This window comes from Enterococcus sp. C63, from assembly GCF_040887215.1.
Classification (GTDB): Bacteria; Bacillota; Bacilli; order Lactobacillales; family Enterococcaceae; genus Enterococcus_B; species Enterococcus_B hirae.
The window spans coordinates 173014-230684 of record NZ_JBFOFI010000004.1 but is presented as its reverse complement, the minus strand read 5'-3'; the positions used below and the strand labels follow the sequence as shown (position 1 = coordinate 230684).

General features: G+C 35.7%; 41 protein-coding genes, 2 pseudogenes and 1 other annotated feature (1 of these 44 running past the window's edge). Of the genes and pseudogenes, 18 read left to right on the top strand and 25 right to left on the bottom strand.

The genetic code is table 11. The annotated features are described in order from the left end of the window. From AB3H90_RS08265 to AB3H90_RS08255, 3 genes are all read left to right on the top strand, one after another. Positions 1-1373 carry the 3' portion of an ATP-binding cassette domain-containing protein gene (locus AB3H90_RS08265; protein WP_010736932.1) on the top strand. 964 nt of this gene lie to the left of the window's left edge, so only the last 1373 of its 2337 coding nucleotides appear in the window; its start codon lies off the left edge, out of view; the stop codon is at positions 1371-1373. Positions 1374-1925: 552 nt separating this feature from the next. Continuing rightward, positions 1926-2420, top strand: coding sequence for an RNA polymerase sigma factor (locus tag AB3H90_RS08260; protein WP_010720246.1), 495 nt, complete (start codon positions 1926-1928; stop codon positions 2418-2420). An 11-nt stretch (positions 2421-2431) separates the two neighbouring features. After that, positions 2432-3493: a DUF4179 domain-containing protein gene (locus AB3H90_RS08255; RefSeq protein WP_207431855.1), complete on the top strand. Its 1062-nt coding sequence runs from the start codon at positions 2432-2434 to the stop codon at positions 3491-3493. A 66-nt stretch (positions 3494-3559) separates the two neighbouring features. On the opposite strand, the gene AB3H90_RS08250 is transcribed toward AB3H90_RS08255, so the two are convergent. The 3 genes from AB3H90_RS08250 to AB3H90_RS08240 form a co-directional block, all read right to left on the bottom strand. After that, positions 3560-3847 carry a DUF1905 domain-containing protein gene (locus AB3H90_RS08250; RefSeq protein ID WP_034699260.1) on the bottom strand — a complete coding sequence of 96 codons (288 nt, stop codon included), beginning with the start codon at positions 3845-3847 and terminating at the stop codon, positions 3560-3562. A 120-nt stretch (positions 3848-3967) separates the two neighbouring features. Beyond that, the gene (locus AB3H90_RS08245; RefSeq protein ID WP_368016534.1) at positions 3968-4681 is read right to left on the bottom strand and encodes a DUF4811 domain-containing protein; all 714 of its coding nucleotides are present in this window, start codon (positions 4679-4681) and stop codon (positions 3968-3970) included. Next, complete coding sequence (locus AB3H90_RS08240) at positions 4678-6150, bottom strand: MDR family MFS transporter (protein ID WP_034699264.1); 1473 nt, start codon at positions 6148-6150, stop codon at positions 4678-4680. Before AB3H90_RS08240 ends, AB3H90_RS08245 begins: the two co-directional genes overlap by 4 nt. A gap of 137 nt (positions 6151-6287) precedes the next feature. On the opposite strand from AB3H90_RS08240, the gene AB3H90_RS08235 reads away from it, so the two are divergent. Then, positions 6288-6767, top strand: coding sequence for a MerR family transcriptional regulator (locus AB3H90_RS08235; RefSeq protein ID WP_010720251.1), 480 nt, complete (start codon positions 6288-6290; stop codon positions 6765-6767). A gap of 178 nt (positions 6768-6945) precedes the next feature. Here AB3H90_RS08235 and AB3H90_RS08230 read toward each other — a convergent pair whose 3' ends face one another. Further along, on the bottom strand, positions 6946-7497 hold the full coding sequence (locus tag AB3H90_RS08230) for a PadR family transcriptional regulator (RefSeq protein WP_010720252.1): 552 nt from the start codon (positions 7495-7497) through the stop codon (positions 6946-6948). Between the two features lie 103 nt (positions 7498-7600). Here AB3H90_RS08230 and AB3H90_RS08225 point away from each other — a divergent pair, with 103 nt between their 5' ends. The 3 genes from AB3H90_RS08225 to AB3H90_RS08215 all read left to right on the top strand — a co-directional run bounded on the left by AB3H90_RS08225 (position 7601) and on the right by AB3H90_RS08215 (position 11014). After that, positions 7601-8131 (top strand): phenolic acid decarboxylase, encoded by a 531-nt coding sequence (locus tag AB3H90_RS08225; protein WP_034699269.1) that lies wholly within the window; start codon positions 7601-7603, stop codon positions 8129-8131. Positions 8132-8372: 241 nt separating this feature from the next. Continuing rightward, on the top strand, positions 8373-10043 hold the full coding sequence (locus AB3H90_RS08220) for a hypothetical protein (RefSeq protein ID WP_368016533.1): 1671 nt from the start codon (positions 8373-8375) through the stop codon (positions 10041-10043). Positions 10044-10261: 218 nt separating this feature from the next. Then, the gene (locus tag AB3H90_RS08215; RefSeq protein WP_225792553.1) at positions 10262-11014 is read left to right on the top strand and encodes a hypothetical protein; all 753 of its coding nucleotides are present in this window, start codon (positions 10262-10264) and stop codon (positions 11012-11014) included. Positions 11015-11126: 112 nt separating this feature from the next. Here AB3H90_RS08215 and AB3H90_RS08210 read toward each other — a convergent pair whose 3' ends face one another. Continuing rightward, a complete protein-coding gene (locus AB3H90_RS08210; protein WP_368016532.1) occupies positions 11127-11960 on the bottom strand; it encodes an endonuclease/exonuclease/phosphatase family protein in 834 nt (277 codons plus the stop codon). A 254-nt stretch (positions 11961-12214) separates the two neighbouring features. Then, a complete protein-coding gene (locus AB3H90_RS08205) occupies positions 12215-14392 on the bottom strand; it encodes a PTS transporter subunit IIBC (protein WP_368016531.1) in 2178 nt (725 codons plus the stop codon). A gap of 306 nt (positions 14393-14698) precedes the next feature. Between AB3H90_RS08205 and AB3H90_RS08200 the strand changes: the two genes are divergently transcribed. Genes AB3H90_RS08200 through AB3H90_RS08185 form a run of 4 tightly spaced genes read left to right on the top strand, consistent with a single transcriptional unit; the run spans position 14699 to position 19695 of the window. Beyond that, complete coding sequence (locus AB3H90_RS08200; RefSeq protein WP_368016530.1) at positions 14699-16993, top strand: glycoside hydrolase family 65 protein; 2295 nt, start codon at positions 14699-14701, stop codon at positions 16991-16993. Continuing rightward, positions 16986-17651 (top strand): beta-phosphoglucomutase, encoded by a 666-nt coding sequence (pgmB, locus tag AB3H90_RS08195; RefSeq protein ID WP_094940856.1) that lies wholly within the window; start codon positions 16986-16988, stop codon positions 17649-17651. The genes AB3H90_RS08200 and pgmB overlap by 8 nt, the downstream gene beginning before the upstream one ends. After that, positions 17644-18666: an aldose epimerase family protein gene (locus tag AB3H90_RS08190; RefSeq protein WP_094940857.1), complete on the top strand. Its 1023-nt coding sequence runs from the start codon at positions 17644-17646 to the stop codon at positions 18664-18666. Before pgmB ends, AB3H90_RS08190 begins: the two co-directional genes overlap by 8 nt. Before the next feature lie 18 nt (positions 18667-18684). Next, positions 18685-19695, top strand: a complete 1011-nt coding sequence (locus tag AB3H90_RS08185) for a LacI family DNA-binding transcriptional regulator (RefSeq protein ID WP_178286905.1) — start codon at positions 18685-18687, stop codon at positions 19693-19695. A 182-nt stretch (positions 19696-19877) separates the two neighbouring features. Here AB3H90_RS08185 and nhaC read toward each other — a convergent pair whose 3' ends face one another. The 10 genes from nhaC to dhaM form a co-directional block, all read right to left on the bottom strand. Further along, positions 19878-21254 carry a Na+/H+ antiporter NhaC gene (nhaC, locus tag AB3H90_RS08180; RefSeq protein ID WP_010720262.1) on the bottom strand — a complete coding sequence of 459 codons (1377 nt, stop codon included), beginning with the start codon at positions 21252-21254 and terminating at the stop codon, positions 19878-19880. Positions 21255-21576: 322 nt separating this feature from the next. Continuing rightward, positions 21577-22995, bottom strand: coding sequence for a tyrosine-tyramine antiporter (tyrP, locus tag AB3H90_RS08175; RefSeq protein WP_010720263.1), 1419 nt, complete (start codon positions 22993-22995; stop codon positions 21577-21579). A 512-nt stretch (positions 22996-23507) separates the two neighbouring features. After that, positions 23508-25382 carry a tyrosine decarboxylase gene (gene tdc / locus AB3H90_RS08170; RefSeq protein WP_081128229.1) on the bottom strand — a complete coding sequence of 625 codons (1875 nt, stop codon included), beginning with the start codon at positions 25380-25382 and terminating at the stop codon, positions 23508-23510. A 289-nt stretch (positions 25383-25671) separates the two neighbouring features. Continuing rightward, on the bottom strand, positions 25672-26928 hold the full coding sequence (gene tyrS, locus AB3H90_RS08165) for a tyrosine--tRNA ligase (protein WP_010736915.1): 1257 nt from the start codon (positions 26926-26928) through the stop codon (positions 25672-25674). 94 nt (positions 26929-27022) lie between these two features. Further along, positions 27023-27228: a binding site (T-box leader), on the bottom strand. A 375-nt stretch (positions 27229-27603) separates the two neighbouring features. Further along, positions 27604-28260, bottom strand: a complete 657-nt coding sequence (locus AB3H90_RS08160; protein ID WP_010720266.1) for an HI_0552 family protein — start codon at positions 28258-28260, stop codon at positions 27604-27606. A 121-nt stretch (positions 28261-28381) separates the two neighbouring features. Further along, a complete protein-coding gene (locus tag AB3H90_RS08155) occupies positions 28382-29215 on the bottom strand; it encodes a hypothetical protein (protein ID WP_368016529.1) in 834 nt (277 codons plus the stop codon). 107 nt (positions 29216-29322) lie between these two features. Continuing rightward, positions 29323-30570, bottom strand: a complete 1248-nt coding sequence (locus AB3H90_RS08150) for a hypothetical protein (RefSeq protein ID WP_368016528.1) — start codon at positions 30568-30570, stop codon at positions 29323-29325. Between the two features lie 224 nt (positions 30571-30794). Further along, complete coding sequence (gene dhaL, locus AB3H90_RS08145; RefSeq protein WP_207426865.1) at positions 30795-31397, bottom strand: dihydroxyacetone kinase subunit DhaL; 603 nt, start codon at positions 31395-31397, stop codon at positions 30795-30797. A 14-nt stretch (positions 31398-31411) separates the two neighbouring features. Then, positions 31412-32395, bottom strand: a complete 984-nt coding sequence (gene dhaK, locus AB3H90_RS08140; RefSeq protein ID WP_368016527.1) for a dihydroxyacetone kinase subunit DhaK — start codon at positions 32393-32395, stop codon at positions 31412-31414. 1 nt (position 32396) lies between these two features. Beyond that, the gene (gene dhaM / locus AB3H90_RS08135; RefSeq protein ID WP_010736909.1) at positions 32397-32792 is read right to left on the bottom strand and encodes a dihydroxyacetone kinase phosphoryl donor subunit DhaM; all 396 of its coding nucleotides are present in this window, start codon (positions 32790-32792) and stop codon (positions 32397-32399) included. A 203-nt stretch (positions 32793-32995) separates the two neighbouring features. On the opposite strand from dhaM, the gene AB3H90_RS08130 reads away from it, so the two are divergent. After that, entirely contained in the window at positions 32996-33316 is a 321-nt protein-coding gene (locus AB3H90_RS08130; RefSeq protein ID WP_010720273.1) for a putative heavy metal-binding protein, read from the top strand. 1002 nt (positions 33317-34318) lie between these two features. Here AB3H90_RS08130 and AB3H90_RS08125 read toward each other — a convergent pair. The 4 genes from AB3H90_RS08125 to pepV all read right to left on the bottom strand — a co-directional run bounded on the left by AB3H90_RS08125 (position 34319) and on the right by pepV (position 40634). Then, a complete protein-coding gene (locus AB3H90_RS08125; RefSeq protein ID WP_034699314.1) occupies positions 34319-34513 on the bottom strand; it encodes a hypothetical protein in 195 nt (64 codons plus the stop codon). Between the two features lie 389 nt (positions 34514-34902). Continuing rightward, on the bottom strand, positions 34903-36171 hold the full coding sequence (locus tag AB3H90_RS08120) for a hypothetical protein (RefSeq protein WP_368016526.1): 1269 nt from the start codon (positions 36169-36171) through the stop codon (positions 34903-34905). Positions 36172-36643: 472 nt separating this feature from the next. After that, the gene (locus AB3H90_RS08115; RefSeq protein ID WP_368016525.1) at positions 36644-38782 is read right to left on the bottom strand and encodes a hypothetical protein; all 2139 of its coding nucleotides are present in this window, start codon (positions 38780-38782) and stop codon (positions 36644-36646) included. Between the two features lie 433 nt (positions 38783-39215). Beyond that, on the bottom strand, positions 39216-40634 hold the full coding sequence (gene pepV / locus AB3H90_RS08110) for a dipeptidase PepV (protein WP_368016524.1): 1419 nt from the start codon (positions 40632-40634) through the stop codon (positions 39216-39218). A gap of 147 nt (positions 40635-40781) precedes the next feature. Here pepV and AB3H90_RS08105 point away from each other — a divergent pair, with 147 nt between their 5' ends. Together AB3H90_RS08105 and AB3H90_RS08100 are read left to right on the top strand one after the other, a co-directional pair. Continuing rightward, the gene (locus tag AB3H90_RS08105) at positions 40782-41630 is read left to right on the top strand and encodes an NAD(P)H-hydrate dehydratase (RefSeq protein ID WP_284613281.1); all 849 of its coding nucleotides are present in this window, start codon (positions 40782-40784) and stop codon (positions 41628-41630) included. A gap of 2 nt (positions 41631-41632) precedes the next feature. Continuing rightward, positions 41633-42064, top strand: a complete 432-nt coding sequence (locus AB3H90_RS08100) for a thioesterase family protein (RefSeq protein WP_284613282.1) — start codon at positions 41633-41635, stop codon at positions 42062-42064. Positions 42065-42497: 433 nt separating this feature from the next. Here the strand turns inward: AB3H90_RS08100 and AB3H90_RS08095 are convergent, their stop codons facing one another. Next, positions 42498-44318: a DUF6056 family protein gene (locus tag AB3H90_RS08095; RefSeq protein WP_368016523.1), complete on the bottom strand. Its 1821-nt coding sequence runs from the start codon at positions 44316-44318 to the stop codon at positions 42498-42500. 470 nt (positions 44319-44788) lie between these two features. Here AB3H90_RS08095 and AB3H90_RS08090 point away from each other — a divergent pair. After that, positions 44789-45454, top strand: a pseudogene (locus AB3H90_RS08090) (transposase). Positions 45455-45637: 183 nt separating this feature from the next. Beyond that, positions 45638-46116: pseudogene (tnpA, locus tag AB3H90_RS08085) on the top strand (IS200/IS605 family transposase). Positions 46117-46591: 475 nt separating this feature from the next. On the opposite strand, the gene AB3H90_RS08080 reads toward tnpA, so the two are convergent. Genes AB3H90_RS08080 through AB3H90_RS08065 form a run of 4 tightly spaced genes read right to left on the bottom strand, consistent with a single transcriptional unit; the run spans position 46592 to position 55402 of the window. After that, the gene (locus tag AB3H90_RS08080) at positions 46592-47596 is read right to left on the bottom strand and encodes a DUF3883 domain-containing protein (protein WP_094940864.1); all 1005 of its coding nucleotides are present in this window, start codon (positions 47594-47596) and stop codon (positions 46592-46594) included. Further along, positions 47571-49481 (bottom strand): DrmB family protein, encoded by a 1911-nt coding sequence (gene drmB / locus AB3H90_RS08075; protein ID WP_368016522.1) that lies wholly within the window; start codon positions 49479-49481, stop codon positions 47571-47573. Before drmB ends, AB3H90_RS08080 begins: the two co-directional genes overlap by 26 nt. A gap of 12 nt (positions 49482-49493) precedes the next feature. Continuing rightward, positions 49494-52973 (bottom strand): helicase-related protein, encoded by a 3480-nt coding sequence (locus AB3H90_RS08070; RefSeq protein WP_094940866.1) that lies wholly within the window; start codon positions 52971-52973, stop codon positions 49494-49496. Beyond that, positions 52973-55402: a hypothetical protein gene (locus AB3H90_RS08065; protein ID WP_094940867.1), complete on the bottom strand. Its 2430-nt coding sequence runs from the start codon at positions 55400-55402 to the stop codon at positions 52973-52975. Before AB3H90_RS08065 ends, AB3H90_RS08070 begins: the two co-directional genes overlap by 1 nt. A gap of 138 nt (positions 55403-55540) precedes the next feature. Here AB3H90_RS08065 and AB3H90_RS08060 point away from each other — a divergent pair, with 138 nt between their 5' ends. Continuing rightward, a complete protein-coding gene (locus tag AB3H90_RS08060) occupies positions 55541-56797 on the top strand; it encodes a DNA cytosine methyltransferase (protein WP_094940868.1) in 1257 nt (418 codons plus the stop codon). A gap of 325 nt (positions 56798-57122) precedes the next feature. Then, complete coding sequence (locus AB3H90_RS08055; protein WP_094940869.1) at positions 57123-57497, top strand: hypothetical protein; 375 nt, start codon at positions 57123-57125, stop codon at positions 57495-57497. Positions 57498-57671: the final 174 nt, after the last annotated feature.

The following is a 57671-nucleotide window of genomic DNA, read 5'->3' as shown; positions in this document are numbered from 1 at the left end:
AAGCGGATTATCCAAATACAAAACAGGTAACTGCTAAAATCAGTGATGAAGATAAAGCACAGCACACCAATAAAATCGACCAATCTTATGTAGATTATGTCAAAGATATCGATCCTAATTTAAGTAATAATATTGGCTTTACTCGTGCTACTGGTATCAATATGCTTCGCCAAGTTGATGGTAAAGTGCAACCAGTAAGTTTCTCTAACCAAAACCCTGAAAACGAATCATTATCATTATCAAGCACGATGTCTGCTATGACGGGTGTCGGTGTTTCCAGTTTTCCAACACAGTTAGACAATCAAAAAGAAAACTTTTTAAAAGCGAACTATTCACTGCTTTCAGGCAGTTATCCTGCTTCTGCGAATGACGTGGTCTTGATCGTAGATGGTAACAACAATACAAATATCAATGCCTTGAAAAACCTGGGCTTTGATGTAAAAGACGGTCAAAAATTAGACTTTGATCGCATTGTTGGGACAACTTTCAAAGTGATCAACAACAATGATTACTACACGAAATTACCTACTGGCAACTTTATTCCAAATACTGATTACGATACGATGTATGCTAATTCAACGAGTGAAGTAAAGATTGCAGGGATTTTACGAGTAAAATCTTCTTCAACAATGAATCTTCTTTCACCTGGAATCGCATATAGTGATCAATTAACGACACAAATCGTTAACGAAAATAAAGATTCTGAGATTGTAAAAGCGCAAAAAGATAGTGATACGAACGTGATGTCCAACGAAAAAGTGGATGAAACAGCTAAACAATCACTGATCAGCTATTTAGGTGGTGACAGCATTCCAACTAGCATCATGATCTATCCAAATAACTTTGGTGACAAAGAAAAAATCCTTGATTACTTAGATGCTTACAACAAAGGAAAAGCAGAAGAAGATAAAATCATTTACTCTGACTTAGCAGGAACAATGACTGAATTGACTGGTGGTTTGATGGATGCCATCACTTATGTATTGGTTGCTTTTGCTGGTATCTCACTAGTGACAAGTATGATCATGATCAGTATTATCACGTATACTTCAGTCATCGAACGTACCAAAGAAATCGGGGTGTTAAAAGCATTAGGGGCTCGTAAAAAAGATATCACTCGTGTTTTTGACGCAGAAACTTGTATCTTAGGAATCTCTTCGGGCTTATTAGGTGTTTTGATTGCTTGGTTAGCAACGTTCCCAATCAATCATTTACTCTATCAAATGACTGATCTAAAAAATGTGGCTCAACTGAACCCACTCCATGCACTGATCCTCGTGATCGTCTCTACGATCTTAACGATGTTAGGTGGGCACATCCCAGCAAGAATGGCTGCTAAAAAAGATGCAGCGATTGCTCTGCGTGCAGAATAAACGATTGATATTGATTGAAAGAGATTGAGAAGTCTTTAGCAGCAAGAAATAAGAAGGAATTTCCGACAATTGACAAGAAACACAAATACTTGTTTTCCCTGTTGATTGTCGTCTACTTGGTTCTTCTCAAATTTTTGGACAATTTCGGCTTATTGCCGAAGGTCAGACTTTGAACACTATTTATTCTTTTTTAGAGATACTAGAAGAAACTGAGACAAGTTTTAGCTCAGTTTCTTCTTTATTTTTTAGTCAGTAATATTATGTGTTAGAAACAACATAGCATGCACTGTTGACTGGATTGTAAGAATAGTAGATGTACCACTCTTGCGTGTAGACCCCCCAGCACATATTGCTTCTCCAATTGCAACTTTAGAGCTGTAGTTATTCCCTATTTCTGTACCTATGTTTTTTACAGTTAAATGATAGAATATGCATCTTTTAGAAAACGCTTAAATAGCCAAAATTATTTTTATGTATTTGAAACTTTTTCCTATTTATTTGACTCTAATAGATGTAAGAGAAAAAATCTTTATGAAGTGGGAGGAAAATCGTGTGCCCAGTGATTTATTTTTAGTAAAAAAAGCAAAGGAGGGAGATAAAGAGGCATTTGTCCAATTGTTTAAAAGTTATGAAGCTGTTCTCTATAATACAGCGCGTAAGTTTTTGAACAATTCAGAAGATATTGCAGATTGTTTACAAGAAACAGCATTGACGGCCTACAAAAATATCCAAAGCGTGCAAAAACCAGAATATTTTAACACCTGGTTATGCAAAATTCTCATTAATAATTGCAAAAAAATTCTCAAAAAATCAAAGAAAGAAACTTTTTATGTAGAATACGAGGAAGAAAAAAATACAACGATACGTTCAATGGAATTAAAACACATGCTACAAAAATTAGATTTGAAATATCGAATTCCGTTGGTGCTCTATTACTATAATGGGTTTTCCATCAAAGAAATCAGCACGATATTATCTGAACCAGTCAATACAGTGAAGACACACCTTGCTCGAGGGAAAAAACTACTAAAAATAGAGGAGAGCTAGGAGGAGAAAAAATGACTATTTCTGAAAAGAAATTTATGGAAGAACTCAAAAAAGAGGAACGCTTACCCTCAGAAGTACGAACCAAATTAGAAGCCACCTATGACTCTATACGAAAGGAGAAACAGGTTCCACTTAAAAACTACATAAAAAAAAGGGTTTATTTGATAGCTGTTGCCGTATTTCTCATAAGTATCTGTTTGTATGCTTACTCACCCTTAGGCACTGCAACTGCTAATTTTTTACGGTTTGGGAAATTTACTTCTGAAACATTGAATCAAGAAGGGTTTATTTCCAACCAACAACTTACAGCCTATGATAAAAAAGCAGATATACAGTTAACAGAACTCTATGTAGATAAAAATGAACTAGGGTTACATTTTACTGTTCATCTTCCAAAAAACTCGGAGCTTTTAAACAAAAAATGGGAGAAATATGGATTAAATTTTGGGATCAAAAATGGGCAAGATCAGTATTTGATTGATTTTCGTTCAGGTCTAGCAGAAGAAAAAGAAGACTTGTCGCTATTCCGTTCGATCAATGAGGAACAGACCATTGATCGAGAAACAAACACATTGGAATTTATTTACAATCTACATCCTACAAAAACGGGCTCGGTTCCCTCTCTTGAAGAGACAACCATACAAATCAATGGCATCACAGCCTACAGAACAAGTGACCCAAAAACATATTCTATTTTTAAAGGCGAATGGGAACTACCTATTGATACAAGTAAGATCAACTATTTTGACGAAATAAATTTTACTCCAAAAAACAATCACCTTTTACCGATTGAGCGAGCAATGGCATATCCTACTAATTTTGTCATTCGTTTTAAAGATGAACAAGACTTTTTGAAAAAGTTGCCAAAACCAAAAAGTAATGCCGACAACAATATTCAATTAAAAATAGTAACTGAAAAGACGACAACCTATTACCCATATTCTAAATTTACTTCTGTTACTGAAGGGTCAAATAACTATTGGGATATGACTTTTGACTATTCTGGATATGATCAACAAGCCTCGATTTATCTCGAATTGAAAGGAATCGGAGAAATTGAGTTAGAAAAATAGATCGGATTGTGGCAAATCCATCATGGTAGTTAATAAAAAATGAGCAGAAGACAACTATCTTCTGCTTTAATTTTTTGGAATCACTTCTACAGAAACGATATCACCGATGTCTTTCTCAATTTTTTTACGAATATCTTTACGTATCCCTAAGATGTAGCAAATTGTTCCATCTTCGTTTTTCACCCCCATATTCACAATACTTCCCTCATATGCTACTCCATCAAATGTCGCTTGAACTTTGACTCGGCCTACACCAAACTCTTCTCTGAGATCATAAGGAAAAATGATATATGCGCCACCCTTACCTATTTCAGAAGCATAAATTTTTGACTGGAAAGAATATTTTTTTTGCATTTCCCCACCCCTTTTTTGTTCAGTATAACAAAAAAAAGGACCCTCCACAGCTGATCGTTCAACTGTATGGAGGAGCCCTTTTTGAAATTAACTGATTCTTGCACTTACTTGATTAGCTGACTATTTATTTGCTTTGACTTCTTCAACTAATTTCGTTAATGCTTGTTGTTGGAATTGCGTTGCTAATTCTTTTGACAATGTTGCTTGTTCTTCTGGCGTCATGGCTGGATTTTCAGTCATAGCTTTCATCAGATCTTCTTGTACAAAATCCTTTGCGTCGCTTTCCATCGTACTTTGTTGTTCTTTTACTCGTTGCGCTAATGTTTTTGCTTGATCCGTACTTAATTCGATCCAATCAGCTGGAATTTTAAAGGTATTCACACGACTGGCATATTCGTGGTTATTGTCCGCTAGATTGAACCAGAATTTATACATATCATTTTTATAGACCCAATAAGTTGTTTTTGCTACTTTTTGCGCTTGACCAGTCGTACGTTCTACTTTATTGGTTTCATTATCAGTACCGGTAGCTTTTGGTTTCTTTTGGTCTTCACTCGTACGGTAAAGGTAGACTTTTTCAGTTCCGTCACCTAACGCTTGATATAAAAGCATATTTGCACTATCTGAATCAGCACTTGATACGATGTTAGTGGTTTTCGTTTCAGTTACTTTTTCCATACCAAAATGGTTGGATAAATTAGCCACGATCAACCCTAAGGATGCCACAAAGACTAACCCAAAAAGTAATGATACAATTGTTTGCCAAGCTTTTTTTGCAAAGATATTCATTAGGGCAAAAGCCACTAAACTAATGATCAATACGAAAATAATCATGCTTTATCCCCCGCTTTCGCTAGAACAGGTTCTTTTCTCTTCAATAAGAAGGCAATCACAAAACCAATCACACCAAAGACGATCGCCACAAAGAATGCTGCGTGGTAACCAGATAATGTCGCATTGATCGCTTGGTCTTTATAAGTTAAAGGCGTGCTTTCTAAGACTGATTTTGCAGGTAGATTATCTTTTGTCACATTGGTCAATACACTGATCAAAATAGCTGTCCCAATCGAACTAGCAATTTGTCGGAAGGTATTGTTTACTGCAGTCCCATGACTGATCAGTTTGTTTGGTAAAGCATTCATACCAGATGTTGTTACTGGCATCATAACCATAGAGATCCCAAACATCCGAATCGCATAGAGAACAACAATATATAAAATAGGCGTTGTTTTTGTTAAGAAAGCAAATGGTGCTGTTGCAGCGGTTAGCACGAACATCCCGACAATCGCTAAACGTTTTGCACCGTGTTTATCAAAGATCGCACCTGTGATCGGCATCATCGCCCCCATAATCAAGGCACCGGGTAGTAACATCAAGCCAGAATGAAAAGCTGATTCGCCACGGATATTTTGGATATATAGAGGAACAACCATTTCAGCACCGACCATCGCCATATTCGTTACACCAGCTAAAACTGCTGCAATCGTAAAGGTTGATGATTTAAATACACGCAGTTCCAAGAATGGATTTTCCAAACGAAGTTGGCGCCATGCAAATAAGGCAATAAATATTACCCCTACGATCAAGAAGCCGATCACTTTCGCACTGCCCCATCCAGCATCACCGACACTTGAAAAGCCATAAAGCAAACTACCAAATCCAATTGTTGAAAGGATAGCAGATAGAATATCGATACTTGGATTTGATAACGGAATAACGCTTCGCATCAAGAAAAAGGCTAAGACCAAAACTAAGACGACAATTGGTAAGACCATACCAAATAGATCACGCCAATGATAGTTATCAATAATATAACCTGATAATGTTGGTCCTAAAGCTGGAGCCAATCCAATAACGATCCCTGACATCCCCATGGCAGATCCTCTTTTTTCTGGTGGGAAAATCGATAACATAATATTTTGTAATAAAGGCATTGAAACACCCACACCACAGGCTTGGATCAAACGTCCAATCAATAAAGTACTAAAGTTAGGGGCAACAAAACAGGTAATTGTTCCGATTAAAAAGACTGACATTGCTGATAAATATAAACTTCTTGAACTAAATTTATTGATCAGCCAAGCAGTAATCGGAATCATGATTCCGTTAACCAATAAGAACCCTGTTGTTAGCCATTGAACACTTGATGCAGAGATATCAAAATCTTTCATCAGCGTAGGAAAAGCTGTAGTTAATAAGGTTTGATTTAATACCGTACAAAAGGTACCAATCAATAAAACGACAACTAATAGTGTCCGATTATATGGTTTGCCGTAAATATCTACGGGTTGATTTTTATTCATATTTCTCCTTCTTTCTGAATTCTTTCTGAAACCACTTGAATACTTTAGTCCTATTTCGTTCATTTGTCAACCTACTTGACACATAAGTTATCCCAAGTATAATTAAGGAAAGTTAGACAACAAAAGGAGGGACAAAAATGGTAGGAGCATCCCTGAAACGTTTATTAGAAAATGATCATTTACTGGTAGGAATCAGTGAACTAAGTGAAATTGTCGGTGTGTCTCCACGTCAGTTACGATATTGGGAACAAAAAGAATTCATTCGTTCCGTTTCTACTGGTGTGAATTGTCCTCGAAAATATCAATTACCTACTGTTATCAAGGTTGAGATTATCAAAAAATATTTAGATGAAGGCTATACGTTGAATAAATCAGCTGAAAAAGCCGAAGAACGTCTAAAAAAAATGAAGCATGTCCGCAAAGTTTTTTCCAAAGCAATCAAAGAAATCGAATTGATTGATGAAAGATATACTGTTTTATTAATCGGTGATTTCAAAGAGACAACTGAAGACTCAAAACTTTATATCATCCACGATGAAGCAACAGATGAACTCACGTATAAAATTGTCCCCGTAAGCGAAAAAATTGATTTCGAACAATTATTGAAAAATCTTTAAGCAATGGAAAATAAAATGTAGTCAATTCTCCCAATTTCTCATGTGTTTTACCAAAACAGTTTAAGAAATTGACGATAATCGACTACATTTTTTGCTTCTTTTCTATCTTTTTCAATTCACTACTATCATTAAATGAAGTTATTCAATTAAGTTTATCTTATATTCTCTATTCCATTTATTATTTCTGTCTTTTTTGCTCTTCTAATACACTCGTCAACCAATTCGCATATTCTGTTTCTCGATTGATCGCATGGGATAAAATCAAATAGTGCCCATAATTTTCTTCTTGTTCTTTTCTTGTTGGAAATATCCTCTCTTGACGTGCCAATAGATGCGCTCGCTTTTCTTCATGGAGATCCCGTTGCTGCTCAATGATCTCTCTCAACATCGGATCATTCACATCTTTCACAAAATATAATTTCAACACAAACTCATCTCGATTGACTGGTAATTCATTCGTTGGCGTCCGAATCCATTCGTTTAACAATGCCTTTCCTTCATCCGTTAATTGATAGACTTTCTTCTCTAATTTCATCCCTGTAATTTCAACTTCATGTTTGATGATCCCTCGTTCTTCCATTCTTGCTAATTCAGGATAAATTTGACTATGCTTCGCTTGCCAAAACTCACCGATTTCATTTTTGAACGATTGGTTTAATTCATAGCCTGTCATCTTTTTTTTACTCAACAATCCTAACAAAATATAGCGTAGCGTATTTTTTCTCGCCATGCTCTCTCCTCCTTGACAAATCCTTTTATTCATTCTATCATAATCACGTAATCAAAAACATGTACTTTATTACATGTTTTAATTTAAAAGGAGCTGTTGTTTCATGAAAGAATTTAAAGAATTAGAAGATTTTATCGGTACACACTTTATTTATACGTACGATAATGGTTGGGAATATGAATGGTATGCTAAAAATGACCATACTGTCGACTATCGAATTCACGGCGGAATGGTCAAAGGCCGTTGGGTCAAAGATCAAGAAGCAGATATCGTTAAGTTAACAGATGGCGTCTTCAAAATTACTTGGACTGAACCAACTGGTACTGACGTGGCCTTGGATTTCATGCCCAATGAAAAAAAATTACATGGAACGATTTTCTTTCCTAAATGGGTTGAAGAACATCCTGAGATCACAGTTACTTTCCAAAATGAACATATAGCTGAGATGGAAGCAGCACGTGAAAAATATGAAACTTATCCAAAATTGTTAGTACCAGAGTTCGCTAACATTACTTATATGGGCGATGCTGGTCTCAATAATGAAGATGTCATTAGTGAAGCTCCTTATGAAGGAATGCCTAGTGATATCCGAGAAGGTCGTTATTTTGATAAAAACTATAAACGGATAAAATAAGAATCATTCGTAGATTTGACTATTAGTCTTATATGAATAGGGAAAAACAACCATAGCATCTCATACTATGGCTGTTTTTTTAATTAACTATTGATCTAAATAAAGCGAGCAACAAAGGATGTATTTTGAAAATTTCCTGTAATAATGATAATTTTTTTCATATTTTTTCGAATTTCTTGCCACTCTTTTAGGTAAGCTTTATGATTAAATAAGTTACACTATCAAAAAAGGAGTATGACAATTGAAAAAATATGTTCCGTATTTGACAATTTTACTATTTGCATTCTTATTTGTTATGCCAAATATCCTAACACATGACCTTATCATTGGAGCAGATGCACCATTTCATTATAACCGTTTTTACGATGCCGCTGAACAATTCGCTAATTGGGATTTCCATTATTTCCCTTCCATGTATGGATTTCAGCAAAGCGGGCGTATCGTCAATGCGATCTATGGTCCGTTGTTTGCTTATTTTCAAGGCTTGATCGTTTTAGTTTCAGGCAGTTGGTTCCACTATCAAATCTTATCAAACTTTATTCTCTTTGTGATTTCTGGTTGGTCGATGTTGACACTATTGAATTATGTACAGGTGAAAAAATGGGTCAGCATACCAATCTCTGTATTATTTATGACGACTTATTCCATTCAATATTGGGCAATCAATCAGGGCTTTACCAGTTGGGGCACCTGTTTTTATCCCTTATGCATGATTCCATTAGTGGACTTTGTTGTTCATAAAAAATTTCCTGTCTTGAAAGTTACCTTTTCAATTGCACTGATGACTCAGATCCACTTACTGTCCACCGTTATGTTGGTACTGATGTATATCCCTTTTTATCTTTATTATTTCTTTACTCAGACAGAAAAAGGCAAAGCAATCGGGCAACTGATCAAATCTGTCCTCTTTTATTTTGTACTAACAGCAAATATTTGGGCAGGATTAGCTATCGTCTATGGTGGAAATAAGATTTTGCCACCTTTTGTCAACCGAGAGATGAGCCAAAAAGCAATCAATCTGGATGGCAGCTATTGGCTAGCGTATCCCAAGATTTTTCCAATTTTTTTATTGATCGGACTAATACTGTATCTTCTTTTCCGCCGTCACTACGACATTTTTACAAAGTTACTTTTACGCACAAGTCTTGGATTCTTCCTACTTTCAACCAGTTTGATCCCTTGGACAACACTAGTGGAAAAAGAGGTACCTTTCGTAAGCTTGATCCAGTTTCCTTTTCGTTTCTTTGTCCCATTTACCTTGCTCTTTCTACTCTTTTTAGCGCTTGCGCTAAATCAATGGGAAAAGAAAAATTGGTATCGTGCGTTGAGTGTCCTATTTCTCTTTGTCGCTTCTGCACAAACGATCCAAAACCTCTATCAGCATCTGGATAAATGGCAAGACGAAACATTTGTCAGCCATCACACGTATCTCTTTGATACACCAGCAGAGGCAAGAAAAACATTTTATGACCATGATATGTCTACTAGTTTATTCGTTTTTCAAAAGACAACACCCGATTATCTACCAATCTATCATGAAACTAAAGCAAATAAATATGATCGCTATAATGAAGAAATCTTGGAAGGAGAAACCACGTTCATTAAATCTCATCCTGGAGGACGTTTAACGATCAAATGGAAAAACACTGGGGAAGAAACTGTCCATTTACCAGTCATTGTCTATGACCGCACAGTGTTACTGCAACACGGCAAAAAATTGACAGATTATCAATTAACAGATATCGGTACTCCTATCGTCAAACAGCACAATGGAATCAATGAGATCACTCTCTATTATGATTTACCAATTTTCTTTTACTTTGTGATGGCATTCTTCCTGATTGGTTGGTTCGTTTTGATCGGACTCTTTGTCAAAAATCGTTACCAGGTTGGGAGGATAACTAAAAAATAAGGGACTTGCTTCTGTGGATCAAAAAGAGAATATCTCAACACGGAAGCTGTCTCTTTTTTATACTTTTTTATAAAATAGCAAACAAATCGTCAAATATAGTAGTCCTAATAAACGAATCGTGTTAGTAGTTACTTTTTTTCTAAACATAAGAAAAAATATTTATTTACTCTCTTCTTTTATAAACTATACTAGAATACAGAAAAGAAGGAGTGATACATATGCCTCAAACAACGAATCGACAATTGACTTTGAAAAAAAAAATCGAACTTGCTTCTGTTCATCAATCTACGAATACTACCCTTAATACTACGTCTCCCCTTAATACTAAGTCTCCCCTTGAAATGATACTTAAAGATCTACCTGAGGATTCGCTATCAATTAAAGAATCAACTGATGAACAGCTGTATGAGCTGCCAAATAGTAAGACTGAGTCGCTATATGTAACTGTAATTGGTGATCGATCACCTACGCCCATTTCAAATGTTCGGTCAACGAGTGAATCAACTTGTATTAATGACCAAGATTATTCTAAAAGAAATACCATTTTAGACATTTTAAAAAAAACTGCAAACTCTCCTGAAGAGGTAAAAGAGCTGACAAGCATCATAGAGCAGTTAATTAATGAACTGCCACATCGTGAGCCTAGCGGTGAAGATCTGCAACCTCATGAGCCTAAAATCAAAGATTCCCTCGTTGTACTTTTGAATCTTTTAGATAACTTGCCAATTCTAACCAATTCCGATAAAGATCGATTTATAGACCATTTTGATATTTTACATGAGGAAGTACTACATAATACCAATTTACAAAAAAATACACCGGTAACTAAAGAGTCCGACTCCTTGAAAAATGTCCGAGAATTCATTTCTGCCCAGCGGAAAAAAAGTCCAGCCGAGTTAAAAAAACAATGCAGAGACCAAAGAAACAGCGAATTTTATTGCCTTCCTCCTTGGTGCTTCCCATCGCACTAACAGTCATTTCATTATCCAATCAAATTTCTGCACGTAGCTGAAGCTGCTGCAAACAAAAAGTCCCATAGAAAGGATGTATCCATTTTTCTTTCTATGGGACTTTTTGATTATTTTATTGAATGGGGCTGACCGTTATCTCTACTCCATAATGGTCACTTACAATGATTTCTTGTTTTCCATCAAAAATACTACGATAAGAAGGAACTGAGAATTCCTGTGGTACATAGATATAATCGATTCTTAACTGCTCTGTATTCGTTTCCCATCCATCGATTTTCTGTTCAATGGTTGCCTGACCATGAACTTCTTGGGCAACAGTATAGGAATCGACAATCGCAAGAGGGCTTTTTTCAACCAAGCGATAGCCTGCCTCTCCTGCTGGGTTGTTAAAATCCCCCATTAAAAACAGCGGATTTGAGAGATTAGCTAAGTGTTCCATCAAGCAATACCATTCAAAAGCAAAGCCCTTCGTTTCATCTATCCACCAAGAAAAATGACAGCTTGCTAGAGTGATTGTTTGGTCATCGATCATCGTCTGACAGATCAAAATTTTCCGAGTGTGGTAATCCTCTTTTTGCTTTGTTTCAGAAACATAGATTGCTTCACTGGTTAGTGGTGTCTTAGAAAGCAGCGCATTCCCCTCTTCATAAATCCCATAACCGACATGACTCATTTCCCAACTCCAATAATAGTCTTTCCCTTGTTTGGCTAAGCAGCGCACCAAACAATAAGCAAAATTATCGACATGGACGGGCGATTGTTCTATAACTGGACAAAATTTGTTTAATTCTTCATTCACGATACTTTCGGAAGTGATTAATTGATTGACTTCTTGTAAAGCAATCACATCATAATCTGCTTGACAGATTTTATCTACGATCTGGCGCATCTTTTCTTCTGGTGATTCTTCTAACCAGCTATGTGTATTCAAAGTCATCATCTTCATCTTCAATTCTCCTTATTGATTAAAACTTACTTCATTTCTTTTATGATAGGATAGCCATGGATTATTAGCCGTGATTGTTTACCCGCTCGCAGATATTCAAAAAAATAAGTCTGAGAACTCAAAAACGAAGTATAGCGTTTTCGTGTTTTCAGACTTATTTGAGAAACAGAAAAACTGACTATCGGGAACCAAATAAGGAAATAAATTTGGTACTGGTCATCTTACTCATTATTGTTGGGTGTCTTTTATAATGATCACAGTTTTATTTCGCCAATTACTGTTCCTAATTCCGTTGGTCCTAAATGTTTGAGAATCATTTCATTGACTTTCCCATCCGTAAATACCACCATAATCGTTATATCTTTTCCTTCATTTTTGATTTCGGTTAGATTCATTTGTGCCAGTTTTGCTCCTGCTTCAACGGTTTGACCTTCTGTTACCAGGATTTCAAAAGCTGGTTGATCCATTTGGACTGTGTCGATTCCCATATGGATTAGTACTTCTGCACCTTCTTCTGTTTCCATTCCAATAGCATGTTTGGTTGGAAAAATACTAACTACTTTCCCAGTAACAGGTGCCACAACTTCACCAGTCGTCGGAATAACAGCAAAGCCATCCCCCATCATTTTCTTTGAAAAAACAGGATCATTGACTGTTGCCAAGTCTATCACTTCACCAGCTGCTACAGTCTGCAACTCTTTTCGTATACCTAACGTTTGATTATTAGCTGTTTCTTTTTCAACAACAACTTCTTCTACTGGAGCTGGGATAGGCGCCCCCGATTGAAGCAAATCTTCGATATCTGATTTTAATACATCGGCTTTTGGACCATAGACAGCTTGTACACCATTATCTTTGACGATTAGCCCCATAGCGCCTGCACGTTTCCATTCTTCTTCTGAACCTACTTTCTCACGATCAGCTACACTCACACGTAACCGTGTCATACATGCATCTACATCTTTGATATTATCTTTTCCGCCTAATAAGTGAATGATTTTGATGATTTGTGGGTCTGACGTGCCAGCTTGGACTGTCGTTTGTTCTCCATTCCCATTGCTATCGTTACTGTCACTATCATAATTACCATTACGCCCTGGTGTAGCAAAATTGAATTTTTTGATCATGAAGTTTGCCACAAAGTACGTAACAACTCCAAACAAAATGACGCAAATGACGAAGTTAAGCAAATCGCCACCAAGTCCAGCTTTCATCGCTAGAGGAGTTCTAGTTAACAATTCGATGTTTCCAAAGGAATGAACACGTAACGGTAATAAATCTGCCATTGCAAATGCTGCCCCTTGGATCACAGAATAAACAATATAAAGTGGAACTGCAGCAAACATAAACATAAATTCTAATGGTTCAGTAACCCCTGTTAGAAAAACAGCTAATGCAGCTGAGAAATACATGGAACGATAGCGTGCTTTTTTATCAAGATCAACATTTCGATACATAGCTAAAGCTAACCCCATCAAAATACCAGAAGAACCAATCATTTGCCCCACTTTAAAACGAGCTGGTGTCCAGTTGTTCAACACAAATTCATACTGTGATAAATCCCCCGCACCTTTTAAATTCACCAAATCAGTAGCCCAAGCTAACCATAAAGGATCTTGTCCAAAGACTTGCGTTCCTGCTTGTGCACCAGATAAGATTTCATACGTGCCCCCTAATTGCGTATAATTGATCGGAATCGTCAACATATGATGTAAGCCGAAAGGTAACAATAATCTTTCTAAGGTACCATAAAGAAATGGCGCTAAAACCGGTGCACTTTCTTGTGACTGAGCGATCCAAAGACCAAAATTATTGATACCTGCTTGGACATTTGGCCAGACAACAGCCAATACTAAAGCTACAATCGTTGACCAAAGAATCACTACAAAAGGAACAAATCGTTTTCCATTAAAGAAAGATAACGCATCAGGTAATTTACGATAATTGTAATATTTATTATAGGCCATTGCACCAACAAAACCAGCAATAATCCCTACAAACACGCCCATATTCAACGCAGGTGCCTCTAATACGCTGGTAAAAAATCCTTTGACCATGATCTTCGTGCCAAATAATGTATGGGTAAAGGCATCTTCATTTGCTAGCATCTCACTCGTCACTCCGAAAATCGCTCCCGTGATCCGGTTGATCAAAACAAATGAGATCCCTGCCGCAAAAGCACCACCTGCACGCTCTTTTGCCCAACTTCCACCTATTGCTAAAGCAAACAACAGATGTAAATTCCCGATGATCGCCCAACCAATATTTTCAATGACACCACCCGTTGTTACTAAAAAAGCTAAATCGGGATCAATCAATGGAATAGATTTCCCGATACTGATCATCAAACCCGCAGCTGGCATCACTGCCACAACAACCATTAAAGCTTTCCCAAATTTTTGCCAAAACTCAAAATTAAATAATTTCTTCATAACTCCTACTCTCCTTTATGCAATCGGTTTCGTTGTTAGTTATTATAGCCTTTGTTTCTTTTTTTGTAAATGCTTTATTTTTGATTTTATTCACTTTCTACCCAAACAGTCGCTATCAGAAGAATCATTTTCTTTTCGCATTTAGTAGTAACTTATTATCAAAACAGTTAATGTTTTCCAGGAAAATTATCTTTTCATTTCTTTGTTTTAAATCCCCACTGAAAAATTCTGCTTTATTTATATTGACTTACGCAATCGGTTGCGTTTATTATAAACGTATCAATGAAATTATCTAGGAGGAGTACAATGAAACAAATCAAGCGCCTATTTCAAATTGATCCTTGGAAGATCAGCACCAACACATTAGATCGGGAAAATCTCCGTTTACAGGAATCTTTAACTAGTATTGGTAACGGATACATGGGCATGCGAGGGAATTTTGAAGAAGCCTATTCAGGTGATCATCATCAAGGAACTTATTTAGCTGGGGTTTGGTACCCCGATAAGACTCGTGTTGGCTGGTGGAAAAATGGCTATCCCGAATATTTTGGCAAAGTGATTAATGCAATCAATTTTATTGCCATGGATATCTATATCGATGAGCAATTATTAGACCTTGCTACAATCGAACCAGAAGACTTTTATTGGGAATTGAATATGAAAAACGGTGTGTTATCACGTAGTTACACAGTAACGACTGCAACTAACAAACTAAAGATCACCTTTGAACGTTTTTTAAGTATCGTCAAAAGCGAAGCTGCTTATATTCGTTTAACAGTTACGATGCTCGAAGGAAATGGCACGGTCAAAGTCATCTCTAAATTGGATAGTAACGTTCAAAATGAAGATAGTAACTATGATGAACATTTTTGGAATGAAATCGGTCGAGGTACTTCTGATGAAACAGCCTACTTAATGACCAAAACGATTCCAAATAATTTTGCGATCGAACAATTTACCGTAACAGCTGCCATGAGACATTTCGTGAATGAAGAATTAGCGCAACCAATTTACCACGAAGATACATTAGCCGTCCTTGGGGAATTTTCTTTCGACTTAGCAACGAATCAATCCGTGACACTTGATAAAGAAGTGCTTGTATTGACGAGCCGTGACATTCCCGAAGCACAGCAAGTCCAACAGATTCTCCAAGAATTTAGTGATTTACAAAGTCATTATCTGCAAGCAAAAGCAGAACAAACCACTGCTTGGAGCAAGCGCTGGGCACTGGCTGATGTGGTGATCGAAGGTGACGAGGAAGCACAGCAAGGGATTCGTTTCAATCTTTTCCAACTATTTTCTACTTATTACGGCGAAGATGAACGTTTGAATATTGGACCCAAAGGCTTTACAGGAGAAAAATACGGTGGTGCTACTTATTGGGATACGGAAGCTTACGCTGTTCCCTTATATCTTGCTTTAGCAAAACCTGAAGTGACAAAAAATCTCCTTAAATATCGCCATAATCAATTGCCTCAAGCTATTCATAATGCCCAACAACAAGGGTTAAAAGGCGCCTTGTACCCAATGGTTACTTTTACAGGGGTCGAATGCCACAACGAATGGGAAATTACCTTTGAAGAGATCCATCGTAACGGTGCGATCGCTTATGCGATTTACAACTATACGAACTACACAGGTGACACCGATTATTTGAAAAAAGAAGGGTTAGAAGTATTAGTTGAGATTGCTCGTTTTTGGGCAGATCGGGTTCATTTTTCAAAACGTCATAACAAATATATGATCCATGGCGTGACTGGTCCGAATGAATATGAAAACAACATCAATAACAACTGGTATACCAATACGATAGCTTGCTGGGTATTAACGTATACCCGGGAAAACTATTTAAAATTCCAAACAGAAACTGCTGTAACGGTCACTGACGAAGAACTAACGAATTGGCAAACCATTGCAGAAAATATGTATTTTCCTAAAGATGAAGAATTAGGTATTTTTGTCCAACATGATACATTTTTAGATAAAGAATTATTGCCGGTATCAGAGCTATCTCCTAGCGAGCTTCCATTAAACCAACATTGGTCTTGGGACAAAATTTTGCGTTCTTGTTTCATTAAGCAGGCGGATGTGCTACAAGGAATCTATTTCTTCAACGACTCGTTTAGCAAAGAAGAAAAGCAACGAAACTTTGATTTTTACGAACCAATGACCGTTCATGAGTCTTCCCTTTCACCAAGTATCCATGCCATTTTAGCTGCTGAATTAGGTATGGAGGATAAGGCAGTGGAAATGTATCAACGGACAGCCCGCCTTGATTTAGATAATTATAATAACGATACCGAAGACGGCTTACACATCACGTCGATGACTGGTAGTTGGCTCGCAATCGTCCAAGGATTCGCTCAAATGAAAACAGATCACGAACAGTTACGCTTTGCTCCTTTCTTACCAAACACGTGGACAGCCTACTCCTTCCATGTGAATTATCGTGGTCGTTTATTATTTGTTTCGGTGTCTAGTGAACAGGTGCAATTGACCTTAGTATCAGGCGAAAGTTGCCCATTAAAGGTGTACGAAAAAACGTATCTTTTAGAAGACCAGTTAAAGGTACCATTGCGTAAGGAGGAATTAGATGTTTAAAGGAGTTTTGTTTGACTTAGATGGGGTGATTACAGATACTGCGGAGTTTCATTATCGCGCTTGGAAAAAATTAGGTCAGGAAATCGGTGTTCCCATTGATCGAACATTCAACGAACAATTGAAAGGGGTTAGTCGAGAAGATTCACTTCGCTTATTGCTTTCCTACGGACAAAAAGAAAGTGAGTTTTCCCCACAAGAATTTCAAGAATTAGCGCACAGAAAAAATGAGTACTATCTTGAAATGATTCAAGCGATCACGCCTACAGATGTTTTTCCAGGGATATTGCCATTACTTGAAGAATTGAGAGCAAACAAGATCAAGATTGCCCTTGCTTCAGCTAGTAAAAACGGACCTTTCCTCCTTGCTAAAATGGCATTAACGCCATTTTTCGATGCAATTGCCGATCCTGCAACGATCAAACTGGGTAAGCCGGCTCCCGATATTTTCTTATTGGCCGCAAAAGAAATTGGCTTATCCCCACAAGAATGCATCGGGATCGAAGATGCAAAATCTGGGATCAAAGCAATCCGTGCTAGCGGGGCATTTCCAATTGGTGTTGGACGAATAGAAGATCTTGGAAAAGATATCCCAGTCGTACCTGATACGACTTGCCTTACACTAGACTATTTAAAAAATGAGTGGACACAGTATGTCTAAACCTTCCATCACTGTGATCCCCATTCCCAACACCAACTTGAAGCAAATCACATTGAAGAACGACGAACTAACAGTCGTTCTTCTCAACTACGGGGCAAGGCTTCATCAAATTCTGGCTCCAGATAAAAATGGTCACTTAGAAAATATCTTATTATCTTATGATTCCTTAGAAGACGTTTTAAAAGATCAAAGCTATTTTGGGGCAACGATTGGACCAGTCGCTGGCAGAATTAAAAATGGCTCTTGGGCTGATCATCAGCTAGAAAAAAACGAAGGAAATCACCATATCCATGGTGGTTCAAACGGTTGGGCATTTCAGTATTGGGAGGTAGAAGTTTTTGAGACTCCTACAGCGATCGGTGTTGTTTTTTATTTGCAGGACACTTTTTCCGGTTATCCCGGTCCGATCACCGCAACCGTTACGTATCAGATAACCCAAAATAAATTAGAAATGATCACCAAGACAAGCAGCTCGACTGAAACTATCTGCAACCCAACGAATCATGCGTATTTCAATCTTTCTGGCAATGGCAAACGAGATATCTACGATCATGAACTAACGATCCAAACAGATGGAATATTAGCCTTAGATCACGAAAAAATACCAACTGGTGAAGTGATCGCTCTCAGCGACTTACCGCTTAATTTTAAACACCCACATTCGCTAATGGAAATTTTAACGAATGATCCAAACGGACTAGATGATGCTTTTGTTTTAAGTACGCCTAAACGAACGAAGAAAATACTTACCTTGACCGAAAAGCAAGCTGGTCGCCAGTTGTCTATAGCAACGACGAGCAAAAGTATGGTATTATTTTCTACGACTGGATTTGAAGCAGATTTTTTAATCAATGGGCAAAAAATGCACTCAAATTATGGGTTGGCAATTGAACCACAAGAACTTCCTGATGCCGTTCATTTCCCTGAATTTGGGTCAATCGCATTATATCCGGGACAAGAAAAAATTTGCTCTACCACTTATCAATTTCATCGTTTAAATGAAAAGCAAGTCTAGAAAAGAGGTGTATCGTTTATGGCGATCACAGTGAAGGATGTAGCCAAAAAAGCTGGTGTTGCGACCTCGACCGTTTCACGGGTCATCAATGACCATCCAAGCATCTCAGAGGCAACCAAAAAGAAAGTACGAAAAGTCATGGATGAACTAGGCTATGTACCAAATATCACTGCTAGAAATCTAGGGAAAAGAATTTCTAGCGCAATTGGCGTCATTCTCCCACCCCTTGATTCAAAAGAACGGATTGGGAATCCTTTTTATCTTGAGATCATGGAAGCGATCAATGAAGAAGCACGCCGTTATGATCTGACAACTGCTATAGCAACAGCCAAAAATTTTGATACTTTATTAGAAAACGTGCAACGGATGCATCTGCAAAAACAAGTCGATGGGTTTATTTTAGTTTATTCCGACAGTGAAGATCCTGTCATAGATTATCTCTATACGAATGAGATTCCTTTCACTTTGATTGGTCAGCCTTACCGACATGAGAATGAAATCATTTATGTCGATAATGATAACCAATTATTAGGTAAACAAGCCACGGATTTCTTGATTCAAAACGGTCATGAAAACATTCTTTTCGTAACCAATACAACCCACGAGAGCCTTTACTTCGAACGTTATTTTGGCTACCAAAAAGCCTTGATGCTAGCTGGACTTACAGTTCATCCTAGTGTAGTGATCGAACAACCCGAAGATTATTTAGCTTTTGATGCCATTTTGAAAAAGTCCCAAGCAACAGCGCTGGTAGTCATTGACGATATTTTTGCCTTACGAACGATGCAACTAGCACAGATGTATGGCTATCGAATTCCTGATACCCTATCGATCATCAGCTTCAATAACTCTATTTTCGCTACATTGACTCACCCTTATTTAACCAGTATCGATATCGATATTTCTGAATTAGGAAGGGTTGCGATGCAAAAATTATACGAATTGATCCACGATGAAATCAGTAGCGGTGTTCGTTTAGTCATTCCTCATCAACTCGTCAAACGAGAAACCGTCGTTCCTCGTTTATAAGAAAAAAAATAAAACAACTGTTGAACACACAAATAAACTATTTGTAGTGTCTTCAGTTGTTTTTTTACTATACAGGTTCATTTTTTAAGAATCTACACTCTTCAAATAACTTTTTCATGAAAAAGAAACTGAGTATAAAAAGCTATTTCGCTTCTCGTTCTCAAACCTTGATGGTGCCTAGACTATTCACTGGTACGTTTTTTCATCTTTTGATTAAGCCAGAAACCACTCAAAATCGTAAAAATCGGTGCTAAGATCGAGAAGAAAGTAAATGGTAGATATTGTAATGCACTGACTTTCATCGTGCCCATAATAAAGGTACCACTAACTCCCCACGGAACGAGTGAATTAACGGTTGCTCCAGCATCTGCCAAAGTTCTGGTAAGATACTTTTTATTAACGCCCGCACGATCGAACGATCGCTTAAAGGTTTCGCCTGGTAAAATGATCGACAAGTACTGTTCGCCTACGATCAAATTGATCCCGATACAGCTTAATGCTGTAAAGCCAACCAAGCGAGAAGGCCGATCCATTTTTTCTCGCAATTCCTGAACAATCGTTTCCACAATCGTATATTTGATCAATAAGCCACCCAAAGCTAAAGCTAGAAGAATCAAGCTTGCTGAACCAAGCATACTAACAATTCCCCCTCTTGAAAGCAATTCATTGATTTTAGGGTCTGCTGTATGGGCAACATAGCCGTTCATTAAAATATTAGCTACTTTTGACATCGTTAAATGTGGTTGATTGATGAAGGAAAGAACAATCGCAGCAGTTGAACCAACTAGTAGTGTTGGAATCGCTGGAATTTTTTTAATCGCTCCACCAAACAAGATCACTAATGGGATCAACGTCCATGGAGAGATCCAGAAACCTGCTTTCATGTTTTGGATCATATCCGTGATCGCATGTAGATCCGCTGTGTGACTTCCATTCCCAAGAAAAACATAAAATAACATAGCAATTAAAAATGCCGGCAAATCAGTGTAACGCATTTGAGCGATATGCTCAAATAAATTTACTTCTCCGATCCCTGCCGCCAGGTTCGTAGTATCAGATAACGGCGAACAATTATTTCCTAAAAAAGCCCCCGAAACAACTGCTCCTGTCGTCATCGCATCACTAAAACCTAAAATATGACCGATTCCTAAAAAAGCAATACCGATCGTTGAAATCGTTGTAAATGAGCTTCCCACCGTAATCCCGACGATTGCACAAACAAGAAAAGCAGTCGGTAAGAAAAAGCGAACCGAGATCAATTGGAAACCATAAACCATGATCGTTGGAATCGTTCCAGATAAAATCCACGAAGCTACCAAAACACCAATCAATAGAAAAATCAAAATTGGGATGATCCCTGGAGTAATTCCTTTGACAATCCCATCATGAATCTCATCCCATGAGAAACCTCTAAATCGTCCGTAAAATAACAAACACATGAAAGCGATTAGTATAGGAATATGCGGAGACAATTGAAATCCAATAATCAGTATTCCTAATATCGCCAACAATATGAATAAAACTGCCATACTTTCTTTCACAGATATTTTTTTATTCATCGTATCTTCTCCTATTTTTTTTACAAAAAAAGCCCTACCTAAAAAAAGCGTTCTTTTGGTAGGACAACTGGTCATAGCATCATTTTTTTGTTTTAGCGGATAGACGATGCTAATGACGATTATTTTCTCAAATCCGCTGAACCTTATGATTAGCGTTATTTTCGCAAAGGTTCCCTGATTAAAAAGCATACATTTGGCAAACCATGCTGTAACAGACATGAGCTACTTCTGGAACACCGTTTGTTAGGAATAAGGGACTGTGACAAGATTTTTGTCATAGCCCCCTTCCCTATTTACATTTTTTACTTGCTTCTTATTTATTCTATTCTTTTAAACTCTTTTCTACTTCGCTTCCCCAAGAATCATTTTTAAAACGATTGATAATCAAAGGAATGACAAACATAACGATTGCAATAACTGCTACCAATAATGCATCCGTCAAGGTAGATGTTCCTAAAGTGGATACAACTACTGCAATGATAGAGAAAATCAACATGCAGCTAACTACCCAAGCCATTCCATTTCCTTTTTTACCAATTCGATAAGGACGTTCTAAATCTGGATGGCTTTTTCTCATTTTGATCAATGAAACAGCAATCAAAATATAGACGATACAATAAATAACAGTTGTAGCATTTGTTAATGTTAAGAATACAGCACTGACGTCATCCATTACGCCGTAAAGTAAAGCGAATAATGAAATAACGATTGATTGAGTTAATACGACATTACGAGAAACACCATATTCATTTTCTTTATGGAATCCAAATTTAGGTGGTAAGAAACCTTCACGTGCTACTTGGATAATCGTTTTAGATGGTCCAGTTACCCATGCAGATAATTGAAGTAACACACCGATAAACACCATAAAGCTGAAGATGTTCCCAATAATTGTTGGTAAGCCAAGGATTTGGCAATAAATCAAGATTGGTTGCGTAATGTTTGCTAATTCCATTTTTCCATTTGGTACAACATTGGCAACTAACATTGCATTGATCACGTTCAATAAAACAAGACCAATCAACGCAATAAAGACCCCTTTAGTGTAGTTTTTCGTTGCATCTTTTAAACGAGGCATGTAAACAGAACTCATTTCGATACCAACAAAAATAAATGTGATACCTGCAAGATATTTCAATGATTCACTATGTTGTAAATCTGGGAAAGCTTTTGACCAAGAAAAATCTCCTAAGTAACCATTAGATACTAGACCCACTTTGAATGCGGCGAATAAACCAAGGACAAACATGATAACCACTGGGATATACACACCTAACCAAACGCCGATGTTCCCACCAACTTTGGCCATATCAAATTTCAAGTTCAAAATTGTAATGATCCAATAAATAACTAAAATACAACCTAATACAAATAAATGATTATTGCCTAATTCTACGTTCCCGAATGTATTTCCTAATAATGGACCTAATGTTGATGCAACCATAACCATCCCTGGGAACATTTGAACCCAAAGCAACCAGGCAACAACAAATCCCCATTTACTTCCTAAGGCAGTTTTGACCCATAATTGTGGTCCACCTTCTTGTGGAAGCATCGTAGAAAGCTCACCAGAAACCATCGAAATAGGACCGGCAAAAAACAGTACGGCAAAAATTGAATAAAAAATCAATGTCCAACCAACGGCTGCTAAAGTCGGAATACTCCGAACTGTCGCACACAAAGCCATCGTCAGACCGACAAAGGTCCCAAGACCCATTTTACTTACTTGTGATTTACTCACTGTTGACACGCTCCTTGTTTTTTTGAATAAAAAAACGTTGTCTTCAAAGTAATCCCAAGTCGCAAGACAAAAGCCAAGAGGTTGTTCCCCACAACTTTTTTAGTATAAAAACGATGCTTAGTGACTGGATTTTATTAGTTATTATTTGCTAAAAAAGAAAAATCTGAAATAGTCTTGTGTTCCATTCGCTGTATTTGTATTGAAGCTTTTCGATCTTTCTCTTCATTCATACCAAATACCTAAAAGAGCGCAAGCTATTTCATTACAACCTCGGCTGTTTTGAACAGATTACTTGTATCGCTTCAAAGACAACCTGTAAAACAAAAAACACCTGAGCAGATAACAGAAGTGCTGAGCTCAGAAAAACCAGCAGAAGAATCTAAAAAATAACTTTTTGTATTTTAAAGATCCTTCAACTGTATTTTTCGATTGAGCTACCACCGTTTATTCGGTTTTATAGCATACAATAAAAGTGACTTCTACTTCTTATACTCAGAATGTTTTTTATTTTATTATTTTTCTTCGCTTGCTAGTAATTGATTTGCGTAGATTTTTTCTAATTTTTCTTGAAGAGCTGCTTTGATTTTTCCAGCATATTCTTCGAAGTTTTCTGCTTTATTCATGTATGGTGTCATTACACTTGCACGTAAAACAGTTACTTTTCCTGCACGGTTCCATTCTTCATCTGAGAAACCTAATTGGTTCACAAATTGTAATGGGCTGTTGCCATAATCTGGAATAGCAAAGTCAGTGTGTGATGTCAAGAATTCATTACCATAGATGCTACCTTTAACGTATGAAGAGTAGTCATAAACGTCATGATTCAATTTGTTCATTGCAACTAGATCGTCGTTGCCTTTTTCTTTAAATACATAGTCAACCATATTGAAATCTGGGTAAGTTAATGGATGTACTTCGATTTCTTTATCGCCAACTTTAAATGATAAATCTTGTAAGAAGTTATAGAAACGATGTGCTCCTTCGATTGAAGCTCCCATCAATTTACCATAACCAGTTACATTAAGTGGTAAGACATGATGTGCAGCCCAAACACTAGCAGCAGTTGCTCCTGCTTTTGAACCTTCTAAAATGTATGCACCAAGTAATGCTGGGATATCTGCGCCTTTTTCAAACACGTAAGTAGCAAAGTAAGAAATAACGTCGCGCATACGTACGTCTTTGATGACGATCCCACCAGCTGAGTAAGGAACATAACCCATTTTATGTGGATCAATTGTTACAGATTCTGCTTCTTCAATTGCTTTGAAGGCACTGTGTACATCTTCTAAGATATAATCTTTGTTTTCTGTAAATACATGATGTTTTGCATGAACATCTTTTAATTCTTCAAATGGAATAAAGTTATTTTCTTCGTCTAAGAAAATGGAACGACCATAACCGCCGTAAGCAGCATCAACATGCAAGTAGAAGTAAATACCATCTTTTTCTAATACTCGACGTAATGCAACGATTTTATCGATACCGTCAATGGCTCCTTCTTCTGTCGAACCAACAACACCGACTACACCCAAGATTGGTGTTTTTTCAGCTGCTAGTTGACGAACGATTTTTTCAAGTTCGTTGATATCCATTCGATAGTTGTGATCAACTGGTACAGGGATTACTTGATCTAACCCGATACCGATGATATCAGCTGCTTTTAGCCATGAGTAATGTTTCGTTTGTGGTACTAACCATTTTCCTAATTGTTGTAAATGTTTTCCGCTACGTGCAGAATGTGCTTTGATGTCATCAATTTTTTCTGGAACACTATCTAACAAGTCCATGATTTCTTTTGTAGACATGTTCATCAATTCCCAGTCACTTTTTCCTGAGACTAATTCAGGTGCAACTTCTTTCATTGCAAGTGGAAGTGATTTGATGTTACGTGCATACCAAAGACCTTCTAAGTTAGCTAAAGAACCATCAGCAACGATGTGTCCCCAACCATCTTTATAGCCCATTAATTTCGCAAACTCTAGTCCTACTTCTTCTTCCATTTGACTTGTTGCTGGAGAAGATTCGTAAGCAACGTTGTTACCATTCCATAGCATTGCGAAATTATATGCTAGTAAAGATGGCATTAATGTTTCAGAGTTCATATGACCCCAATAACGTCCAGCTGTATGCCATGGTACTGAGTGAGTACGCATACGAGCTGAGATTTCAGATAAAACATCTTTTGTTTTATTGACTGTGTGCTCAAAACTTGCACTACTTTGTTCTTCTGGTGTAATAACTGGCATGTCTTGTGGCATGTAGTTTTGTCGCCAGCCTAAATGTTCATCTACTAAATCGTTCAACAAATCTTTATAGAGTTGGCCGTTCTCCGCTTTGTCTCCGATAAATAGTGCATTTAGGTTTAATTCATTTGACAATGATTCCATGTGAAACCCTCCTAAAAAATATTTAAATTTTGTCGAGCCCTACATTACACCTGTTTTTTATTTCTGTAAACTAAATCACAAGTGGTTTTTTAATCATTTTATAATAATTATCAATTGTGCAAATTGTTTACACATTTAAAAAAATTAAAAAAAACGAGGGAATTTACAAAAGTAAATTCCCTCGTAAAGATTGTATTAACGAGATCCCACGTCACCCTTTTAGGTTGGGTTTCAAAATTGGAATCTTGTAATAGAGTTGACCATTTTCAAGCCAAAAAATTACTAAATTCTAATCAACTACTTTGGCCAAAAAGTAATTTTTCTTACCCTTTCGAATAACCACAAACTTACCATCAAATTCCTTCGATGGATCTATGACAAAATTTAAATCGGTAACACGGTCACCGTTAATACTTATAGCTCCGTTTGAAACATCTTCACGCGCTTGACGTTTTGACGGTTCAATTTTTGTGGAAACCAATAATTCCACGATATTTTCAGGTTTACTTGAAATTTCAACGTTTGGCATTTTACCAAATCCTTGAGCGATCTCAGCTGCATTTAATTCTTTGATGTTTCCAGAGAACAATGCTTCTGTTATTTTTTGTGCTTCTTTCAAGTCTTCTTCACTATGAACGAATCTCGTCACTTCTTCTGCTAAACGTCGTTGTGCTTCACGTTTTTCAGGTTCAGTTTCAACTTTTTTCGCCAAATCTTCAATTTCTTCTTGTGATAAGAAAGTAAAGAATTTCAAGTATTTCACAACATCTCGGTCATCTTGGTTCAACCAGAATTGGTAGAACTCAAATGGTGATGTTTTCTCAGGATCTAACCAGATAGCGCCACCGGCAGTTTTACCAAATTTTGTCCCATCCGCTTTTAACATCAATGGGATCGTTAAACCGAATGCTTCTGCTTCTGGTCCTTCTAATTTACGGATTAAGTCTAATCCAGCTGTGATGTTCCCCCATTGATCAGCACCACCGATTTGTAGTTGAACATCATATGTTTTGTGTAAGTGTAAAAAGTCAATTGATTGCAAGATTTGGTAAGTAAATTCTGTAAATGAGATACCGACTTCCAAACGACTTGCTACGATATCTTTCGCTAACATCGTGTTAATATTGAAGTTTTTACCGTAATCACGTAAAAATTCAAGTAATGAGATTTTTGATAACCAATCATAGTTATTCACAAACGTGATGTTTGCATCTTTCCCAAATAATTTTCTCATTTGGTTAGATAAAGCATCAACATTATGTTGGACTTGTTCCATTGTTTGTAAGACACGTTCTGTCTTACGGCCACTTGGGTCTCCAATTGTACCTGTTCCGCCACCGATCAGAATGTATGGATGATGTCCTGCCAATTGAAATCTTTTCATCATCATAAATGGAATCAAATGTCCGATGTGCATAGAATCCCCAGTTGGGTCAACTCCGCAATATAGTGAAATACTCTTTTCGTCAACAAGTTCACGAAGTCTTTCTTCATTCGTTTGTTGGTTAATGGCGTCACGCCAAGTTAATTCGTCGATAATATTCATGTTAAATCCCTCCGTATCATTTTATTGTGAAAGCAGGAACCTGCTATCATTCATACTAATTAAAATCAATAAAAAAAATCCCTTGGTTAACTAACCAAGGGACGAAATCTCGCGGTACCACCCATTTTATATGTTTCATTCAAAACATATCACTCAAACATTTAACGCTGTCACGTGACAAATCAATGCCAAAGGCTCCTAAAATGTAATTCGTCTTAAAGCTTGTACTAGTTCTCAGCAACCACTAGCTCTCTGAAACATTGGCTTTAATAACTACTGCGTTTTGATCATTGCCTGTTATCAAGTTAATATGTGTCTATCATAGAACGCTATTTTTTCTTTGTCAATAAAAAAGATAAAAATTTCTTTCTATACTTCTTCAACAATGGAATAAAACAGTAAAATCCGAACATTCTTTTTTTAAAATTATTTGCATCCAATAACCTAAAATAACTCATTGATCCCTTTATTTCATCCGTTTTTTCTAAGATGAATGATCCATTCAATGGCGCTCATTTGACCATCAAATGAAAATTTTATAAATTTTTGAAGCTTAAGAAAATTTTATAAACTAGTATTTATCAACGACAAATTTACTTCTTTTATTTTATTATTTTAACGTTTTCGTTCATCTAAGCGATCAAATACCTCTTTCTCTCACCCTACTTAATGTTATTATTTCCCATTCAATCGAAGGTATAAAGGCATCAATTCCTGCATACCATCTAAAATCAACTTTTCAGCATCTTTTAATTCATTCGGATAAAAATAAAGCTTACCAAGTTGGAAGGTTTTATCCTCCATTGCTTTTTTTAATTCGATTTGTTTTTGCTTATCCGTCAAATAGGTGGCTAACGGCAGGTGATCCACCAGTTCATGTTCTGGTTGCGGCCAAATATAATACTCTTCAACTGGGATGTGCTTACTCCATTCCTTTAAAACCGTTAGTAGATGATTGAAGGACGAAATACTTCCTTGGCGTTCTTCACTTTTATAATGTTGAAACATCAAATAGATTTGAAATTGTTTTTTATTTAGCAAAGTAGCTAAACAAGCATTTTCCTGTTGGCGTCCTTCACTACGGTAAGCACACCAAAAATGGCTTCTGAGATTCCAACCATTCGTCCAACTTTCGATTTTTGGTTTTCTCATCTGCCATTGCAAGGGGGTTGCTTTTGCCACTTGTTCATTCATTTTTTTCCACTTTTGCCAGTGTGTTTGATACCTCACCTTAAGCTGTACTAATTCTTCAGTAGTATAACTTTCTTTTAGCTGCTTAAAGGTATACATCGAACGATCAAATAATTCATAATCACTAGTTAATAAATCCATTCCGCCACTTCTTTCTTAACGATTTCCCTACCCTACATTGTAAAGACTATCAATGAGAGAAACAACAAAAATAGCAAGAAAAGAGTGAGCATGGAATTATTTCGGTGAAAATACTCGATAATCATCTTCCTTTATCATTTAAATCTTGTTTTGCTTGTGTAATTGGTTGTCTATTAACTGGATTCTGCTTTGTTGTCCCATTTTTCTGTACTTTGTCTTTTAATTGAGCTTTTTGTGGCTGTCCATTCCCTTGTTCTGATTCCATATGCTTTTCCAGAGAGGCGATCAGCTTATCTGTATATTCTATATCTTGTTTTACCAATCCTTTAAAACTATTAATCAAAGGCATCATTTTGGCAACCAGAAGTTGTGATTGACTCTGAGTAGTGTTTTCCAGTTGAACATTCAAATTTAAAAAACGCTCTCTTTCCTTGCTCACATCTTTCTTTAACTTTTCAAGACTTTTTGTTCCTAGAAGTTTTTTCCCTAATGCTAACTCAGCTTTTTGAGCGTCAATTTCTTTTTTCAACATATATTTTTGTAACCAATTCACACCTTTTGCTAATTTTTCTTCGTTTTTGTTCATACTATCCTGCAATTTATCGATTCGTTGAGTCAAATGAACCTTCATATTTTCCTGATCTCGTGGTTCTACGTCTAATTTTTTTGCATGATTTAAATAATTTAATCGATTCATCCGTTCTTTTTTCAAATAAGAAACTCGAGCATACTGCTTCTGTCTTTGCTTATCTAACTCTAGGATCGTTTTATATGTATGTAAAAATTCCTTATCCAATAGCATGGGAATTTCCATCTTTATACTCTTTTTTTTATTTCCATTTACCTCAGTTAATTGGTAAATCTTGGCATTTTTTTTAGATACTACTTCTTGTTCAACAAGCTGATAAATTTTTTCTTTTGTTTTAACCTCTTTTGCTTTTGATAGTATTGACATTTTTTTACTCCTTATCATTTAGTAATCGAGATATTTCGAAAACGAATGCGTTGTGCCTAAACTTAGACGAAACGCATTTGGACAAACGAAACTTTCCAAACATATTACTAATTACGTGAATCGTGTTCAGGCGTTGATCTTTGTTGTTTCTCTGGTTGGCTTTGTTGTTTCTCTGGTTGGCTTTGTTGTTTCCCTGGTTGGCTTTGTGGCTGCGTAACTCCTTCTATCAGAGTATATAATTCACGTGGACCATTTGTTTTTTGTTCATCATTTATTTTTATTGTTTCATGCACTTCATTTGTTTTTTGTTCACCATTTATTTTTATTGTTTCATGCACTTCATTTGTTTTTTGTTCACCATTTATTTTTATTGTTTCATGCACTTCATTTGTTTCTTGCTCATCATTTCTTTCCATTTCGGCTTGTACTTTATTCTGATATTCATGTAACTCCGTATTTAGTACTTGTGGGCGATGATTCTTGATATTTTCAAATCTCTGCTGTGTCTCTAAGAAATTTTTTTCGGTCGTATAAATTGAGCGAGCAAGTTCGCCTAATAGCGGTGCCACGTACGGAAATAGACTGGCTGATACTTTATTATTTAAATCTATAAAACCTTTCTTCACCATACTAAATTGTTCATTCATATTCAAATCAGAATATTCTTTCGTTATTTTATTTATCCATTTCTTCTTTATCTTTTTACTATCAACCTCCCCACTCAAACTATAGCCTTTCCCATAAAGTGATGATAGATCAGACTCCAGTTTACCTTTTATAAGCTTTTGTTCATTTTCCAATGAACGCTTCTCTTTTTCCAAAGCTCCTATTTCACCTGTAAAATAACTTAAAAATCTTCTAAACGGTGAAGCTTTGATCTTATCGATTTCATCAGTCTTCTCCTTGATTAGTACTGGTATTGCATTTAACCGATTCAATTTGTTATCCATGTTGTTTTTTTCACTAGTGTAGCTAGTCAATTCTACGCCTATCTTTTCTTCCAACGACTGAATTTTTATTTTCATGTCGTCTTCATTACTCTCTAAATTGTTTTGCATACTAATTACTGACCTCATGTCTTTATTTAGTTCAAAACACTTTTGTACTTCTTTTTTAGGAACAACTAATGATTCCTTATATGAACCAAAAGAATATTCGCTCATTAGACGTAGATCTGATTTTTCGTGTTTTTTCAATAGTTTTTGTTTGTTTTGTTCAATTGACGCAATTTTAGCTTGGTCGTTAGTGACATACGCTGCTATACATTCCTTTTTATATTTCTTAAATTTATCTTCCTGTTCCATTTCTAAACTAGATACTGCCGCATTTTTATTTTTGTTATTTAAATCCCCCATATCTGCTTATCTCCTTTATTACTTTAGTGTGTTAAGAATAACACGCGCGACAACTGTTATTTCTCCGACATTTTCTCAGTTTGGAAATTTTTGTTTTAAAATTGTTTATCCTTTGTTTTTTTGATTTGAAAGCATATTCTCATAAGTGTTCTGGAATAGAAAAAAACTGACTTTTGTTCCCATTTTTACTGGTTAAAAAGTCAGCTATATAAATATTTTGTTATTTATGATTCTATATTAGTTAATAAAGTTTCAAAGAAAATAGCACTAGAAGCTGCTCCGGGATCGATATGGCCAATGGCTCTTTCCCCTAGATAAGAGGCACGTCCTTTTTTGGCTACTAAATCTTTTGTATGTTCCTTTGCTTCTTCAATCACTTCTTCTGTTAATCGATTATTCTTCAAGGCTTCAGTAACAGGTAACCAGACATCTAGCATCGTTTTCTCTTCTGCTTCTGCTTTCCCCCTAGCTTGAATCCCATTTTTTCCTTCTTCAATGATTTTCCCTAATTGTTCTTGTGATGTAATCACATCAATGTCTTTTGTAGCCTTCATCATATTCATAAAGGCAGAACCATATAATGGTCCAGAAGCACCTCCAACTTTTGAGATCATTGCCATCGAAAGAACCTTGAACGTGTCACTGATCGTTTTCGGTTGTTCTTTTTGAAACGCTTCTTTATAAGCCGTCATCCCTCGCCCCATATTATTGCCATGATCGCCATCACCGATCGGCGTGTCGAGCTCACTCAGATAACTTTTATTTTCATCGATTTTCTCTGTAAAATCCGTTAACCACGCTTGAATTTCTTTGACCGTTAGTTCCATCATTCTCCCACCTTCTACCACGAAATTGTGTGAACTTCACTTTCCAATGCTTCCTGCCATTTCTTAGTTGTTAGGTCAATCATCGTCAGAGATAATCCTTGCATGTCTAAAGAAGTCATAAAATCACCGACTTTATGAAATGTCACTTTGACTGCTTCTTGATCGAGTAATGATTGGACATCATTCATAAAAACAAAGAGTTCCATCAATGGCGTGCCACCCATCCCATTAACTAGCACTCCAACTTCTTTTGGTTTCTCTGGGTAGTCAGCTAAAATTTTTGTTACTAATTCTTCAGCTAATACTTTAGCAGGTTGCAACTTTTCTCTACGATAACCAGGCTCGCCATGGATCCCTACTCCGTATTCGATCTCATCTTCGGCTAATTCAAATCCTGGCTTTCCTACTTCAGGAACCGTGGCCGCACGCAATGCCACACCAATCGTCTTGATCGCTGGAACTAGTCTATCTCCTAGTTCCTTCAATTCTTGCAAGGATGCACCTTTCCTAGCGGCATCCCCTAAGATTTTATGCACAAGAACTGTTCCAGCCACTCCACGTTTTCCAGCAGTATATGTGCTATTTTCCACCGCAATGTCATCATCCACTACAACACTTTCTACTTCAACCCCTTCCATAGCCGCCATTTCTTTAGCCATGTCAAAATTGAGTACATCTCCTGTATAATTCTTGATGATCAATAAAACGCCTTTTCCTTGATCCGCTTCTTTGATAGCTATCTGAATCTGATCAGGTGTCGGTGAAGTAAAAACATCTCCTAAAACTGCGGCACTCAACATCCCAGCACCAACAAAACCTGCATGCGCTGGTTCATGACCACTTCCTCCCCCAGAAACCAAGCCAACTTGTTCTACTTGATCATTTTTTGCTACTACTCGAGAATCAGCTACTTGGTGAATCATTTCTGGATAACTTATCACTAAACCAGACAACATTTCTTCTACGATCGTACTAGGATTATTCATGATTTTTTTCATTTCACGTCCACCCTTTCTTTCCCGCATTCTGTGCTTCCGTTAGTATTTGTTGAGGATCATCCGTGATACCTGCTGTGATCGCTCCAGCAAAAGCCCCTTCAACAAGTGGCGCATCCACAAGGTAGTATTTCTTTTGTTGGTCTTCATCCAACATTTCCTTGGCCATTTCAGCGTTCAAAACCGCACTCCCGATATCCGCAAACACAAAATACATGGCGGAATCAGCTGATTGGTTGATCGCATCGATGATTTTCATCGGATCAGAACCAATTCTTCCCTCTACTCCTCCTAAGGAAAAAAGTAACACATCTTCTGATTGTTGCATCTGTTCAATCATTTCTTTGAGTCCATCCGTTAACTGTTGACTATGGGAGACAAGTAAGATACTTTTTTTCATGCCATTTCTCCTTCTTCCTTTTGTGGTCACACCAAGTTTGCGCTTTCATTCTTTTGATCATCAACTACATTCTTTTGCATAGTTCCAGTATATAATAGAATGTCCATTTTTTGGAAATGATGCGCTGTAATTGACTAGCTAATTCCAATTGCGACTTAAGAAATAAATTTTGATATACTATTTTTAAAGAAAGGAGTGATCAAATGATCATTACAACAACAAACAACGTGGAAAATAAAGAAGTAACAGCATATAAAGGCATTGTTTTTGGTGAAGTCATTACTGGAATCAACGTATTAAAAGATATCGGGGCAGGATTTCGCAATGTTTTTGGCGGACGTTCAAAAAGCTACGAGGATGAATTGCTTGCTGCACGTGAAGAGGCCTTAGCAGAAATGCAAGAGCGTGCTCGATCATTAGGTGCAGATGCAGTCATTGGGATGAAAATGGATTATGAAGTATTGGGGAGCGATAACGGAATGCTAATGGTCACCTGTAGTGGGACAGCGGTGACAATAAACTAGTTCAGACATGAGGTTGTGAAAAGAGCGTCTTTACCTGAGCGCTCACCAAGTAAAAACTGCGACGAGTAATCGCAGGAGCATTAAGGATGAAAATCTCGAAACAGCTCCTTGAAAAATTCAGGCTTATTTCAAGGAGCTGATGTTTGAACACCGTTTAGCAAGAGGCTGTGTAAAGAAGCGTTTAGCTCCGAGCAAATAAGAGAGGATTTTTTAAAATAGCTCCTCATATTTTAGAAAATCATCGCTTATTGTTGAGGAGTTGCTTCTTGAACGCCGTTTATTCGTTTTTAGAGATACTAGAAGAGACTGAGATAGAACTCTCACTTAAAAAATATTCCGAACCTGTTCTACCAATACACCGATTCAAAAAACAGATGGATATAAAATAAGGTGTTTCCTAAAAAATATACGTAAAAACGTTAAATTTTAGGGAACACCTATGCTCTTTTTTCCTAAATTTAATTGATTATCCAAGTAAGATACTGCTATCTAATTATTTATGTACGTTGCTCTTTTCATCAATGGATTATTTTCTGTTTTACTATCTATGATTGCTGGCATTTCACCATCCGATTATCCTCTTGAAGTTCGATTCGTTTTATTGCTATTTTGCATTTGATCTTGTTTATCACCTCGGTTGCTGAGCTTTTCTACCCGCTGTTGAGCATTCTCTTTTAGTTGGTTTATCTCTTGCTTTCTCACTAGAAGCTCTTCTTTAAATTTTCCATGTTTTCCTATTCAACCTTGTACATTTCTTTCCAGGTCCTCAACCTTTTGCTCCATGACGTTTAATTTCCCACTAATTTTTTCTAAGTTACCCTTCTGATTAATATCTTCAATCAGTTGATTATTCGTATTTTTAATATCCTCAGTAACTGTTTTTACATCTTGTGTTAATTTAGTTTTTTCTCCTGTAAAGATGTTAAACAACTTCCGTACAAAAGGATTGTTGAAATCAGTGACGGCTTGGTTCTTAGTAACGAGATCCGTATCTAGTTTTTTTTATCTCGTATTTACCTCCCCAATAGATGTATCTACCTCACCTATTTCAGCTATTTGTTGATCGTCTTTTTGAACAGGCGATAGCTTTTGTTCTATTTGGCTAATCTTATCTTTAAATTGGGATTCAAAATTATTTACCTTTTTATCTAAATCATCAATTAGAGGATTATCGAGTTGTTCTGATGCTGCAGCCATTCTCTCCAGAGTTTTTTGCTATGCTGATTTTATATTGTTTACTTTTTTTATGTCTTTAGAAACTTTTTCTTTAATTCTTTTATTGTTCTCTAATGCATTATTGTATTGTTTTTGTGAACCTTCAAAAGCTTTTTGATTCGGTATAGTTTTCTCATCTGTAAACTTTTTTTGCTTCTTTAAAATTTCCCTTTAGAGTTTCTAACTCCTGATCGCTGTACCGTGCGGTTGATGGTACTTGAGTAACTTTTTTTATCGTGACTTTCCATATTTCATTCCACTCCTCTGTTTTTCGTACTAACATATGTAATACAAGCGTATTATGAGTTTATTCATGTTATTTACTAATAATTTTTTCGTTTGATAATTTTTGACGATGCCTTGCTAAGTTACTATGCCCTTGAATGTTTTTTACTATTAAGCTTCTGACCATTTTGCATGTTTAGTGAGTCCGATTGATCCAAGTATATAGTAGCTTTTTGTTGTGCTTGATTAATCTTTTTACAGATTTTTTGAGGTTTCTTCGAGTTGTCGTTAATTAGTTTTCGGGCTTCAAGTTGTAGTGGTTCTATTCCATCCTTTAGCGTTGTCACCTTCCTAATGATTTCAGCATATACTTTCATTGCATAGGGTTTAACTGCTTTTACTTTTTCCTTTTCTACTTTATCTAACTCTTTTTTGAACATTTTTATTTCTTTTTCTAAGCCTTTTTTTACTTGTTTTGCAATTTCATCTGTAGATTCTATTGTCTTAAAACGTTCCTTAAGATTATTCGGAAAGCGTGCCTTAAGTTCTTCTGGAAAACGTTCCCCAAGTTTTTCCTGAAAGCGTTCCTCAAGTTTTGCCTCAAAGCGTTTCTTAAATTCTGCCTCCCAATCCTTAGTTTTCAAGGTTGTTTGCTGTATGGGGTTCCTTGGTTGCTCTTTTTTTCCAGTAAAAAAATTAAGCAAGCGTTTGAAGAATGACGGTTTCTCACCAACTTTACTACTTAAGCTATCTACTAGATTGTTATTTACGGGTTCTAAGGAAGATGTCTTCAATTTACTAAGCTGATTCTTTCTTTCTTTTTTTATTTCTTTTTTTATTCCTTCTTTTATTTCTTTTATTTCTTCGATTTCTTCTTCTACTTCTTCTTCGATTTCTTCTTTTATGTCTTCTTCTGTTTCTTTTTTTATTTCTTTTAGTTCCTTAATAACATCCCTATTTGGAAACAAGTCTTTTATAATATTTTTTACTCTAGTCTCTGATTCCTTGATTTGTTGATCTATTTTCTCCTTTTGCTTCCGTGCGTTAGGACCAAACTCCTCAGGTTCTGGATCTCGCTTACTATCGTCAATTTCACTTTTTGGTTTTGTTTCCTGTTTTATTTCCTGTTTCTTTGGTTTGGAAGGCATCACTTTATATTCTTTTAAAAATTCATCCACCATTTCAGCGTGTTTATTTTCTGCAGCTACATGGATACTCTTCGCAACCTTAAACTCATCTGAAAAAGGTTGATATGTTTCCATATGATCCAATATCTGCCATGCACCATCAACTTTTTCTTGTTGTAAGTCAATTTCTTTTATAGCTTTATCCATCGCTTTTTTCTTTTCAGCTTCTGCGGCTAATTCTGCAGCTGATTGCTGAGTTATTCCTTCCTGAAAAACTGGCCTTCCCATTCTTATTTCACTCCTTCGTTATATTGATAAATTAAGCGTAACATGACAATAAAAACTTTATTTTTTAATAATTTCTTTGTTTGGAAATTTTTAAAAAAGTTTCATTCTTCTAGAATAAAAAGACACTTTATCGCACCATTAAAAATTCTGAGAGATCAAACTAACGTTTTTCGAAACAAGTAGCATTTAGGATCCTCTATCTGTACTTACTCGTCAGCATTTACCAATCGTTGACTTCACCTCCGAAAGCAAACAAAAAAATCAAGAAGATCAAAAGCAATTTTTGCTTTTCCATTCTTGATTTTAATGCCAATCCTATATTTTTCTTAATTACAGATTCAAAAGATGCTCCTTCAATAACAGACCACTTTTTTCTTCAGTAATCTCTTGTATCACTTGATACGTATATCATATCTTAGTAAAACATCAAGCAAGATACCGCCACATATTAGAGAGTACAAAATTTTATTCTCTATAATGTATGTACTTCTCTGCCAATTGATTGATTCGTTTGGTTATGTACTTGTTGAGATTGCCGGTTGCGATTTTTGTTATTTTTTAACAACTCCTTATTCCAAGCATTCGTTACCAATATTCTATACTTTTGATAATCAACAGATTTTTTCGGTAACTGATCCACTTTTTTTGAAGGTTCCTTATCTTTAAGTTCCAGCATCACCCAAAAACCCAATTGTTCTTTTATCTTTGGTTGTTGCTCCTTAATAAATTTTAAACTTTTCTTTATTTGAGCAGCTAGTTCATTATTAATCTTTGGATGTTCTTCTCCTGTTGGATATTTATTTTTCAGCTGTTTCAACTGGCTTTTTAAATCTGCCAATCCATTGTTAACATGATCAACTTCCTTTCTCGCCTTGATAAAAATTCTCTCAGCCTGCTCATTCTTTTCTGTTTCAATCCTTTTTCGCTCAATGAGTTCCTTTATTTTATTCTCAAAAGTTGTCGATAAGACACTTTTTTTGGCAGTGTACTTTTCTCTAGCTTTTATATGTTTTTTAGTAAATCGACTAAGAAATCGTTTTACTCTCGGCTGATCGCTATTAATCATTTTTTTCGTTGATTTTTCCCAATCCTTATGTATCTTCGCAATTTCTTGGATAATTTTTTTCACAGAATGACTTGCCTTATCACGCTCTTGTATCGTTAAGTCATATAATTGTTTAAAGTCACTGGAAAAGATATTTTGAACTTTCATATCTAATTCGGTGCTTTTATGGACTAAATATTGATACAAACCAGGTGCATTTAATTCTTCAATACGTACATTTTTATTTCCCAATTCAGCCGAAAGTTGATTGGTAAAGATATTTTCTCTTTCATTCAAATGTTTGCTTTTAGCATTTTGTTCCCTTCTTTCATTTGTTTGATTTACTGTTTCGATTACTGTTTGATCTATCGCTTTGCTTATCAGACGAATAAATCCTTGTTGATCTTTACTTTGTTCTTGCTTACGGTATTCGTCTATTTTTTGCAGATTTTGTGTTATACCTCCCACAGTACCTTTAACTTCTTCTAAATTCTTCTGTAAATTTTCTATTTTTTTCGTTAAAGCTTCCCTATTTACCTCTTTTGGTATATTTTCCTTTACTATTTCATAATTCTGATTTAAATCATTCAAAGTGGCTCCTATGTTTGCACACTTTTCTTTCCACCCCTCAAATATTTCATTACTAGAGAAAACTTCATTAAGGATATTCTCATTTCTTGTGTAAACTGTTTGTGCTTCTTCTATTTTAGAATTCATAGTATTAATTATAGCTTTTTTTGTATCTAACTCTGTTCGTAATTCGGCCTGTTCCTTAGTAAAAAAATTAATGATTTTTCTAAAGAACGACTGATCAATCGCTTTAATTTTCGATTCTATTTGTTCAGTATCTGATTGTAGAGATAACTTTTCAACATAGCTATCCAAAAAATTTTTTTTGGCTTCATCACGTTCTCTTATACTATTTAAGATATTTTTAGTTTCTTCGTCTAGTTTAGATAACTTTGTATGTGCTTCTTCCTTTTTACTTTCTAACGGGCTTAATTTGTCGATAACTTCAGTTTCTACTGTCTCATAAAGAGAAGAATCTTTTTGTTTAAAAAATTCTCGTTCTTCATCTACTGCTAAACTACCTTCTTGGACTATTGATTGAGTTTCTTGCTTACTTTCTGGTATCCTCGCTTCTTCATTATTAGGAGAATGTTTTATTTTTGCACGTTCTCTTTTATCTTGAATTTCTCTATTTGTTTCTTCCATAATATGTAAATCCCACTTTGCTTTTAAGTAGTCATTCTCTACTTTTCTTGCTTTATCATTATGAGGATGGGTTGAATAAGCGTCATAAATTGAGAAGAGCTGTGCTTTTAATTTTTTTTGCGCCTTCAATTCTTCACGACTATATTCCTTATCTGTTGCTTTAATTGGGTGTCTTAGCATCATTGCTAACTTTTCCTCTTCTTTTTCATGAATACGAGCTGCGTTTTTATAATTTTCTCCGTGAGGATAGGTAGCGTGACTATCCATTGTTTTATAGGCGTTCTCTACTATTTTTTTTTGCTTATCAATCACTGCTTTTGTAAATCCTCTACCTTCTGCTATTTCTGTCATTAGATCCCCTTCTCTTATTTGATTAATAATCTGAATGTAACACAAATGTAGAGTTTTTTTAGCCAAAAATTTCTAAATAACAGATTTTTTGTTCTATGCTAATGATATTTATTCCTAGCGACTTTCTTTATTGATGAGAATCGCTGAACCAATAACTGTTTTTTATCTTTATCTCCTCATCATTAACTACAAATATTATTTTTTCCTTCATAAAAAATATCATTCATTTGTTTTTTTGGAACAATCTTCGATGTTGAATATTTAGAATATTATTTAGCAAGTAAAAAGGATGTGATTTTTCGCCTCATCAAGCAAAAAATCACATCCATATCATGTTAGAACATCTTTTTCATTCACTTTTCCAACGATCCTTTTCAAAAACTATCTTTTAGAACAAGGATATCCGCTGTATCAGCATGAGTTTCATTCACTATTACTTCGCCAAACGGTAGATAGCATCTGCATAAATGGCAGTTGCTCTGAAAAGGTCATCCAGACTCATAAATTCGTTGGCTTGGTGCATTGTATCTGTATAGCCTGGGAGCATTGCGCCGTAAGCTACACCACGTTTCAATAGTCGGCCATAGGTTCCGCCACCAATGATTTGTTCATAGCCTTTTTCGCCTGTATGGTCTTCATAAACTTGCAATAAAGTTGCTACCAATGGATCTTCCATTGGTACATAGTGAGGTTCCATGACACGTGCGCCACGAGTAACTGTTGCTCCTTCTGCTTTCATCGTTGTTGCAATGTCATTTTCTAAGCCGTCAACGGTAACCCCTTTTGGAAAACGGAAGTTCATGTTGATATAGTTATCTTCTTCTGACCCATTTTCTTTAAAGGCAAACAATCCAGCGTTCATGGTCAATTTACCCATTTTTTCGTCTTCATGGGCAACCCCTAATTTTTCTCCATAAAAATCTTCATGGACATAGGCTGCTGCTACATGGATGAATTGTTTAGCAGAACCGATAAATTCATAATCGTCTAAGAATAATGCTAAGAATGAACCGGCATTGATCCCTGATTGAGGACTTGCACCATGTGCGCCCTTTCCGATCAATTCGATTTTCACATAGGTATTATCCGCTTCGATCGAACCACTTACTGGGTTTGCTTCAACAAAACGATAAAAAGCTTCTTCCATTTGGATCGCAGCTTCTACATTTGGTACTTCAAGAGTCGCTGTTGCTGTTCCAGGCACCATGTTTTCACGTAAACCTGAAGTAAATGTCTTCAAGACATAATCTCCTGCGTTGTCTCCTTGGAAACGTAGTGCGAAAGAAACATTTCCTTTCTCACCATTGATGATTGGAAATTCTGCATCTGGAGAAAAGCCAAAGTCAGGTTCTTCTTCATGTTCAAAGTAGTAAGCCATGTCTGCCCAACCACTTTCTTCATCACTACCAACTACAAAACGAACTTTTTTGGATAATTCCAAGTCAAGATCTTTGATGATCTTCATGGCATAGTAAGCAGCCATGCTTGGTCCTTTATCATCACTAGAACCACGAGCAAAGATTTTCCCATCTTTGATTACTGGTTCATAAGGATCTGTATCCCAACCATCCCCTGCTGGTACTACGTCCATATGACCAAAAATACCTAAAGTTTCATCACCTTCACCAAGATCAATATGTCCTGCATAGTTATCAACATTTTTTACGACAAACCCATCACGTTCGCCATAAGCCAACATATGTTTTAGCGCATCTCGAGGTCCAGGTCCAAAAGGTGCATCAGGAGTTACTTTTGAATCATCCCGTTCACTGTTCACACGTAAAAGATTTTTTAAATCTTCAAGTAGTTCTTCTTTACGTGCTTCTACTTCTTTTTGCCAATCGATTGTCATAAAATCAATCCTCCACTCATTAAGTCTACCTGTCCATCATACCATAAATCCTGCCAAAAAAACGTGCAAAAAAATTTGTGGTTCCTTAGCCAAACGGTATTTTATTTAAAAATACTCAGTTATAATACAAGAAAGGAGGCGGAGAAATTGTTAATAGATAGCGATTTATTACAAAAAGTAATTCAACCACGCCCAGAAAAGTCACATAAAGGAACATTCGGTCGTACTGTCTTGATTGGCGGTAACCATCAATTTGGTGGTGCGATCATCATGAGTGCACTAGCGGCTGTACACAGTGGCGCAGGATTAACGACTGTTGCTACAGACCAGCGGAATCAAGCACCGCTTCACACCCATTTACCTGAAGCCATGTGCATCGACTGGCAAGAAAAAGAACAACTGTTAGCAGTGATGGACACGGCAGACGTTCTATTGATTGGTCCAGGATTAGGGGACTCCTCATTGAGTTTAGAATTATTAGCATTCACTTTAGCACATCAAAAAAGCCATCAGTGGTTAGTGATGGACGGTTCAGCATTAACATTATTCGCTAAAGAAAATCTAACCCTCCATTTTCCCGAGCAAACCGTCATGACTCCTCATCAAATGGAATGGCAAAGAGTAAGCTCACTTAAGATCGAGGAACAAACACCTGAGAACAACCGCAAGCAGCAAGCCAAATTAGGCGCAACGATTGTTTTAAAAAGTCATCGAACCACGATCTACGGGCAACAAGAATGTTATCAAAATACTACTGGCTCTGCCGCAATGGCCACTGGAGGTACTGGTGATACATTAGCTGGTATGATCACTGGATTCTTGGCACAATTCCCTAAAAACGATGAAACGATCGCAGCAGCTGTCTACCTGCATAGTTTTATTGGGGATCAACTGGCAAAAAAACAATATGTTGTTTTACCGACACAAATCAGTCAAGCAATCCCTCAATGGATGCACTATTTTAGTCAGAAAAAAGATAGAAACAAGGAGTTCTAATGATGGAAAAATTTACTGGGTACATTCGTGAGCCGTTTTACTATGAAACCGATCAAATGGGGATCATCCATCACAGCAACTATATCCGTTGGATGGAAGAATCTCGTGTTGCTTTATTGGATCATTTAGGTTTCAGCTATACAAAAATTGAAAAACTAGGGGTGATCATCCCTGTTTTAGAAGTCACTTGCCAGTACAAAGAAATGATTCGTTATGGTGAAACTGTTCGTATTTTGCCTAAAATCGAACAATATAGTGGCACAAGATTAAATTTTAGTTATGAAATCTACGGTTTAGATGACGGAAAATTACGAACAACTGGCTCTAGCAAACATTGTTTTTTACTCGCTGACAATCAGAAGTTAACCAAACTTGAACGGGTAAATCCTGCATTAGATCGCTTATTCCACGAGTATGCACAGTTGGATAGCTGAAGAATAGTCTTTAACTCTTGTATTTTTTAGGATTTCCATTACGGATTTTCTTAAAAAAAATCAAAAAAGCTGCCTTTTTTCTTGTGTTGGCTTGATTCATCCGTATAATAAAATAAAAAGCAGGTGATCATCATGTATGTTGTGAAAGTATTGCACGGTTACATTGATAAAACAGGCTGCCGCACAAGAGAAAAAAATCCAGATAACTTATTGATTTTCAAAGAAAAAAAAAGCATCAGAAGCTTTTGCTAAATCGATCGGAGGGCGTGTCAAACAACTGCACGAAGTACGCCCTGATTGAAATAAAACCTCAATCATTAGTTAGTCAACATGGTTGAGGTTTTTGCTTGTCCAAAAAATTTCTTTAAAAAACGAGCTTACCAAAAAGAGTGATCCTTTTGGTAGGCTCGTTTTTCTTACTATTTTCTCTCTTCTATCTTGAGAGGGTTAGTTTGTCACCAGTTAATTGAATATTAACAGCATCTACTATTTTTCCTTCTTTTGACAAAACAGCAATATTTATGCCCACTTTATTTCTTGCAACATTTATATCGCCCACTTTTATCGCAGCAAACTGTTGGTCAGCATACGGTGTAAAACTTGAAGATACTGAGATCTCTTTCCCATTGATTTCTTGGCTAACAGAATTATAGTTCTTTGTCTGTGAAAATTCAGGATTTTTTCCTAACAGACGGATACCCGAAAAATTCCAAGAACTTTCTGAATCCCCATTTTTAAACTCAGGGAACAGCTTACGGATCTCTTCAGCTAACTGCTGGTTCATTTGTGCCTTGTCTCCTGCACCTGCCATCACAACCAAATAATCAGTTTGACTTAATGCTTCAAAATAGGTGTTAGCATTCCAAATACTCATCCATTTTGGATCTCCCTGTTGATAGATTGTTTCCCAAGCCTCTTTTGGTACTGAATGAATGGACTCTAAACCAAAATATTTTGCATTCGCTCGATTGACTTGTTTCGTTATATCCGTTTTTACGTGGGATAGTCCTCCCGAGTAAGCAGTATGACCAGTTTGATTATAAATCGTAAAGTTGGCAATCACCGGATTCAAATTCCCTTGTTTTTTTTGCTCTCTGACGTAATGGTATTGTTGATTGATCTCTCTATAAGAAAGTGCTATGTCATTGACTCCTAAAGCAAAAGTAAATAGAAATTGGGTAATCAATACGCCACTAATCACCCCATAAAACGCTCCCTGGGTAGATTTCAACACTTTATCTGGCCATTCAAACGCCATCGCCATAATGATAAATAAAACACCACCAAAAAATGATCTTCCCCAATCAAGTCCAGCTGGTGAAAGAGATAATACATAGATCGTGGCTATCCCTGCAAAGAGATAGATATAGGATAGTCTCAACCATTCTTTGTGTTTACTAAAGAAAATTCCCAACACGATCAGAACCGCCATCAACACAAAAAGAGCTAAACTATTTTCATATAGCGTTTTTGTGATTGAAAAAACGCCCGAATACAATTTCCGAGGTAAAGACCACTGGCTACGAGCAAAATAAGTAGCTCGAACAGCATTTCCAGGGGCTGTTACCATCATGAATAAGCCAAAAATTGCTCCTAACAATCCTGTGAACATCCATGGTCGTAAAGGCTTTTTCTTTTGATAATAAAAATAGAGGTAGCCAAGAACGATCAAGATCATACCACCAGAAGTGTTTTCATTACACCAGCCAGCTAAGATTCCTAAAATGAGTAGCAATATGCTATTTACTATAGGATTAAAAGACAATTCTTGCTCTTTCTCATAATAGCGGTGGTAAAGAAATAGGAAACTGACAACGATGATACCTCCCCATAAATAGTTAGCAGCACCAGTTTCCCATAAAATTGTTTGACCGAAAGCTGGGACAAATAACCATAAAAATACATTAATTAAAAAATATTTGAAGGAATAAAACGTAGTATTATCTTTTGTGGTCATTTTATAAATCAATAATGTCAATAAAACATAGATCAGTGGATTGACCAAATTAAATACTGTTTTAGGCATCAACAAAAATAAACGTGCAATGATATGGACAACGGATCTTCCCGTCCAAGTCATATATTGTGTGTATTCATCATGTAAAATAGACGAAAAACTACTTGTTTTATACATATACTCAATATCATCCGCAATTAACGGTGTCAAAAAGTTTAAAACAACCATGATAACATAGGCAGAAATAAGAACTAAAATTTTTTTATTATTGCGGATAGTCTCTTTTATTTGTTTCACTTCGCTCCTACTTTCTTCTTAAATTTTGCTATAAAAAGGGTTCCTGTGATTCACAAAGAAAATTATAGCATTTTTTGATTCAACTTACATTCTTACTTTTGTATTCGACTGCCACATAGATCAAATAAGGAAAAAACCATCAGTAATCATGAATGCGCGTCATGAACGAATACTCAAAGGACTAACCCTATTCTCCGACCCTGAAAAAGGGAGATAAAGACAAAGCACCTGACCTGTTCGTTATTCGAAATAAGACAGCATAAGCAAGATTATCGTAATAGCAAGAGGTTGAGACTAAATTGTTTAGCATCAGAAATAAGAAGGAATTTCCGGTAAATTTCGGACTTATTTTTCTAAGATGCTGCTTTTGTCTCACCGTAAACAAGAGGACGTCTTGTCCTAAGTATAAAGATGAAACTCCCAGCTCCCTATGTTTTGATAATTTCATCCTTATTTTTGCTATCAAAAAAATGCTAAGATTAGCAGACAAATATTTAACTATTACCGGGGTTACTTACGAAACCTTCTAGAAGAAAGATACCTTAATCATTGATGCAGTTCTCTCACCTGCTCCGTGTACTTGTAAAAATTGCGGTTCTTCCGTGTTCGATGCGTTTGACAAGTCAATTGTTGTAAAAAATGGTAAGAAGAAAACGATGATCCGTTTTGACCAATACAATCATACGCCCATGGTCATGCGCTTTCTGTTAAAAAATCGTGAAAACATTAATCATTATGAATACAAAGCCTGGCGAAGTTTCCGAGCACCTAAATCCCCACTTCTCATCGAGGCAATGATGATTGATCGCTTGCTTGCTTTTTCCACACCGCTGAAAGAGACATATACTGTTTTTCACGAGTTAACTGATGCATTTCGTCTCAAAGATTCCAACTTGTTTTTCTCCTTATTAAAAGAACTTCCAGAAACGCTGGGTGACCGTTTGCGAAACCTCAAAACCTTCTGTTTTATGAAGAAGGAATTACCAATGCACTGATTTACCCTTACTCTAATGGAAAAAATAGAAGCAAAGAATACCCATATAAAGACAATCAAACGTGTATCTTACGGATTTAAATCATTTGAGAACATGATAATGAGGATCTTTTTGATCAATCAATTAATCAATGTGAAATAACAAAAAAATCTGAGACAGAATGAGATTCATTCTGACCCAGATTTGATTGTGTGTTTTGAAAACCACCTGCTATGCAGGTGGTTCCGGAAAGCTTCCAGCGAGGTATAAAAAAAGCCTCCTAAACTGATAAGATGAAGTAGGTTTCCCGACCACCACATCAAAAAATTTAGGAGGTACCTTTTTATGAAAAAGGCTACAGAAAGTTTATCACACACTGTTTGGAAATGTAAGTATCATATAGTATTCGCTCCGAAATATCGCCGCCAAATCATTTATGGCAAATACAAAGCAAGTATTGGAGAGATTATACGTGAATTATGCGAAAGAAAGGGTGTTGAGATTTTAGAAGCAAATGCTTGTCCAGATCATATACATATGTTAGTCAGTATCCCACCAAAAATAAGTGTCTCTCAATTTTTAGGTTACTTAAAAGGAAAAAGTAGTTTAATGATTTTTGATAGACATGCAGAACTCAAATATCGTTATGGAAATAGAAAGTTTTGGTGTAGAGGATATTTTATGTGAACACAGTAGGACGAAACAAGAAAAAAATCGCAGAATATATTCGTAATCAATTACGAGAAGACCACGTAGCAGATCAGCTTACATTGTTTGAAGAAGTTGATCCGTTTACTGGAGAAAAAAATCGTAAGAAGCACTAAGAGCTTCTTTGAGAAGCAGCGAGTAAATGTGGTGCAAGAGGGAACCGATTCGGTAAGTCTTTTAGACTTAGGCCGGTAAAAGAGGCTTTCAGCCGCAGAACAAACCACCCGTTCACACGGGTGGTTTTGATTTTACACCACTCATCAGTCCTTATTGACAAAGAGCCAATAAAAGCAGGGTATACGTTGGTTTAACAACGTTTATTTGATTATTTAGCTAAAGCATCTTTAGCTTGGTCAGCTACTAAGTGGGTTTCAGAGAGTTTCATAGTATTGAATAAAAGTAAGGTTTATATATACATAGTTTTCACCTGAGTTCACTTGATTTCATAAAATTTCAAGCTACTTTGGGTCAATTTTCGGTCAAAATAAGAAATGTGGGGCGCTGAAAAATGTTTATCTCAAAACTGGATCACAATATACATACTAAAATTTTGAAACATAGTTTTTTTGTATAGATACAATTATTTTTAACTCAACCTTTAAAACCACTGATTCTATAATTTATGGGCTGAGCAATAAATACTTTATTTAACTCTTCATCGAAATCTCTTCCAGAAAGACTTTTTTTAAATGGAATTAATTCATAATATTTGGGCTTTTTCTTCTCCAAATTGAAAACCCTTCCTATTCTATACTGTTTACCAAGTTTCATCCCAGTCATTAATTCATTTCTTGAGATATAAAAGGGGACATTTGGTTTCTCAGATAGTGAACTTTTCACTTCGATGTAAACCTTTGATGGACTATCAGTATTCAACGAATCTATATCCCAAGCTACAATATCGTATCCTTTTCCGTGTGTCTTTCCGGTATATTCCATTCCGTCAATGAATCGCTGAGCTTCCTCCGTATCTCCAAGCTTATCAATAATCTTTTTAGCATAGTACTCTAAGATGAGTTCTTCACCGATATCGCCATAATGTTTTTGCTCTATGCGCCTTATTTCAAGATCATCATCTGAAATTATTCTAGATGAAGTTTCTGCTACTAATTCTGAGGTAAGAGATTTGTTTCCCAACCCTTGCTTTACTTCAACAACTTCATCATAATCAATAACATTAGGGTGTTCTTTTTTTAGTTCAATCAGCCATTTAGGTATTTCTTTGTTTACCCCAATATCTAACACTTGTACTTCTCTTTCTATCAATGAATCATTTGCTCGTTCCAATAAATCAGCAACTATGGAATGTTCCATATCTCCGAACATCCTTAGTTCACTTATCGCAGCATTTGTTGAAGTGTTTATATAAAAACCTTTATGAGGAGCAGTCAATCCGTAATAATGCAAAATATTCATTGCATGGAAACCTTTTTTAGTTATGTTCAACACTTCAGTTTCCAATGCCCTATGAGGTTTTCCGTCAAGTAAATATCCTGAGACAACATGGGCACGCTGTACAAATGTAAATTTATTAGCCTCTTTTACTATCCTATTTCCGTTGTAACTATCCTTAAAATCTAATTTTGGAAATGTCATTGATATTTCCTCCACTAAAGAATCCCAAATTGGGTTCTTCTAGACTTCCAATCAGTACACTTCTATCCAAAAAAACATTCATTTTCTCACAACTAGTTTCTGAAATAAGAGAACATGCATGGCAGGCTGCACCGTTTAGCGAATCTCTCCCTTGAGATTCACTTTCAATACACACCGGATCAAAGCTACACCATTGGGCTTTTTCTAACGCAGCATTTAATAGATCAAAGAATTTTTCTGGAACTCCTTGTTTAACAAGCCCTCCCAATGTTCCTTCCGAGTCTGAACTTGATGTATAAATCAATACTCCATACATTTCTTTTCCAACTTCATTTGAATAGTATATTCTTTCCTTTAATGAGGATGAAGAATACCCACTACACATACTTAATTCTTTAATAAAAAGGTGAGACAGTGTATGAATAAGATAGTAATCTGGACGAATGTAACTTTCTTCATCTGGGAATCTTACATTACTCATTTTTTTATAGATTTTATTCGAAATTACTGAATCTTTAATTTTATATCTCCATTTTTCAATTTCTTCACTATTCAAAGAAAAGAATATTCCCTCTCCTAATGAACGCATGCCAACATAATAATTATCTTTTCTACGCAGTGATACTTCCTGTGACTCTCCTAAAGTCTCCTCACCTTCTAAAGCCTGTTCTTTCATTAATTCAGAATCTGTAGTCTGTATCCTGCTATAGCTTCGAAGTGCACTAACCACCTCGAGTTGATGCACCAAAGTTATCCCGTTCAATAATTCACTGTAAATGTGACCAGAAATTTCCTCTGAATTGAAAATCTTCATTCGGAACCTCTCTGAATCCTCATCATATTTTTCTTTTCCAGAAAGAACTTCAAACTCGGCTCTCCTATAATCCATTACAGTATCCGGATAATCCTCACTTATCTCATTAAAGAACTTAACTGAAATTAAATTTTTAACTTCATCAAAATCATATTCAATTTTTTCCGCTAATCGTGTAATCATTTTATTTACTAACTCATCTTTTGCAAGCTTTTCAATTCCTTTTTCTCGCGTGACTCCTCTAAGCTCGGATTCCAAAACGCTATAGTACTCGTTGCTCTGGATTAATTCGATTAATTTATTTTCTTTGAACGGTATATTAACTGAACTTGAGATATTAGGGAAAAAGAAATTATTAGCATTTCTAAGAAGTACATGAACCTTCTCGTCACATTTAACTCTATTCTCCTCTTTTTTCCAAATGTATTCACCCTTACAAGCAATTCCTAATTTCTCTAATTGTCGTGGAAATCTCTTTTCATCAAAAACCCCGGCTAAATTTCGGCTCTTATTACATCTTTTACAAGAAACTATTAAGTCTGAAATAGAGCCTGATTGTGCTGTGCTTCCCAACGTAATTTCATGATCCTTATAGCTATCATAGGCCATCCCCTCATGAACCCATTCTAACCAAGGAAAATCTTGTGCATGCCCATTGCAACAGGCGCAGATAATCCGGACAGGAACAAGCTCGGTTCTCCTTTTACGAACATCAATTGGCTTCTGATTAAAAGCTTTGACTAAACTCGGTATCCCCTTTGCCTCAACCAATTGACGCCATGAGTCAATTTTCCTCAAACTTCTATCTTCTGGAGAAAAATACCACTGCGGGAATCTTTTTCCTACAATATCATCTTCTTCCTTAAATGGCGGCTCAATGAAACCTTCAGCATCCATAGCTTTTTCTAATCGAATATCATGGACTTTCTCGCATCTGTTCGTATTCCAATACTCCGAATCTGCAATCATGACAGATTGATTATTTATATCCATTAAGGCCCCTATACCAAATGGCGTTAAAAGTTGAGATCTTCTAACATTAAATTCTGGTTTATCTTTCTGTTTGTACACCATAATATCTCCCTAATCTATTATTCTCAGATAAGCTGTATCTTCCACATTCCTCATTGTCCCCATGACTTTAGTAGCTTCCTTATGTGTGCTTTTATCTTCAAATGATCTAAGCAACAATTTCCCTTGGAATTCTTCTGCCTTACTTTTATATAAATAATATTTGAATAGTTCCGCAGTTTCTTCTATCTCTTCAGCAATATTGCACCATTTATCACCAAAATTACTAATTATTCTTCTTGCATCTTCCCTATACAGCTTATGTCTGTCTTCACTGGCCTTGACACGTTCCATAAGATAATCATTTACTTTTTCGAGTGCATCTTCAAATTCCAAAATGTTTTTTGCAGAATTATCGTCAGCTAATGAACCTATCGTATTCCTAAGCATTGCAACAATGACCCCGGCAGCGGCTTTTTCCAGAGCGGGTACCGAAAAGGGAGTTACACTACTCGATTCGACAAATTTATATAAACTTTCATGATACGATTGAAATGTTTCATAATGAGATCTATCCCGGCTTCGAGAAGAATTATACAATGTACATACCAACCCTAAAGATTGTCTTCCTACTCGACTGGTGGCTTGAATATATTCTGAAGTAAGTTTCGGTTGACCAACTACAAACATCGCATTTAAACGATCAATATCTACACCTACAGATAGCATATTCGTTGCAATTAACGTATCCACAGCTTTTGAGTATCTTTCTGCACCCTTACATTCATCTGTAATTCTATTGTGTGGAATGTCTAATTTCTTTAAAATTGTAGGTATTTCTATACCAGGTACACGCGAAGTCAACTCCACGCTTGTATCGTCATTCATGAAACGTTTATTAGTATTATTTCGTCTGTATAATTGATTGATCTGTTCCTTTACATCATCCTTAATCAATCCTGAAGCTTTTCCGAGTTCTCGAATACTGTTAAAGTACCCAGCCACTGTCCAATACAACTCTTCTTCATCAATACTTAGGCCTAATTCTCTTATTGTTTGTAACATTGAAGACAGGAGCCGTATTTCCGCTGTTACTTGTGATTTCCCTGTCGGCATAATTCCAAGGTATTTTCTTCCATAAGCCTGCGTATCTTCTTTTACAAAGAAGTTATCTGTTATATTTATTCCATTAGGTGGAAATTGGGAGACTTTTCTGTCAAAAATTCCTTTTACCTGATCGTCAGCATTTCTGATTGTTGCAGTCGAAGCTATATATTTTGGAGCAATACTTCCATTTGCATTTTTGAAAATATAATCAAACCCAGCTTCATAAAGTCCAACAATGCTACCAAGCGGTCCAGAAATCAAATGTAACTCGTCTTGAATAATTAGTTCAGGACGTCGATATTTTTCTGGATTATCCGAACCAAATAAGTTTGCTGTTTCTTCTTTTAAAGGAACTTGGGCGAACTTATCAACAGTACCAAAAAGTAATGTAGGTCTCTTTTTGTAGATTAATTCATCCACTACATAAATCGGTAATCCCTTAGAAAATTCACATTCCTTGTTCAAACATTTCATATTGAAATCATTTTTCTTTTCAATCTCATAGTATCCCCATCTTCTTTTGCTCTGAAAGTTTTTATCATCAGGAATAATACTATGTTGTTCATGACACCAAGGGCATTCCAAAACCTGAAATGTATTTTTTTTCTTCGCAGATTCAAGATTCTTTTGTTCAACCATATCTTTAAAATCTGCCTTAGCGTCCTTTAATTTATTTTGAGTTCCTTCACCTATCCAAAGGCCAATGCTAATTTCTGCTTCTCCTAGATCACCTTCTTTTCTTCTAATGAACTCTAACGCACAAATTAATTGAGACGCCCTATCAAATTGTTGAGCTGTTAAAAGACGTAAAGTATACCTCATAATTACTGTCACACCTGAGGAATTTTGATATTTCAATCTTCTATAAACTACAACGGCCGCGATAGCAAAAAGGTATGCTTCCGTTTTCCCACCACCTGTACTAACCCAAATTAAATCCAATAGCTCGCGATCAGAACTTTCTTCATTCAATATAGACTCTAATGAGTTTAATACAAACGCCAATTGAAATGGTCTCCATCTAAAGTTTGCAAGTTGATAATTTTTCGAATTATATGCCTCTTCTTTTTCAACTGAGTTTTTTAGTCTCTGTAAGAGCATTGCCTCATTAGCTTTATTAAAAGCCATAAAAGCATCTTTATCTTTTGAGAGGAATTCTATTGTTTTCTTCATACGATGACTACAATTTTTACACTTCTCAATGTTTTCCTTTGAAAGTTCTACATATTCAGGAATTAATGTTTTAGAATCTTTCGTAATTGAATCAATCCATCTATCATATTCCTTAACAAACTGATTTAGTTTTTCTAACTGTGTCTCATAATTATTTCCAATATAACTTTCTGCGCTCAAAACATCTGGCGAAATCCCCTCAATATCAAAAGACATTGGACGCAATTCATAGCTCGGAATATATGACGTTTTTATTTCGGATACTTTTCCATGCTCTTCTTTCCAAATTGCGGATACACCTCTTCCAAAGGCATACGTCTTTTTATCTCTATATAAGAAAAAGTTCATAGCGTCTTCCGAATTTAACTTAGACAAATCTGGAAGTTTTACATCTTCAGAAGCTTTAAACTCAACATTTTCTTGAGCTTTTATAGCGATTTCTGTTTGAAAAAGATGATTCTCTGAAACATTTTTTAAAACTATAGTTACTGCTGTCACAGTATCCTCTTTTGCCAAACTGATTTTTTGTACTTTCGAAAATACTTGAAATGTTTTTTCTTCATCAACTAATAATCTTTGAGTAGAAATACCTTCTTTTGAAGAGTCCAATTTCACTTCAAAGAAAACTGGAACGCGTTCAAAACAGCTCTTATTTTTATAATTTATATTTTTAATCTTTTTTAGTAAAAATAGTATCTCCGAATCTTTAGCTTTATCATCTGGTTTTAGTTCATTTAAAAAATCAGATATAGTCTCATCTCTATCCTCGAAGCTATCTTCATATTTAATTTTTGAATTTTCTAGGTCAAACTTAAAAAGCTTTTCGATATTCATTACTTTTGAGAGGTCGATTTTTCCTTGTAACTCTTCCAGAACCTCTTTATTCGTTTGAATAAATGGATTCTTTATTTTTTTATAATATGAGCTATGAATTTCAATATCTAAATCCTTTTTACTACTTTTACAATAGAATGTGATACCTAAAGAAGACGGAAGGAAACTGTTATCAATTTCGGCGGATTCTTCTTCTTTATCTAAAAACTCTTGAGCTTCAAGAGTTGTTTCAATATCCTCAGCTGACGCTTCTTTTAATTCTCTAAGAGGATATAGAATACCTGTAATATATCTCGTTTGAGGTTTTTCAGAAATTATTTCATGTTCAATATCCTGATTAATTCTTTCTGAACCCGGTCCTAATAATAATTGCGAAATAGCATTAGAATACTTTTCCCTTACACTATTTTGTTGTTTCTTATCCGTAATTTTCACCATTAGCTTTTTCCTCCCAAAAACTTATTAGTCAGGTATCTTGGTACGTCTTCTATATCTATATCTTCAACTAAAATTACTTTATCCACCGAATAAGATTTTATTGAGCTATCTTTAATTATTTCATTTAGTTCTCTGCCATCAATCGAGTCCATAAGTCTATCTCTTTCATAATTCAAATTTTTCTTTACTTTTGCGCTTGCACTATAAAACTTATCCGGCTCATTTGTTAATTCAGGATTTTTCGTAAGTAATCCAATATAATGAATAAAACTAGAATCTCTAGGAAGAATCGGCATTTTATCAATTGAAGACCATGATCCATAAAAAGTTACTGTCTTATTTGCCGCACCTAGTTCTTCCATGTTTTCTTTGAATTGAGTTGGAGTAATGGATCTTTTTTCAATATATTCAAGCAAAATCATTTTCCAAAAATAGTCAAGGCTTAAATTTTCATCAAGTTTATTATCAGTAAAATTTCCATTTGTAAAGTTATACTTTTTGAATTGTTCTCTATAAAAAGCATCGGAATAAGGGACCTCAAATTCAACAATATCTTGCCCAATTTGTATCTTATTTACATCCATTTTCCTACAAAAGTTTTCTTGTAAAATAAAGACTTTTCCAAACTCCGTTCCAAATATATTTTTTCCTGACTCTAAATCTATTCCACAAACAACATTAACAAGTTGTTTTTCACTTTCAGTCTCAATTCCCGAAGTAGTGTTGATCAAACTATTTATCAAACTTAAATATTCTTTTTGTGGATCATCTTCTTTATCTAGTTCATCATATAGTGCTTTGTCATCGCTGTTATTATTTTCCTGTGTTACTCTCTCCATTTTTTCAAAATATTTGTTAATCGCTTTTAAATAAGCTGAATCTCTATCAGAATAGCTATTATCCAAAGTATATAAATGTTGAATTATTCTTTTATCTCTTTTTAAGGAGTACGTAAGGTAACTCTTTTGCAAATCCGGAAAAACAACAAAAATCTTATTTGTTAGATAGCTCGACAACCATTTTTTTCTATCTCTTGCATACGGGGAAAGCAAGATGACACTATCAAATGTTCCATAAAGGTCTTCATATATCTTTTCACTGTACGGCAGAACAGTTATCTTATCATCATTCGAATATACTTCTTTTGTTTCCTCAACCATTTCATCCATTACAACAAGTGCACATTTATCTTCACTTCTTATAGATTCAATTATTTTTTTGTTTTGAAAACCAAATCTATTACAATAGATATTATACAAAATACCGGAAATTTTTTCGGTCTCTTCCAAATTTAATTTTTCCATATATTCTGATACGATTATCATTTGTTGCTCAAGGGTACGGGAATGCCCAATTATTTGACTGTAATTCATCTTTAAAAATCTTTTCAATAGTTTATCCAGATATTTTAATCTAGGAATTTCACGAATATTTTCTAAGTACTCATTGAGTTCTGTTATCGCATTATCAAACTCTTCATTACTTGATACGAATTCAAATGAAATTTCCATTTTGCTAAATTCTTCAAATTCAAGCCAGCAAAATTCTTTTTCCATTTTCTTCAAAAATTTAAATTTTGATTCATCCATAACCGATGGAACACTAGAAAATACAGTCAATGGAATGCCGAAATCATCGCACGCATCTTCAAGAGTTAATAAATTTGAAAATTGGCCATTCGAAAACCATTTATCCCCAATAACATATACTCGTTTTTCTGATATATTTCCCTCGTTTTCATCTAAGTACTCTGTGACAGCTTTCATATTTGATGAAAAAATTACCATAGGCTTTTCTGTACTATTAGAATGCGGTACTCGTTCAAAAACCAATGATTCTTTTAAATACTTTGCAGCACAAAATTCACCCAAATATGAATATCTATTGTTAATGTTGAACTGTATATTTACTATTTCATCTAATATCTTCTTTTCCAGAATTATTATTACGCTTTCTTCATTTGTCCAACTTATAGAAGAAAGTCCTATTTGCTTTCCAAAGTCTTCTTTAGTACTTTTTACTTTTTTACTTTTTGTATCAGTTACAATGCTAGCTTTATTTTCAATTACACCTCTTTTTAAAATTCGAACATAAGAATCTTTCTTTTTATATATAGGAGCCAATACATAATAACCTTCACTTCTATTGTCACATCCCTCAAAACTATAATAGGCCTTTTCGAACAATAGCTTAGTTCCGACATCCAAATCGTCTATATTAATCTTTTGACCACCTGAGAGATTCTTATAGCTAGTTATCAGACAAATTAGCAAAACCAACTCTTTATAGTAGCTAGAGTTTAAATACTGATATGCATACGAGCCTTCAAAACTTTCATATTCAAAAAAATCAATCAGTACCTGTTTTTTATTTTTTGATATATATCCAAATGGGCTAGTTAATAGTAAAAGTTTCATTACAGCATCCATATTATTTTCTCCCTTAATAAATCTATCATAACAATTATACATCAGTTTATGAGCCTATTTACAACTATTTTCGTTAACTTTTGCTTTTCCACTAGTAGGTTACTTTTAAACCTGGTATAATTGCGCTGAGGTGAAATCATGTTAAACATCATAGATCTGTTTTCTGGTGCGGGAGGATTAACCGAAGGGTTTAGAAAAGACGATTTTAATTTACTTGCTCATGTTGAAATGGATGAGGCTGCAAGTAAAACATTAAAAGTTAGAGACGCTTACTATTATCTAAAAGAAAATGGAAATTTAAATAGATACAACGACTACATCAATAAGAAAATTTCATATGATGAATTTTTAGCTGAAATCCCTACAAGAATTATCGGAAAAGTAATTAATCTTGCAATATCAGAAGATAATTTACCAGAAATTTTCAGACAAATTGATTCTCAACCGAATTCAAATATGGTTCACGGTATCATCGGGGGACCACCATGCCAAGCGTATTCAACGATTGGTCGGGCAAGAAATAAAAAAATCAAAGAATCTGACGAGCGCATCTACTTATATAAATTTTATCTGAGATTTTTGGAAAAATATAACCCTGATTTTTTCGTATTTGAAAACGTAAAAGGACTTTTATCATTTAAAGATTTAGACGGAACTAGTCTTCTCGAAAAAATAAAATACGATTTCTCCAATGTAATTTCTACAGATCATTATCAGATTCAAATAAAATTAGTTAACTGTGCTGATTTCGGCGTTCCACAAGTTAGAGAACGATTAATCATTTTTGGATACAAAACATCAATGACAGATTTTGATTTTTTCAGAACCCTCGATCAATTTCAGGAAAAACCACCAATAATCAAAGAGTTATTTCAAGATTTACCTATATTAAAATCAGGAGAAATCAAAAACACATATTCGAAAGTTCCTCCTTCAGAATATGTTTCAAGAAATTTAAGAAGTAGTAAGATTCCATTGACTCAAAATATCTGCCGTCCCAATAATGAAAACGACTTAAAAATTTATAAGATAGTAGCAAAAGAAAAGAAGAAGAATCGAAACGTTAAATATTCCGATCTTCCCCTTGAATTAATCACACATAAAAAATCAAATATTTTCTTAGATAGATTTAAAGCAATAAATGGTGATGGCTACAGTCACACAGTTGTTGCTCATATAGCAAAAGATGGTCATTACTATATTCATCCTGATGTATCTCAAAATCGTTCAATCACAGTTCGAGAAGCTGCACGAATTCAGACATTTCCAGATGATTTTTATTTTGAAAGCTCTCGAACTTCTGCTTTTAAACAAATAGGAAATGCCGTTCCACCACATTTTTCAAAAATTATTAGCCAAAATATTTTAGAAAATTTGTATTCAATTACAAGGTGAATATTCCAAGACTGTTCACTCTCTAAACAATTCGATTGATTCTTATAAAAGATGTTAACTTGCAGAATATAATCGAATCGAACATGTTACTTACTTTTAGAGCCAAGCTTATCGAGAGCCTGGCTTTTTTGTGTGTATGTTTGCAATGTGTTGAAACAACAGCGATTATACGCTATTCTGTAAATCTTTAATATCGAAAGTTTGCACTGATTTGCAGTAATTTGAAGGTCGATTTAAGCAAATTTAAGCCACTTTTTAGCCATGAAAATTTGGGCTTACGCCCCGATAAACTAGGTGACAAATTATATCGGGAGCGTGATACTAAATGGTTTTTAATTACGATCAAAAAAGACGAGAATATCTAAAAGGCAATTTATCGCACGAAGAATTTTATCTGGAGCTGGCTGATGCAATTGAGTTCGACGACCTTGAAACTCTTGTCCCTGAAATTGCATGCAAATCTCGTGATCCTCATCTAAACGATATACCGCTCAAATTGTGGGATTATAGATTTCCAGCAGTCCGAATGCTACTAAGTCGCGCCATCAATCAAGGTCGTATCATCAAACGATCTAATGGATTATCGGCAGCAGAATCAGTATGTATTTTAAAATCGGTCGCTCGCGAATGCACAGCTTCGCAATTAGTATTATTGGTATCGCGGTATCGATCACCGTGCGCGTATGAGGATGGCTATTGAGCTGTCCTCTTTTTTTACACGCAATTTGCAAACTATTTGATATCACTTTGACAGCAAATTGCTAACCCCTTATTCTCATCCCATCATCTTGTAAACAATCTGCTAACACTTTGTTAACTATCTGCTACCATCCTGACAGCAACACCGCCATCAATTCCCTCGCGCAAAGCATCT

Excerpts from the sequence above, each read along its gene's own strand:
- AB3H90_RS08255 (WP_207431855.1), top strand. The coding sequence starts at position 2,432 with ATGACTATTTCTGAAAAGAAATTTATGGAAGAACTCAAAAAAGAGGAA.
- AB3H90_RS08250 (WP_034699260.1), bottom strand. The coding sequence starts at position 3,847 with ATGCAAAAAAAATATTCTTTCCAGTCAAAAATTTATGCTTCTGAAATA.
- AB3H90_RS08245 (WP_368016534.1), bottom strand. The coding sequence starts at position 4,681 with ATGATTATTTTCGTATTGATCATTAGTTTAGTGGCTTTTGCCCTAATG.
- AB3H90_RS08240 (WP_034699264.1), bottom strand. The coding sequence starts at position 6,150 with ATGAATAAAAATCAACCCGTAGATATTTACGGCAAACCATATAATCGG.
- AB3H90_RS08235 (WP_010720251.1), top strand. The coding sequence starts at position 6,288 with ATGGTAGGAGCATCCCTGAAACGTTTATTAGAAAATGATCATTTACTG.
- AB3H90_RS08230 (WP_010720252.1), bottom strand. The coding sequence starts at position 7,497 with ATGGCGAGAAAAAATACGCTACGCTATATTTTGTTAGGATTGTTGAGT.
- AB3H90_RS08225 (WP_034699269.1), top strand. The coding sequence starts at position 7,601 with ATGAAAGAATTTAAAGAATTAGAAGATTTTATCGGTACACACTTTATT.
- AB3H90_RS08215 (WP_225792553.1), top strand. The coding sequence starts at position 10,262 with ATGCCTCAAACAACGAATCGACAATTGACTTTGAAAAAAAAAATCGAA.
- AB3H90_RS08210 (WP_368016532.1), bottom strand. The coding sequence starts at position 11,960 with ATGAAGATGATGACTTTGAATACACATAGCTGGTTAGAAGAATCACCA.
- AB3H90_RS08205 (WP_368016531.1), bottom strand. The coding sequence starts at position 14,392 with ATGAAGAAATTATTTAATTTTGAGTTTTGGCAAAAATTTGGGAAAGCT.
- AB3H90_RS08200 (WP_368016530.1), top strand. The coding sequence starts at position 14,699 with ATGAAACAAATCAAGCGCCTATTTCAAATTGATCCTTGGAAGATCAGC.
- pgmB (WP_094940856.1), top strand. The coding sequence starts at position 16,986 with ATGTTTAAAGGAGTTTTGTTTGACTTAGATGGGGTGATTACAGATACT.
- AB3H90_RS08190 (WP_094940857.1), top strand. The coding sequence starts at position 17,644 with ATGTCTAAACCTTCCATCACTGTGATCCCCATTCCCAACACCAACTTG.
- AB3H90_RS08185 (WP_178286905.1), top strand. The coding sequence starts at position 18,685 with ATGGCGATCACAGTGAAGGATGTAGCCAAAAAAGCTGGTGTTGCGACC.
- nhaC (WP_010720262.1), bottom strand. The coding sequence starts at position 21,254 with ATGAATAAAAAAATATCTGTGAAAGAAAGTATGGCAGTTTTATTCATA.
- tdc (WP_081128229.1), bottom strand. The coding sequence starts at position 25,382 with ATGGAATCATTGTCAAATGAATTAAACCTAAATGCACTATTTATCGGA.
- tyrS (WP_010736915.1), bottom strand. The coding sequence starts at position 26,928 with ATGAATATTATCGACGAATTAACTTGGCGTGACGCCATTAACCAACAA.
- AB3H90_RS08160 (WP_010720266.1), bottom strand. The coding sequence starts at position 28,260 with ATGGATTTATTAACTAGTGATTATGAATTATTTGATCGTTCGATGTAT.
- AB3H90_RS08155 (WP_368016529.1), bottom strand. The coding sequence starts at position 29,215 with ATGTCAATACTATCAAAAGCAAAAGAGGTTAAAACAAAAGAAAAAATT.
- AB3H90_RS08150 (WP_368016528.1), bottom strand. The coding sequence starts at position 30,570 with ATGGGGGATTTAAATAACAAAAATAAAAATGCGGCAGTATCTAGTTTA.
- dhaL (WP_207426865.1), bottom strand. The coding sequence starts at position 31,397 with ATGGAACTAACGGTCAAAGAAATTCAAGCGTGGTTAACGGATTTTACA.
- dhaK (WP_368016527.1), bottom strand. The coding sequence starts at position 32,395 with ATGAAAAAAATCATGAATAATCCTAGTACGATCGTAGAAGAAATGTTG.
- dhaM (WP_010736909.1), bottom strand. The coding sequence starts at position 32,792 with ATGAAAAAAAGTATCTTACTTGTCTCCCATAGTCAACAGTTAACGGAT.
- AB3H90_RS08130 (WP_010720273.1), top strand. The coding sequence starts at position 32,996 with ATGATCATTACAACAACAAACAACGTGGAAAATAAAGAAGTAACAGCA.
- AB3H90_RS08125 (WP_034699314.1), bottom strand. The coding sequence starts at position 34,513 with ATGGCTGCAGCATCAGAACAACTCGATAATCCTCTAATTGATGATTTA.
- AB3H90_RS08120 (WP_368016526.1), bottom strand. The coding sequence starts at position 36,171 with ATGGGAAGGCCAGTTTTTCAGGAAGGAATAACTCAGCAATCAGCTGCA.
- AB3H90_RS08115 (WP_368016525.1), bottom strand. The coding sequence starts at position 38,782 with ATGACAGAAATAGCAGAAGGTAGAGGATTTACAAAAGCAGTGATTGAT.
- pepV (WP_368016524.1), bottom strand. The coding sequence starts at position 40,634 with ATGACAATCGATTGGCAAAAAGAAGTAGAAGCACGTAAAGAAGAACTA.
- AB3H90_RS08100 (WP_284613282.1), top strand. The coding sequence starts at position 41,633 with ATGGAAAAATTTACTGGGTACATTCGTGAGCCGTTTTACTATGAAACC.
- AB3H90_RS08080 (WP_094940864.1), bottom strand. The coding sequence starts at position 47,596 with ATGACATTTCCAAAATTAGATTTTAAGGATAGTTACAACGGAAATAGG.
- AB3H90_RS08070 (WP_094940866.1), bottom strand. The coding sequence starts at position 52,973 with ATGGTGAAAATTACGGATAAGAAACAACAAAATAGTGTAAGGGAAAAG.
- AB3H90_RS08065 (WP_094940867.1), bottom strand. The coding sequence starts at position 55,402 with ATGGATGCTGTAATGAAACTTTTACTATTAACTAGCCCATTTGGATAT.
- AB3H90_RS08060 (WP_094940868.1), top strand. The coding sequence starts at position 55,541 with ATGTTAAACATCATAGATCTGTTTTCTGGTGCGGGAGGATTAACCGAA.
- AB3H90_RS08055 (WP_094940869.1), top strand. The coding sequence starts at position 57,123 with ATGGTTTTTAATTACGATCAAAAAAGACGAGAATATCTAAAAGGCAAT.